58 protein-coding genes (1 of these 58 running past the window's edge) are annotated in these 54,564 nt (G+C 60.8%); 29 read left to right on the plus strand and 29 right to left on the minus strand.

The features are described 5' to 3' along the window. Both mutM and MMG91_RS16230 read left to right on the plus strand, forming a co-directional pair. Window positions 1-668, plus strand: partial view of a bifunctional DNA-formamidopyrimidine glycosylase/DNA-(apurinic or apyrimidinic site) lyase gene (gene mutM, locus MMG91_RS16225; protein WP_008007376.1) — the 3' portion only. It extends 145 nt beyond the left edge of the window; the window shows 668 of its 813 coding nt (coding positions 146-813); its start codon lies beyond the left edge, outside the window; it ends in the stop codon at window positions 666-668. A gap of 54 nt (window positions 669-722) precedes the next feature. Continuing rightward, entirely contained in the window at window positions 723-1,046 is a 324-nt protein-coding gene (locus tag MMG91_RS16230) for a multidrug transporter (RefSeq protein WP_305447285.1), read from the plus strand. 133 nt (window positions 1,047-1,179) lie between these two features. Here MMG91_RS16230 and MMG91_RS16235 read toward each other — a convergent pair whose 3' ends face one another. The 5 genes from MMG91_RS16235 to MMG91_RS16255 all read right to left on the minus strand — a co-directional run bounded on the left by MMG91_RS16235 (window position 1,180) and on the right by MMG91_RS16255 (window position 5,833). Continuing rightward, on the minus strand, window positions 1,180-1,431 hold the full coding sequence (locus MMG91_RS16235) for a YfhL family 4Fe-4S dicluster ferredoxin (protein ID WP_003195146.1): 252 nt from the start codon (window positions 1,429-1,431) through the stop codon (window positions 1,180-1,182). 148 nt (window positions 1,432-1,579) lie between these two features. Beyond that, window positions 1,580-2,059: a pantetheine-phosphate adenylyltransferase gene (coaD, locus tag MMG91_RS16240; protein WP_038980940.1), complete on the minus strand. Its 480-nt coding sequence runs from the start codon at window positions 2,057-2,059 to the stop codon at window positions 1,580-1,582. 115 nt (window positions 2,060-2,174) lie between these two features. After that, entirely contained in the window at window positions 2,175-3,770 is a 1,596-nt protein-coding gene (locus MMG91_RS16245; RefSeq protein WP_305503674.1) for a GMC family oxidoreductase, read from the minus strand. A gap of 58 nt (window positions 3,771-3,828) precedes the next feature. Next, complete coding sequence (locus tag MMG91_RS16250; RefSeq protein WP_310660146.1) at window positions 3,829-4,374, minus strand: twin-arginine translocation pathway signal protein; 546 nt, start codon at window positions 4,372-4,374, stop codon at window positions 3,829-3,831. 28 nt (window positions 4,375-4,402) lie between these two features. Beyond that, window positions 4,403-5,833, minus strand: coding sequence for a coniferyl aldehyde dehydrogenase (locus tag MMG91_RS16255; RefSeq protein ID WP_310660147.1), 1,431 nt, complete (start codon window positions 5,831-5,833; stop codon window positions 4,403-4,405). A 141-nt stretch (window positions 5,834-5,974) separates the two neighbouring features. On the opposite strand from MMG91_RS16255, the gene MMG91_RS16260 reads away from it, so the two are divergent. After that, window positions 5,975-6,646 carry a TetR/AcrR family transcriptional regulator gene (locus MMG91_RS16260; RefSeq protein WP_305447281.1) on the plus strand — a complete coding sequence of 224 codons (672 nt, stop codon included), beginning with the start codon at window positions 5,975-5,977 and terminating at the stop codon, window positions 6,644-6,646. 58 nt (window positions 6,647-6,704) lie between these two features. Then, window positions 6,705-7,559 (plus strand): sulfurtransferase, encoded by an 855-nt coding sequence (locus tag MMG91_RS16265; RefSeq protein WP_310660148.1) that lies wholly within the window; start codon window positions 6,705-6,707, stop codon window positions 7,557-7,559. 43 nt (window positions 7,560-7,602) lie between these two features. On the opposite strand, the gene MMG91_RS16270 is transcribed toward MMG91_RS16265, so the two are convergent. From MMG91_RS16270 to MMG91_RS16290, 5 genes are all read right to left on the minus strand, one after another. Next, window positions 7,603-8,433 carry an AraC family transcriptional regulator gene (locus tag MMG91_RS16270; protein WP_305503668.1) on the minus strand — a complete coding sequence of 277 codons (831 nt, stop codon included), beginning with the start codon at window positions 8,431-8,433 and terminating at the stop codon, window positions 7,603-7,605. A gap of 3 nt (window positions 8,434-8,436) precedes the next feature. Continuing rightward, entirely contained in the window at window positions 8,437-9,447 is a 1,011-nt protein-coding gene (locus MMG91_RS16275) for a hydrolase (RefSeq protein WP_305447278.1), read from the minus strand. Window positions 9,448-9,520: 73 nt separating this feature from the next. Continuing rightward, the gene (gene rsmD, locus MMG91_RS16280; protein WP_192344923.1) at window positions 9,521-10,129 is read right to left on the minus strand and encodes a 16S rRNA (guanine(966)-N(2))-methyltransferase RsmD; all 609 of its coding nucleotides are present in this window, start codon (window positions 10,127-10,129) and stop codon (window positions 9,521-9,523) included. Then, window positions 10,129-11,619 (minus strand): pitrilysin family protein, encoded by a 1,491-nt coding sequence (locus MMG91_RS16285; RefSeq protein WP_310660149.1) that lies wholly within the window; start codon window positions 11,617-11,619, stop codon window positions 10,129-10,131. The genes rsmD and MMG91_RS16285 overlap by 1 nt, the downstream gene beginning before the upstream one ends. Continuing rightward, window positions 11,612-12,967: a pitrilysin family protein gene (locus tag MMG91_RS16290; RefSeq protein ID WP_310660150.1), complete on the minus strand. Its 1,356-nt coding sequence runs from the start codon at window positions 12,965-12,967 to the stop codon at window positions 11,612-11,614. The genes MMG91_RS16285 and MMG91_RS16290 overlap by 8 nt, the downstream gene beginning before the upstream one ends. A 343-nt stretch (window positions 12,968-13,310) precedes the next feature. Here MMG91_RS16290 and ftsY point away from each other — a divergent pair, with 343 nt between their 5' ends. From ftsY to rpoH, 4 genes are all read left to right on the plus strand, one after another. Continuing rightward, window positions 13,311-14,828 carry a signal recognition particle-docking protein FtsY gene (gene ftsY / locus MMG91_RS16295; protein WP_310660151.1) on the plus strand — a complete coding sequence of 506 codons (1,518 nt, stop codon included), beginning with the start codon at window positions 13,311-13,313 and terminating at the stop codon, window positions 14,826-14,828. Further along, a complete protein-coding gene (gene ftsE, locus MMG91_RS16300; RefSeq protein WP_007897888.1) occupies window positions 14,825-15,496 on the plus strand; it encodes a cell division ATP-binding protein FtsE in 672 nt (223 codons plus the stop codon). Before ftsY ends, ftsE begins: the two co-directional genes overlap by 4 nt. Beyond that, window positions 15,493-16,518, plus strand: a complete 1,026-nt coding sequence (ftsX, locus tag MMG91_RS16305; RefSeq protein ID WP_305424691.1) for a permease-like cell division protein FtsX — start codon at window positions 15,493-15,495, stop codon at window positions 16,516-16,518. Before ftsE ends, ftsX begins: the two co-directional genes overlap by 4 nt. 113 nt (window positions 16,519-16,631) lie before the next feature. Beyond that, entirely contained in the window at window positions 16,632-17,486 is an 855-nt protein-coding gene (gene rpoH, locus MMG91_RS16310) for an RNA polymerase sigma factor RpoH (protein WP_007897890.1), read from the plus strand. An 85-nt stretch (window positions 17,487-17,571) separates the two neighbouring features. On the opposite strand, the gene mtgA is transcribed toward rpoH, so the two are convergent. Further along, entirely contained in the window at window positions 17,572-18,294 is a 723-nt protein-coding gene (mtgA, locus tag MMG91_RS16315; RefSeq protein ID WP_310660152.1) for a monofunctional biosynthetic peptidoglycan transglycosylase, read from the minus strand. Between the two features lie 73 nt (window positions 18,295-18,367). Here mtgA and MMG91_RS16320 point away from each other — a divergent pair, with 73 nt between their 5' ends. From MMG91_RS16320 to trmB, 4 genes are all read left to right on the plus strand, one after another. Then, a complete protein-coding gene (locus MMG91_RS16320; protein WP_305447271.1) occupies window positions 18,368-18,739 on the plus strand; it encodes a DUF423 domain-containing protein in 372 nt (123 codons plus the stop codon). A gap of 90 nt (window positions 18,740-18,829) precedes the next feature. Next, window positions 18,830-19,030, plus strand: a complete 201-nt coding sequence (gene thiS / locus MMG91_RS16325) for a sulfur carrier protein ThiS (RefSeq protein WP_007897898.1) — start codon at window positions 18,830-18,832, stop codon at window positions 19,028-19,030. Between the two features lie 62 nt (window positions 19,031-19,092). Next, window positions 19,093-19,887, plus strand: coding sequence for a thiazole synthase (locus MMG91_RS16330; protein WP_008068101.1), 795 nt, complete (start codon window positions 19,093-19,095; stop codon window positions 19,885-19,887). Window positions 19,888-19,896: 9 nt separating this feature from the next. Then, entirely contained in the window at window positions 19,897-20,622 is a 726-nt protein-coding gene (gene trmB / locus MMG91_RS16335; RefSeq protein WP_305447269.1) for a tRNA (guanosine(46)-N7)-methyltransferase TrmB, read from the plus strand. Window positions 20,623-20,754: 132 nt separating this feature from the next. On the opposite strand, the gene MMG91_RS16340 is transcribed toward trmB, so the two are convergent. The 10 genes from MMG91_RS16340 to MMG91_RS16385 form a co-directional block, all read right to left on the minus strand. Further along, a complete protein-coding gene (locus MMG91_RS16340; protein WP_007897907.1) occupies window positions 20,755-21,078 on the minus strand; it encodes a DUF3392 domain-containing protein in 324 nt (107 codons plus the stop codon). Window positions 21,079-21,087: 9 nt separating this feature from the next. Then, entirely contained in the window at window positions 21,088-22,290 is a 1,203-nt protein-coding gene (gene hemW, locus MMG91_RS16345) for a radical SAM family heme chaperone HemW (protein WP_310660153.1), read from the minus strand. Continuing rightward, window positions 22,287-22,883: an RdgB/HAM1 family non-canonical purine NTP pyrophosphatase gene (rdgB, locus tag MMG91_RS16350; RefSeq protein WP_310660154.1), complete on the minus strand. Its 597-nt coding sequence runs from the start codon at window positions 22,881-22,883 to the stop codon at window positions 22,287-22,289. The genes hemW and rdgB overlap by 4 nt, the downstream gene beginning before the upstream one ends. Further along, the gene (locus tag MMG91_RS16355) at window positions 22,880-23,314 is read right to left on the minus strand and encodes a DUF4426 domain-containing protein (RefSeq protein WP_310660155.1); all 435 of its coding nucleotides are present in this window, start codon (window positions 23,312-23,314) and stop codon (window positions 22,880-22,882) included. Before MMG91_RS16355 ends, rdgB begins: the two co-directional genes overlap by 4 nt. A 26-nt stretch (window positions 23,315-23,340) precedes the next feature. After that, complete coding sequence (metW, locus tag MMG91_RS16360) at window positions 23,341-23,961, minus strand: methionine biosynthesis protein MetW (protein WP_007939351.1); 621 nt, start codon at window positions 23,959-23,961, stop codon at window positions 23,341-23,343. A 7-nt stretch (window positions 23,962-23,968) separates the two neighbouring features. After that, the gene (locus tag MMG91_RS16365) at window positions 23,969-25,108 is read right to left on the minus strand and encodes a homoserine O-acetyltransferase (protein WP_217857473.1); all 1,140 of its coding nucleotides are present in this window, start codon (window positions 25,106-25,108) and stop codon (window positions 23,969-23,971) included. Window positions 25,109-25,286: 178 nt separating this feature from the next. Beyond that, the gene (locus MMG91_RS16370) at window positions 25,287-25,577 is read right to left on the minus strand and encodes a DUF167 domain-containing protein (RefSeq protein WP_310660156.1); all 291 of its coding nucleotides are present in this window, start codon (window positions 25,575-25,577) and stop codon (window positions 25,287-25,289) included. After that, window positions 25,577-26,164, minus strand: a complete 588-nt coding sequence (locus MMG91_RS16375) for a YggT family protein (protein WP_310660157.1) — start codon at window positions 26,162-26,164, stop codon at window positions 25,577-25,579. The genes MMG91_RS16370 and MMG91_RS16375 overlap by 1 nt, the downstream gene beginning before the upstream one ends. A 24-nt stretch (window positions 26,165-26,188) precedes the next feature. Further along, window positions 26,189-27,007, minus strand: a complete 819-nt coding sequence (gene proC / locus MMG91_RS16380) for a pyrroline-5-carboxylate reductase (RefSeq protein ID WP_305503650.1) — start codon at window positions 27,005-27,007, stop codon at window positions 26,189-26,191. A gap of 34 nt (window positions 27,008-27,041) precedes the next feature. After that, window positions 27,042-27,728 (minus strand): YggS family pyridoxal phosphate-dependent enzyme, encoded by a 687-nt coding sequence (locus MMG91_RS16385; RefSeq protein WP_310660158.1) that lies wholly within the window; start codon window positions 27,726-27,728, stop codon window positions 27,042-27,044. A 56-nt stretch (window positions 27,729-27,784) separates the two neighbouring features. Here MMG91_RS16385 and MMG91_RS16390 point away from each other — a divergent pair, with 56 nt between their 5' ends. Continuing rightward, entirely contained in the window at window positions 27,785-28,819 is a 1,035-nt protein-coding gene (locus tag MMG91_RS16390) for a type IV pilus twitching motility protein PilT (protein WP_123500239.1), read from the plus strand. A gap of 129 nt (window positions 28,820-28,948) precedes the next feature. On the opposite strand, the gene MMG91_RS16395 is transcribed toward MMG91_RS16390, so the two are convergent. Continuing rightward, window positions 28,949-29,569, minus strand: coding sequence for a C40 family peptidase (locus tag MMG91_RS16395; RefSeq protein ID WP_310660159.1), 621 nt, complete (start codon window positions 29,567-29,569; stop codon window positions 28,949-28,951). Window positions 29,570-29,819: 250 nt separating this feature from the next. Here MMG91_RS16395 and MMG91_RS16400 point away from each other — a divergent pair, with 250 nt between their 5' ends. Further along, window positions 29,820-30,251, plus strand: a complete 432-nt coding sequence (locus tag MMG91_RS16400; RefSeq protein WP_123719687.1) for a TM2 domain-containing protein — start codon at window positions 29,820-29,822, stop codon at window positions 30,249-30,251. A 110-nt stretch (window positions 30,252-30,361) separates the two neighbouring features. Here the strand turns inward: MMG91_RS16400 and MMG91_RS16405 are convergent, their stop codons facing one another. The 7 genes from MMG91_RS16405 to gshB all read right to left on the minus strand — a co-directional run bounded on the left by MMG91_RS16405 (window position 30,362) and on the right by gshB (window position 36,301). Further along, window positions 30,362-31,633 carry a dihydroorotase gene (locus MMG91_RS16405; RefSeq protein ID WP_123719686.1) on the minus strand — a complete coding sequence of 424 codons (1,272 nt, stop codon included), beginning with the start codon at window positions 31,631-31,633 and terminating at the stop codon, window positions 30,362-30,364. Beyond that, window positions 31,630-32,634 carry an aspartate carbamoyltransferase catalytic subunit gene (locus MMG91_RS16410; RefSeq protein ID WP_007897943.1) on the minus strand — a complete coding sequence of 335 codons (1,005 nt, stop codon included), beginning with the start codon at window positions 32,632-32,634 and terminating at the stop codon, window positions 31,630-31,632. Before MMG91_RS16410 ends, MMG91_RS16405 begins: the two co-directional genes overlap by 4 nt. A 27-nt stretch (window positions 32,635-32,661) precedes the next feature. After that, window positions 32,662-33,165 (minus strand): bifunctional pyr operon transcriptional regulator/uracil phosphoribosyltransferase PyrR, encoded by a 504-nt coding sequence (gene pyrR / locus MMG91_RS16415; protein WP_310660160.1) that lies wholly within the window; start codon window positions 33,163-33,165, stop codon window positions 32,662-32,664. 98 nt (window positions 33,166-33,263) lie between these two features. Next, window positions 33,264-33,701 carry a Holliday junction resolvase RuvX gene (ruvX, locus tag MMG91_RS16420; RefSeq protein WP_007897947.1) on the minus strand — a complete coding sequence of 146 codons (438 nt, stop codon included), beginning with the start codon at window positions 33,699-33,701 and terminating at the stop codon, window positions 33,264-33,266. Continuing rightward, entirely contained in the window at window positions 33,701-34,273 is a 573-nt protein-coding gene (locus tag MMG91_RS16425) for a YqgE/AlgH family protein (protein WP_019650230.1), read from the minus strand. The genes ruvX and MMG91_RS16425 overlap by 1 nt, the downstream gene beginning before the upstream one ends. 97 nt (window positions 34,274-34,370) lie before the next feature. Further along, entirely contained in the window at window positions 34,371-35,270 is a 900-nt protein-coding gene (locus MMG91_RS16430; protein ID WP_310660161.1) for an energy transducer TonB, read from the minus strand. A 77-nt stretch (window positions 35,271-35,347) separates the two neighbouring features. Beyond that, window positions 35,348-36,301, minus strand: coding sequence for a glutathione synthase (gene gshB / locus MMG91_RS16435; protein WP_310660162.1), 954 nt, complete (start codon window positions 36,299-36,301; stop codon window positions 35,348-35,350). 233 nt (window positions 36,302-36,534) lie between these two features. On the opposite strand from gshB, the gene pilG reads away from it, so the two are divergent. The 15 genes from pilG to madM all read left to right on the plus strand — a co-directional run bounded on the left by pilG (window position 36,535) and on the right by madM (window position 54,428). Next, window positions 36,535-36,939, plus strand: a complete 405-nt coding sequence (gene pilG / locus MMG91_RS16440; protein WP_038980984.1) for a twitching motility response regulator PilG — start codon at window positions 36,535-36,537, stop codon at window positions 36,937-36,939. Window positions 36,940-36,996: 57 nt separating this feature from the next. Continuing rightward, window positions 36,997-37,362, plus strand: coding sequence for a twitching motility response regulator PilH (gene pilH, locus MMG91_RS16445; protein WP_007897961.1), 366 nt, complete (start codon window positions 36,997-36,999; stop codon window positions 37,360-37,362). Window positions 37,363-37,372: 10 nt separating this feature from the next. Continuing rightward, a complete protein-coding gene (locus tag MMG91_RS16450) occupies window positions 37,373-37,927 on the plus strand; it encodes a chemotaxis protein CheW (RefSeq protein ID WP_305447255.1) in 555 nt (184 codons plus the stop codon). Window positions 37,928-38,067: 140 nt separating this feature from the next. Then, complete coding sequence (locus tag MMG91_RS16455) at window positions 38,068-40,116, plus strand: methyl-accepting chemotaxis protein (RefSeq protein WP_310660163.1); 2,049 nt, start codon at window positions 38,068-38,070, stop codon at window positions 40,114-40,116. Between the two features lie 37 nt (window positions 40,117-40,153). Beyond that, entirely contained in the window at window positions 40,154-46,057 is a 5,904-nt protein-coding gene (locus MMG91_RS16460; protein ID WP_310660164.1) for an Hpt domain-containing protein, read from the plus strand. Then, window positions 46,050-46,505 carry a chemotaxis protein CheW gene (locus tag MMG91_RS16465; protein ID WP_305447252.1) on the plus strand — a complete coding sequence of 152 codons (456 nt, stop codon included), beginning with the start codon at window positions 46,050-46,052 and terminating at the stop codon, window positions 46,503-46,505. Before MMG91_RS16460 ends, MMG91_RS16465 begins: the two co-directional genes overlap by 8 nt. Before the next feature lie 683 nt (window positions 46,506-47,188). Then, entirely contained in the window at window positions 47,189-48,859 is a 1,671-nt protein-coding gene (mdcA, locus tag MMG91_RS16470; protein ID WP_310660165.1) for a malonate decarboxylase subunit alpha, read from the plus strand. After that, window positions 48,859-49,734 (plus strand): triphosphoribosyl-dephospho-CoA synthase, encoded by an 876-nt coding sequence (locus MMG91_RS16475; protein ID WP_310660166.1) that lies wholly within the window; start codon window positions 48,859-48,861, stop codon window positions 49,732-49,734. Before mdcA ends, MMG91_RS16475 begins: the two co-directional genes overlap by 1 nt. Next, complete coding sequence (locus MMG91_RS16480; protein WP_007941972.1) at window positions 49,734-50,033, plus strand: malonate decarboxylase subunit delta; 300 nt, start codon at window positions 49,734-49,736, stop codon at window positions 50,031-50,033. The genes MMG91_RS16475 and MMG91_RS16480 overlap by 1 nt, the downstream gene beginning before the upstream one ends. Beyond that, window positions 50,026-50,877 carry a biotin-independent malonate decarboxylase subunit beta gene (locus tag MMG91_RS16485; RefSeq protein ID WP_310660167.1) on the plus strand — a complete coding sequence of 284 codons (852 nt, stop codon included), beginning with the start codon at window positions 50,026-50,028 and terminating at the stop codon, window positions 50,875-50,877. Before MMG91_RS16480 ends, MMG91_RS16485 begins: the two co-directional genes overlap by 8 nt. After that, complete coding sequence (gene mdcE, locus MMG91_RS16490) at window positions 50,874-51,677, plus strand: biotin-independent malonate decarboxylase subunit gamma (protein ID WP_310660168.1); 804 nt, start codon at window positions 50,874-50,876, stop codon at window positions 51,675-51,677. Before MMG91_RS16485 ends, mdcE begins: the two co-directional genes overlap by 4 nt. After that, entirely contained in the window at window positions 51,671-52,291 is a 621-nt protein-coding gene (locus tag MMG91_RS16495) for a malonate decarboxylase holo-ACP synthase (RefSeq protein ID WP_310660169.1), read from the plus strand. Before mdcE ends, MMG91_RS16495 begins: the two co-directional genes overlap by 7 nt. Next, complete coding sequence (mdcH, locus tag MMG91_RS16500) at window positions 52,288-53,199, plus strand: malonate decarboxylase subunit epsilon (RefSeq protein WP_310660170.1); 912 nt, start codon at window positions 52,288-52,290, stop codon at window positions 53,197-53,199. The genes MMG91_RS16495 and mdcH overlap by 4 nt, the downstream gene beginning before the upstream one ends. 66 nt (window positions 53,200-53,265) lie before the next feature. Continuing rightward, window positions 53,266-53,658, plus strand: coding sequence for a malonate transporter subunit MadL (gene madL, locus MMG91_RS16505; protein ID WP_154979545.1), 393 nt, complete (start codon window positions 53,266-53,268; stop codon window positions 53,656-53,658). A gap of 5 nt (window positions 53,659-53,663) precedes the next feature. Beyond that, window positions 53,664-54,428 carry a malonate transporter subunit MadM gene (gene madM / locus MMG91_RS16510; protein WP_123500490.1) on the plus strand — a complete coding sequence of 255 codons (765 nt, stop codon included), beginning with the start codon at window positions 53,664-53,666 and terminating at the stop codon, window positions 54,426-54,428. Window positions 54,429-54,564 lie beyond the last annotated feature (136 nt).

The raw sequence follows: 54,564 nt of genomic DNA on the forward strand, positions 1-54,564 counted from the left end.
GCATCGTGCTGGTGGAGCGGCGCGCCAAGTACCTGCTGATCAATGCCGAAGTCGGCACGCTGATCAGTCACTTGGGGATGTCGGGGAATCTGCGGCTGGTGGAAGTCGGCATGCCGGCGGCCAAGCATGAGCATGTGGACATTGAACTGGAATCGGGCCTGGCCCTGCGTTACACAGACCCGCGACGCTTTGGCGCGATGCTCTGGAGCCTGGACCCGCTGAACCACGAATTGCTGATTCGCCTGGGGCCGGAGCCGTTGACGGATCTGTTTGACGGCGAACGACTGTTCCAGCAATCCCGCGGGCGTTCCATGGCGGTCAAGCCGTTCATCATGGACAACGCGGTGGTGGTCGGTGTCGGCAACATCTACGCGACCGAAGCGTTGTTTGCGGCCGGCATCGACCCGCGCCGTGAAGCCAAGAGCATTTCCCGGGCGCGCTATTTGAAGCTGGCAATCGAGATCAAGCGCATCCTGGCCCTCGCCATCGAGCGCGGCGGCACCACGTTGCGGGACTTTATCGGCGGCGACGGTCAACCGGGTTACTTCCAGCAGGAATTGTTCGTGTACGGCCGTGGTGGTGAACACTGCAAGGTTTGTGGCACGGGGCTGCGGGAGGTCAAGCTTGGGCAGCGCGCCAGCGTCTTTTGTCCGCGTTGTCAGAGCTGATATCGGCGACGGTCTATAGTCAGTGTTCTCACTGCCTAGCCGAAGGACCGTGCCATGAATCTGTTTCGAACCCTTGTCGTTGCGCTGCTGCTGAGCGTCGGTGTGCCCGCGTTGGCGGCTGAAAACGGCAGCGGCGATCCGCGTTACACCATCCAGAACCCACCGGCCTACGCCATGCTTGGCGATTTACTGATTGCCCGACCGTTATTGGTGGCGGCGACGGTGATCGGTGCCGGGGCGTTTGTAGTGTCGTTGCCGTTTACCGCGTTCGGTGGCGGCATTGGCGATGCGGGGCAGGCGTTGGTGGTCGATCCGGCGAAAGCCGCATTTGTGCGGTGCCTGGGGTGTATCGGGGAGGGGTTTGAGCAGCGGGAGTGAACTCTAAGAGCTTCGCGGGCAAGTCGGATCGCCGCACCGCTCGCTCCTACAGAGTTCCATCGGCGGGCACGACGCGGACCTCCTATAGGAGCGAGGCTTGCCCGCGAAGGCGCCCTGACAGGCGCCAAATGAATCAAGCCTTACCGGTAATCTTGCGATATTTCTCCATCAACTGTTCTTCAGTCTCCGGATGAGCCTCGTCCAGCGGAATGCAATCCACCGGGCAGACCTGTTGGCACTGCGGTTCGTCGTAGTGGCCGACACATTGTGTGCACAGGTTCGGGTCGATCACGTAGATCTCTTCGCCCTGGGAGATGGCGGCATTCGGGCACTCAGGTTCGCAGACGTCGCAGTTGATGCAATCGTCGGTGATGATCAGGGACATGCTAACTCCAGCCGGGGCGGCAGGCCCGGGCGCAATAAATCAATGCGCACAATTGTGCCGCATTGGCGCCCGCAGTGCACGCGGGCGCGATCAAGTGCAGCGATCGAAGATTGCGGTAGCCGTAAAAGATCGCAGCCTTCGGCAGCTCCTACTTTTTAAAGCGTAGGGTAAGGGCGTCGGCCACCGCCGGGTGGACGAACTTGGTGATATCGCCGCCCAAGGCCGCGATTTCACGCACCAGCGTCGAGGAAATGAACGAATAACGCTCGGACGGTGTGAGAAACAGGCTTTCCACATCCGGTGCCAGTTGGCGGTTCATGTTGGCCAGCTGGAATTCGTATTCGAAGTCCGACACCGCGCGCAAACCACGCAGGAATATGTTGGCGTTCTTCTCTTTGGCGAAATGCGCGAGCAACGTCGAGAAGCCGACGACTTCAACGTTCGGCAAATGTTTGGTGACCTCGCGGGCCAGCTCCACACGTTGTTCCAGGGGAAACAGCGGGTTTTTTTTCGGGCTGGCGGCGACGGCGATGATCACATGATCGAACAGGCGCGAGGCGCGTTCGACCAGATCGCCATGGCCCTTGGTAATAGGGTCGAAGGTACCTGGGTACAACACTCGGTTCATCGCGTCGTCCTGGCGGGAGTCCGTTGGGGAGTCGGATGGTATCGCAGCCTTCCCGGTCGGCCAAGTCGCCTGTTGGGTAAGAAAGCACTATAGACGATGGGAATATTCCGCGTTTTCATGGGTTTTTCAAACGTTCGGCCAGCGAAGTGGCCAATTGCGCCGTCAGTCCGTAGACCGACAATTGTGGGTTTGCGCCAATGCTGGTGGGGAAAAGCGAGCCGTCGTGAATCGACAGATTGCGCAACTGGTGATGTCGGCCGAGGCTGTCGGTCACCGCGCTTTTCGGGTCTTCACCCATGGCACAACCGCCCATCACATGGGCACTGCCCAGACGCGTGCGATACAACTCAAGGCTCAAATCGTCGATCAATGCGCGCGCTTCGGTGAGGTTTTTCACGTAACGAGCGTCGGCGTGCATCGGCATCACGGCGTTGGCGCCCCCGGCGAACTGGATCTCGGCCATGCTGTGGAATGCCCGGCGCAACCCGTCCCAGGCGTAGGGTGAAACCTGATAGTCGAGCACTGGCGTGCCATCACCGCGCAATTCAACGCTGCCGCCAGGGCTGTCCGGGTGAAAACCGTCCCGCAGCAACGCCAGCATGGCGTGGGTGTGCGGCAGGTTTTCCATATGCCGGGCGTTTTCCGTGCCGAAGCCGCCGAGCAGGGTGCTGGCCAGTGCTGGATGCAGCGGTGGAACCTCGAGTTTGTAAGACATCTTGCCAGTGGTGCCATCCCGCCACTGGAAATGGTCGGAATAGATCGACTGCGGCGCGCCGTAGAACGGGTTGATCACCTCATCAAACAGCCCGGCGGACATATTTACCAGGTGCAGGAATGTCCGTTTACCCAGTCGTTCGTGAGGATCCGGTGCCTCGGAGCGCAATAGCAGCGCCGGGCTGTTGATCCCGCCGCCGGCCAACACGTAATGCCGCGCCTTGACCGTAATTGTGCGTCCGGTGGGCGCAACGCAACGCTCATCCATCGCCACACAGTGCAGGCCCGTAACCTTGCCGTCCTTGATCGACAGCTTTTCGGCGCGGGCCAGATAGAGCAGCTCGCCACCTTTTTCCAGGGTTGCCGGGATGGTCGTGACCAGCATCGATTGCTTGGCGTTGGTCGGGCAACCCATGCCGCAGTAGCCGATGTTCCAGCAGCCGCGCACGTTGCGCGGGATCACATGCCAGGCGTAGCCGAGTTTTTCGCAACCTTTGCGGATGACGTCATTGTTGGCATTAGGCGGCACCATCCATGGGGCGACACCCAGGCGTTGTTCCATTTTCTCGAACCAGGGCGCCATTTCGGCCGGTGTGTGGCCTATGACGTCGTGCTCTTTGGCCCAGTGTTCCAGCGTCGGGTCCGGGGTGCGAAAGCTTGAGGTCCAGTTGATCAGCGTGGTGCCGCCCACTGCCCGGCCCTGAAGGATGGTGATCGCGCCATCCTTGCTCATGCGCCCGATGCCTTCCTGATAGAGGCTGGTGTAGGCTTGGTCTTCGAGCATCTTGAAGTCGCTGCTGGTCTTGAGCGGGCCTTCTTCGATCAGCAACACCTTGTAGCCGGCGGCGCTGAGGATTTCGGCGGTGGTCCCGCCGCCGGCGCCGCTGCCGATGATCGCCACGTCCGCTTCGAGGGTCAGGTCTTGGGTCAGTCGGGCACCGTTGTGGGTTTTCCAGCCACGGGCCAAGCCTTCGCGGAACGGATCGGGTACGGGCATGTTTGGGTTCTCTTATTATTTTGGATTGGGTGGTGAGGCGGCAGACGCTATCGCGATTTCAAACGGTGGGCGGCCCGGGGTACCCGCAATGCGCCCACGACTCCGCCCGGCTGTACCACGCCATCATCACCATTTGCAGCAACGAGCTGTGGCCCATGCGCAGCAGGCTCAACGAGCTGTTTTCCCAACGGTCGAGAAAGTGCCGGATCTGTTCGCTGCTGGCGTTTTCCCAGCTGCCCCAAATCCCGGTCAGTGGGCCGCGAGTAATACTCATCCCCAACACATCGAACAATTGCCGGGTCAGTTTGAGCATTTCCGGCGACAGGTGATTCAGGCCGCTATCCAGGCTGTGCAAAGTCTCGGTGACAGCGGCCGGCATTTTTTCCATGGCCACTGCGCCGTCGAGCATTACCGGAATCACTGCCCGCAGAAACAGCAGGTCACTGCTGCGAAGAATCGCGAAACCGCTGGCCGGGTTGCTCGATGAGCAGCCGCTGAGGCTCGCGCCTAATCCAGCCGTGGCCAGAAAAGCGCTGGCGCCGAGGCTGAATTTAAGCAGGCCGCGCCGTGACAGTGCGGGTGTGTCGGACAGGCTTGGGCTCATTATTGTTATTACCCGGCGGTGATGATCGTTAGCGGATAAACAGTTTCTGGATCAGTTTCTGAACGGATTTGCCGTACGGCGGATAGATCAGCTTCGCCGCATTGAAACGCTGTTTGATCAGCACGCCCTTGGCCTTGCTGAAGGTCAGGAAACCTTCGTGGCCGTGGTAATGGCCCATGCCCGAGGCACCGATACCGCCGAACGGCATGTCGTCCTGAGCAACGTGCAGCAAGGTGTCATTGAGGCAAACGCCGCCGGAATGGGTTTCGTTGAGGACGCGGTTTTGCTCGCGCTTGTCGTAGCCGAAGTAATACAGCGCCAGCGGGCGAGGGCGTTGGTTGATGTAGGCAAACGCTTCGTCGAGATCCCTGTATGGCACGATCGGCAGCAATGGGCCGAAGATTTCGTCCTGCATCACCGTCATGTCGTCGCTGACATTGAGCAGCAGGCTATGACCCATGCGCCGGCCCTGGCCCTGATCGAACAGCGGAATCAGCAGCGCGCCCTTGCTGGTGGCGTCGCTGAGGTAGCCGTTGAGCCGCGCCAACTGTCGGTCGTTGATGATGGCGGTGTAGTCCGGGTTGTCGGCCAGCGTCGGATAAAACCCGCGAACCGCCTGACGATAGGCTTCGACGAAAGAGCCGACGCGGTCTTCCGGCACCAGAACGTAGTCGGGGGCGACACAGGTTTGCCCGGCATTGAGGGTCTTGCCGAAAGCGATGCGTTCGGCGGCGTCCTTGAGCGGGACATCGCAGGAAACGATGGCCGGGGACTTGCCGCCCAGTTCGAGGGTCACCGGCGTCAGATTCTCGGCCGCCGCACGCATCACGTGTTTGCCGATGCTGGTGGCGCCGGTGAACAGCAAGTGATCGAAACGTAGCCGCGAGAACGCCACGCCGATATCGGCCTCGCCCAGCACCACGCAGACCAAGTCCTGGGGAAAAACCCGGCCCAGCAGTTCCTTGAGCAGCAAACCGGTGGTGGGGGTCGATTCGCTGAGTTTGAGCATCACCCGGTTGCCCGCCGACAACGCACCTGCCAGCGGCCCGATGGCCAGGTAAAGGGGGTAGTTCCACGGCACGATCACTCCGACCACGCCCAACGGTTGATAAACCACTTTGGCCGACGCTGGTTGAAAGGCGAGACCGACTTTGCGTCGTGAGGTTTTCATCCAGTTTTTGAGGTGCCGGCTGGCGTAGTGAATACCGTGCAAGCTGGGCATCAATTCGGCGAGCAGGGTTTCATCGGCGCTGCGGTGGCTGAAGTCCTGGCTGATGGCGTCGATCAGGGCCTGGCGCTCTTTGCTCAGCAGGTCCCGCAACGCTTTTAGCCATTGCTGGCGCTGAGCGGCGGGTGGCATCGGGTTGGCTGCATACGCTGCGCGCTGAGCGTCGAACAGGGTTTGGAGTTCGTCCAGAGGCTGCTGCAGGTTGTTCAGGTAGGCAATGTCAGCAGGCATGCTCGGCACCGGATTTATTGGAATGAGGAACTTTTTAGAGTCTATGCTCTAGAAAGTCAAATGGCACTTTGGTACGGCTTTGTTTTAACCACGGGCGGATAGGTCGTAAGATGCCCTCATCGCACAATTAAAGCTCAAGCCATGGCCCCTCGGATCAAAACCAGCGAGCGCATCGTGCAGAACAGCCTGGAGCTGTTCAATCAACAGGGCGAGCGCAGTATCAGTACCAACCACATTGCTGCCCATATGGAGATTTCCCCGGGCAACCTGTACTACCACTTCCCCAACAAGCAGGCGATCATCGCCGTGTTGTTCAGTGAGTACGAAAACCTGGTGGACAGCTTTCTGCGCCCGCCCCAGGGGCGCGCCGCGACGGTCGAAGACAAGCGCTTCTACCTCAAGGAATTGCTCGCCGCCATGTGGCAATACCGCTTCCTGCATCGCGATCTCGAGCATTTGCTCGACAGCGATCCCGAGCTGGCCGCCCGTTACCGGCGCTTTTCCCAGCGCTGCCTGATCCAGGGCACACACATCTACGCGGGCTTCGTCGAGGCCGGCATTCTGTGCATGGACAAGGTTCAGATCGAATCCCTGACCCTTAATGCCTGGATCATCCTCACCTCGTGGGTGCGCTTTCTGTGCACCACGCGGGAAAACTCCAACCATCTGAGCGAACAGGCCATTAAACGAGGCGTGTATCAGGTGCTGGTGCTGGAGGCCGGGTTCGTCACTGACCAAGCTCGCGACGCAGTGAATGCGCTGTTCGAAGAGTTTTATGTGCCGCTGGCCCAGGCGCTGGAAGAAGTGGGATAGAGAAGTGGAATAAAGAGTGCAGTAGGATTCCAGACAAACAAAATCACAGGAGCCCGTTATGCCCATTGCGCAACTGATCAGCCCGCAAGCGTTGGACCTGAAAAAGGAAACGCCGGGGCTGGTGATTCTGGATTGTCGTTTTGCCCTCGAAGACCCTGATTACGGTCAACGCAGCTACGCCGAAGGGCATATTGCCGGATCGAGCTTTGCCGATCTGGAGCGTGATTTGAGCGGTAGAGTGGTCAAGGGGGTTACCGGGCGTCATCCATTGCCTGAACCCGCCGACTTGATCGAACGTTTTCAAGCCTGGGGCATCAACGCCGACAGCGAAGTGGTTTTGTACGATGACGGTCCCGGCGCTTATGCCGCGCGCGCCTGGTGGTTGCTCGCGTGGCTGGGCAAGCGCGATGGTGTGTTTATCCTCGATGGCGGGCTGAAAGCCTGGCACGCCGCCGGATTGCCCCTGAGTCTTGATGCGCCGTCGATCACCCGCGGCACCTTCACCGGGACGCCGGACGCTTCGTTGGTGCTCAGCGCCGAACAACTCCAGCAACGTCTCGGCCAGCCCTCGCTGACCTTGCTCGACGCCCGCGGCTTGCCGCGCTTCAAGGGCGAAGTGGAGCCGATCGATCCGATTGCCGGGCACATCCCCGGCGCACAATGTGCCGCGTTCACCGATAACCTGGGCAGTGACGGTCGGTTCCTGCCGGCCGAACAGCTCAAGCAGCGGTTTGCCGCCAAGCTCGGTGATCGTTCACCCACGGAGTTGGTTGCGTATTGCGGTTCCGGTGTGACCGCCTGCCACAACTTGTTTGCCCTGTGCCTGGCTGGTTATCCGTTGGGAGCGTTGTATGCCGGGTCGTGGAGCGAGTGGATCAATGATCCTGCGCGAGGCGTCGCCAAGGGCGAGTAAACGCAAACCAATGTGGGAGCATGGTTAATAAGGTGCTCTTGATTCACAGTTGTCGCGCACTGCGATACGCCCCCGGTCCTACGCCGTAAACCTGCTTGAATTGCCGACTCAGATGGCTCTGGTCGGCAAAACCCAGCTGCGTCGCGACTTCCAGCGGCAAGCAGCCTCGCTGTAACAGCGCCCGTGCCCGGGCAATACGTTGCTGCATCAACCAGGTGTGTGGCGGCATGCCGGTAGCTTTGCGGAATACCCGGGCGAAGTGGAAGGGCGACAGGTTCACCGTCGTCGCCAGTTCCTCCAGCGAGGGCGGCGCCGCCAATCGGGATTGCAGCAGTTCCTTGGCCAGGGTTACCGCCCGGTGTTCCTTGCCAGGTTTGTTGGCGATCGGAACAGCTGCGTGACGTTGCAACAGCGTCAGCATCATTTCCCGCCAGACCGTTTGCTGCTGCAGCGCCGTGGACGGACTCTCCAGTAAACAATGCAGTTGGCAGAATCCCTTCACCAGATCCGGATCGCGGTACAACGTGGCACCAAACGCCGGCAAGGTATCGGTGGGCAGTTCGAGTTCGTCCAGCAGTGAAAGAATCTGCCCACTGTCGGGATAAAACGCCCGGTACAACCAACCGTCCTCCGTCCCTTTGTGACCGGTGTGCAGTTCATCGGGATTGATCAGCACCAGCGTGCCGCTGCCCGCCAGATGCTCGGCGCCTCGATAGCGATAACGCTGGGCGCCGGCCATGATCATGCCGACCACATAGCCGTCATGCACGTGGGGGGCGAAGCGCTGTTCGATGTAGCGTGCGGACAACAACTCGACCCCGGCCAACGGCGCCGTTTGCCAGAAGTGGATCGACTCGCCCTGATCCGAACCCATGCTCTACTTGCGCCCTGTGGTGGCGAGCCATTGGGGAATGCGCCGTTCCAGGTAGTAACCCGGTTGCCGGAACGAGCCCTCGACGAAGCCGACATGCCCACCCTTGGCCTGCAACTCGAATTGCGTGCAGGCAGACAATTCGTCGGCTTGCGGCAGGCTGTGAGGAAAGACAAACGGGTCATCGGCCGCCTGAATAATCAGGGTCGGTGTGCGAATCTCTCCAAGGAAATAACGACTCGAAGCGCGGCGATAATAATCCGCGGCATCGGCGAAGCCATTCAACGGCGCGGTGACCCGGCCATCGAACTCCCAGAAGGTGCGCATGTTCTCCAGCGAGCCCAACGCCGCCAATGCCGCCAGGCCATCCTGATGCCCTTCATGCTGGAACCTGCGCTGCTTGTTCTTGATGTAAGCGACCATCTCGCGCATGAAATGAGCCTGATAGAACTTGGAAAAACCCTGGCTGATACGATCGGCACACTGATCGAGCCGAAACGGCACCGACACCGCCACCGCGCCGAGTACGCCGCTGTTGCTGCCGGTTTCGCCCAGATGCTTGAGCAATACGTTACCGCCCATGGAATAACCGACCGCATACAGCGGTGCGAGAGGGCGCTGGGTGCGCAGGTGTTTGATGGTTTCGGCCAGGTCTTCACTGGCCCCGGAATGGTAACTGCGTGGCAACAGATTGGGTTCGCCGGAACAGCCTCGCCAGTTAAGCGCGACGCTGGCCCAACCCTGGGCGCCCAGCGCTTTCTGCATGCCGGCCACGTAAGGCGAATTCGATGAGCCAGTCAGGCCATGCAACACCAGCACCAACGGCGCATTCGCGCTGTGGGGGCCGTGCCAGTCCAGGTCAAGGAAGTCGCCGTCTTCGAGCCATAAGCGTTCACGTTCGCGGTCAAGGTGCGTGGTTTTGCGCCATAGCGGTCCCCACAAGGTTTGTAAATGCGGATTGCCCAGGCCGTAGGCGGGGGTGAAATGGGGGGTGAAACGTTCTGGCAAATGGGACACGATTGCTCTCGATGCAGCGGTGCTTACCCGCAGCGTTAACTGACTGAGCTTCGCACCGTTTTTACAGGCCGGATTAACCGGCGATCCCTGCCATACGTTGCCACAACGCGTAGTACACCCGTCCCGATTTTTGCTCCCGATGCAGGCGCCAATTTTCTGGCAAACCCAATATCGACGGTGCCGTTTCGCTTTCAGTGTAGACCCACGCATCGTCACTCAGCCACTGACGCTCTTCGAGCAAAGTGCAAACGGCAGGCAACAGATTCTGATTGAACGGCGGGTCGAGAAACACCAGATCGAACGCCGTGGCGGGTTGGGTTTCCAGATAGCGCAAGGCGTCGGCAGTCTGTACCTGGCCGGTGGTGCAGCGCAGGGTACCCAGATGTTCCTTGATGCTCGCCACCGCGATATTGCTGGCGTCCAGCGCCTGACCCATTGCGGCGCCACGGGACAAAGCCTCGAGAAACAACGCGCCGCTACCGGCAAATGGGTCGAGCACCTTGGCCCCGGCGACATAAGGCGCGAGCCAGTTGAACAGGGTTTCACGCACTCGGTCCGGCGTTGGGCGCAAGCCTGGTGCATCGGGGAAGCTCAGCTTTCGGCTGCCCCACTCACCACCGATGATGCGCAGTTGATTCACACCGTTATGCACGTTGTGAACAGGTTTTTTTGGTCTGGCCATTAATGCTCCGGAACCCCGAGCGGTTGCTCGGCAGGTTTATCAGAAGGGGCCGGCAACGGCTTTTGTGGCACGGTCGGGCCAGCGCTGACGATGACCAGTTTGTCCGTGCTCAGGTGTTTGTTCAATGCGGCTTTGACTTGCTCGACGGTCAGGCTCTGGGACTGCTGCATGAAGTCTTCCAGGTAAGTCAGCGGCAAGTTGTAAAAACCCATGGCGCCGAGCTGCCCGACGATATCGGCGTTGCTGGCGGTGGACAGCGGGAAGCTGCCGGCCAGTTCACGCTTGGCATCGTCGAGTTCTTTCTGGGTAGGGCCGGTTTTAAGGTAGTCGGCGAGCACGTCCTGCACCAGTTTCAGCGTGCCTTCGCTCATCTCTGCGCGGGTTTGCAGGTTGATCATGAACGGACCACGAGCCTGCATCGGGGTGAAGCCCGAATACACGCCATAGGCCAGGCCGCGTTTTTCGCGCACTTCGCTCATCAAGCGGGTGCCGAAGCCACCGCCGCCAAGGATCTGATTGCCCAGGGACAGCGCTGCGTAATCCGGATCGTCACGGTCGATGCCCAGTTGCGCGATCATCAGGTTGGTTTGCTTGGACGGAAACTCGATGTGGCCGATGCTGGACTTGGGGTCGGTCGGTTGTTCGATTTTCGCCAGGGCCGGCCCTTTGGGCAGATCGGCGGACACTTGTGCGGCAACCGCCTCGGCCTCGGCGCGGGACAGATCGCCCACCAGTGCAATTACCACGTTGCCGGCGGCGTAGGCTTTCTGATGAAAGGCCCGCAACTGCGCCAGGGTGATCGGCGGAATGCTTTTCGCCGTGCCATCGCTGGAATGCGCGTACGGGTGATTGCCATACAAGCGGTTCATCAGCTCCAGGCTGGCGAGTTTGCCGGGGTTCTGTTTCTGATATTCGAAGCCGGCCAGCATCTGGTTCTTGATGCGGGCAAACGAGTCGGCGGGGAAGGTCGGTTTGCCGACGACTTCAGCAAACAGCTTCAAGGCAGGCTCGCGTTTGTCCGCGGCACTGAGGCTACGCAGCGACGCAATCGCCATGTCTTTATAGGCGCCGTTACCGAAATCGGCCCCCAGGCCTTCGAAGCCCTGGGCGATAGCGCCGACGTCTTTGCCGGCCACACCTTCGTTGAGCATGGCGTTGGTCAGCAGTGCCAGGCCGGGTGCATTGCCGTCCTGACTGCTGCCGGCGGCGAAGATCAGGCGCAGGTCGAACATCGGCAGCTCATGGGCTTCGACGAACAGTACCTTGGCGCCTTCGGCGGTGTTCCAGGTCTGCACGTTCAGTGAGCGATGGCTTGGGGCCTTGCCGTCGAGTTCGGCCAGCGATTGCAGTTTCTGGCTGGCCTTGGCCTTGTCGAGAGCTTCGCTGGCGTTGGAATCATCGGGTTTTGACAAATAGAAGGCGGCAGACCCGATCAGTGCGGCGGCGATCAGGCCGATCAGGGCCAGACGCGATGTTTTGCGCTTACTCATGGGTCGTCTCCTGTGGCAGTACATGGGCGACGCTCAGACGTGCGCGGGTGAAATACAGCTTGGCGGCCTTCTGGATGTCTTGCGGGGTCACGCTTTCCAGGTCGGCGAGTTCGGTGTCCATCAGTTTCCAGGACAAACCGACGGTTTCCAGTTGGCCGATGGCGGTGGCCTGGCTGGTGATCGAGTCACGCTCGTAGACCAGGCCGGCAATGACCTGAGCCCGCACCCGCTCCAGCTCTTCAGTGGACGGCGCGGTGGTTTTCAGCTGTTCGAGCAGTTTCCACAGGCCGGCTTCCGCCTGGGCCATGGTTTTCTTCTTCTGGGTGTTCGGCGTGGCCGACAAAGTGAACAGGCTGTCGCCACGGGTGTAGGCGTCGTAGCTCGACGAGCCGCCGGACACCAGCTCTTCGCCGCGTTCCAGTTGCGTCGGGATCCGGCCGCTGTAGCCGCCGTCGAGCAGGGCAGAGATCAACCTCAGGGCGCTCACCAAACGCTTGTCTTCAGCGGTGGCGATGCTTGGCACGTTGAAGGCCAGCATCAGACTCGGCAATTGGGTCTGCACATGCAGGGTGATCTTCCGTTCACCGGGCTCGGCCAGTTCCAGCGGGATTTTCGCTGGAGGTACGTCGCGCTTGGCGATTGGGCCAAAGTAACGCTGGGCCAGGGTTTTGACTTCGTCCGGGGTCACGTCACCGACTACCACCAGGGTGGCGTTGTTCGGCACATACCAGGATTGATACCAGTGGCGCAGTTCTTCGACCTTCATGCGGTCGAGGTCCGCCATCCAGCCGATGGTCGGCGTGTGATAACCGCTGGCGGGGTAGGCCATGGCCATGAAGCGTTCGTAGGCCTTGGACATTGGCTTGTCGTCGGTGCGCAGGCGACGTTCTTCCTTGATCACCTCGATCTCGCGGGTGAACTCTTCGGCTGGCAGGCGCAGATTGGCCATGCGGTCCGCTTCCAGCTCGAAGGCCACGCCCAGACGGTCGCGGGCCAGCACCTGGTAATAGGCGGTGAAGTCGTCGCTGGTGAAGGCGTTTTCTTCGGCACCAAGGTCGCGCAAGATCAGCGAGGCTTCGCCGGGGCCGACCTTCTCGCTGCCCTTGAACATCATGTGTTCCAGCGCATGGGAGAGCCCGGTCTGGCCCGGGGTCTCATAGCTTGAGCCAACCTTGTACCAGACTTGGGAAACGACGACCGGCGCACGATGGTCTTCGCGCACGACGACCTTCAGACCGTTGTCGAGGGTGAATTCGTGGGTGGGTTGTGGATCGGCAGCCAGGGCTGAAAGTGGCAGACAAACTGTGCTGAACAGCAGGCCTGCAGCGCGGCGGGCTAGAGCATTCATTCGTTTTTAAACCTGTTGGGCTGCCCGCTTGGTCTTAGCGTCGGCGGGCGAGAGGGTGCTAGGATACTGATCCGTTTTACTGGCGGCCACGCCTATCAAGCTTTGATGTTTGATCAGGTTGTATGGGTTTGCGGCAGAAGGCTGAGATTTATCAACTAAACTCTGCTTTTTCGCCGATTTTGCCGCTTCAGTCCTTCGTGAAGTCGTTTCTGTGAGGTGCCGTTCGCACCTCGACAAAATGTTGCGCGTGAACAAGCTGGATGAATCGCAGTCTGTTCTGCATCAAATTATTTATTGCCGAGGCGCCCTTTGGCGCGTCGCTACCGTGAGATAGCCGTCCTCCATGTTTGGTTCCAACGACGACAAGAAGAACCCAGCTGCGGCTGGTGAGAAGAAAAGCCTGTTCGGATGGCTGCGCAAAAAGCCGCAGGAACCCGTTGTCGAACAGCCACAGCCACTTTCTGAGCCAACACCTGCACCGGTTGTAGAGCAAGCGCCAGCGCCGGTTGTCTTGCCGATCGCCGAGCCGGTGCTGCAACCCGCAGCCGAGCTTGCGCCTGAAACCGAAGTCATGGCCCCACTGCCGCTGACGCCAGCCGCCGAGCCGTGGCTGACGTTGCCAGTGGCGGAAGAGCCGGTGGCGTTAGTCGAAGATGAGCAAGCAGCTCATATCACGCCGCCGATTCCGGCCCCGACCGCGTTTGCTCCTGAACCGGTTCGGGCGCCAGTGGTTGCGCCGGTCGTCGTTGAACCCGTGTTCGTGGCCGAACCTGCGCCGGTTGTTCCAGAGCCTGTAGTGCCGGCATTTGTTGCTCCTGCGCCGGTTGCTCCGATTGTTCAAGCACCTGCACCGGTCATCGTTCCTGTTGTCGCCACCCCTGTTGCGCCCGTCGAAACTCCGGTCGAGCCTGTGCGTACCGAAGAGACCAAGGCCGGTTTCTTCGCCCGCCTCAAGCAAGGCTTGTCCAAGACCAGTGCCAGCATTGGCGAGGGCATGGCCAGCCTGTTCCTCGGCAAGAAAATCATCGACGACGAGTTGCTCGAAGACATCGAAACCCGTCTGCTGACCGCCGATGTCGGCGTCGAAGCGACCTCGGTGATCATTCAGCGCCTGACTCAGAAAGTCGCCCGTAAAGAGCTGGCCGATGCCGATGCGCTGTACAAATCCCTGCAAGCCGAGCTGGCGGCGATGCTCAAACCGGTCGAGCAGCCACTGAAAATCACCTCGCAGAACAAGCCATTCGTGATTCTGGTGGTGGGCGTCAACGGCGCCGGCAAGACCACCACCATCGGCAAACTGGCGAAGAAGCTGCAACTGGAAGGCAAGAAAGTCATGCTCGCCGCCGGTGATACTTTCCGCGCCGCCGCGGTCGAGCAACTGCAGGTCTGGGGTGAGCGCAACAAGATTCCGGTGATCGCCCAGCACACCGGCGCCGACTCGGCTTCGGTCATCTTCGATGCCGTGCAGGCCGCCAAGGCCCGTGGCATTGACGTGCTGATCGCCGACACCGCTGGTCGTTTGCACACCAAAGACAACCTGATGGAAGAACTGAAAAAGGTTCGCCGGGTGATCGGCAAGCTCGACGCCGATGCGCCGCATGAGGTGCTGTTGGTGCTCGACGCCGGTACCGGCCAGAACGCCATCAACCAGGCCAAGCAATTCAACCAGACCGTCGAACTGACCGGCCTGGCGCTGACCAAACTCGATGGCACCGCCAAGGGCGGGGTAATTTTCGCCCTGGCCAAGCAGTTTGGCTTGCCGATTCGCTATATCGGCGTCGGCGAAGGCATCGACGATTTGCGTACTTTTGAAGCAGAACCCTTTGTCCAGGCATTGTTTGCCGAGCGGGAGCGTTCATGATTCGTTTCGAACAGGTCGGTAAACGCTACCCGAATGGTCACGTCGGCTTGCATGAGCTGAGCTTTCGAGTCCGTCGGGGTGAATTCTTGTTTGTCACCGGCCATTCCGGCGCTGGCAAAAGCACCTTGTTGCGGCTGTTGCTGGCCATGGAGCGTCCGACCACCGGCAAATTGCTGCTGGCAGGGCAAGACCTGAGCACCATCAGCAATGCGCAGATTCCGTTCCTGCGCCGGCAAATCGGCGTGGTGTTTCAGAACCACCAGTTGCTGTTCGATCGCACGGTGTTCAACAACGTCGCGTTGCCGTTGCAGATCCTTGGCCTGTCCAAGGCCGAAGTCGCCAAGCGCGTGGACTCGGCCCTGGAGCGCGTGGCGCTCTCGGACAAAACCGATCTCTACCCCGGCGACCTGTCCACTGGCCAGCAACAGCGCGTCGGCATCGCCCGCGCCATCGTTCACCGTCCAGCCTTGCTGCTGGCGGACGAACCCACCGGTAACCTCGACCCGCGTCTGGCGGCAGAAATCATGGGCGTGTTCGAAGACATCAACCGTCTGGGCACCAGTGTGCTGATCGCCAGTCACGACCTGGCATTGATTGCCCGCATGCGTCATCGCATGCTCACGCTGCAGCGTGGCCGATTGATTGGCGACGGGGAGGCTGGCGTATGAGTGCAACACGTAGCCCCAAGGTTTCCGAGCGCGTGGCCCCGAAGGCCGCCGATCCGCAACCGCAGCAGAAGAAAAAGCGCGACGATGACGATGGTCCGGATTTCTCTACGCTGTTCCGCGCCTGGGTCGAAAGCCATCGTGCGAGTCTGCTGGACAGTTTGCGCCGCTTGGGCAAACACCCGATCGGCAGCTTTTTCACCTGCATGGTGATGGCAGTTGCCCTCAGTTTGCCGATGGGTCTGTCACTTTTGCTGAATAACGTCGAGCGCCTCGGTGGTTCCTGGCAGCGTGCAGCGCAGATTTCCCTGTACCTGCAACTCGATGCCAGTCCTGAACAAGGCGAGTCGTTGCGCGAGCAGATCAAGGGCATGCCGGGCGTGGCCGACGCCGAATACGTGGGGCGCGATCAGGCGCTGGAAGAGTTCCAGCAGCAGTCCGGACTGGGCGAAGCGCTCAAGGAACTCCCGGAAAACCCGCTGCCGGGCGTGGTCCTGGTGACCCCGAATGAGGTCGACAAACCCGCGCTTGAAGCATTGAGACAAAAACTTTCCGAATTGCCGAAGGTACAACAAGCGCAACTTGATCTAGTCTGGGTCGAGCGTCTGGCAGCCATCCTCAAGCTGGGCGACCGTTTTGTCTTCGGTCTGACCGTGCTTTTGGTTTCTGCATTACTTTTGGTGATAGGCAATACCATTCGTCTTCATATTGAAAACCGCCGCACAGAGATAGAAGTGATTAAACTCGTCGGCGGCACTGACAGCTATGTGCGCAGGCCCTTTCTGTATATGGGCGCGCTTTATGGCTTCGGTGCGGGGATTCTTTCCTGGGGGGTATTGGCGTTCGGCCTGAACTGGCTGAACGACGCGGTAGTTGGACTGGCCGGTTTGTACGGCAGTGATTTTGCGCTGGCCGGAGTGCCAGTTGCCGACGGTCTATCGCTCTTGCTTGGCGCGGTGCTGTTGGGGTATATCGGTGCATGGATTGCAGTCGCACGCCACCTGCGGGAGCTTGCGCCAAAGTAATATCATTTTGCTCGTATTGACCTTTCAGCGTTTATGGGAACTTGTCTTTTGGTTTCCGGTCAATTTTCGCAGTGCTGAACTGCACGAGTTATGTAAGTCGGAGGTTTTTTCGTATGACCAATTCTTTGCAGCCTGCATATGCTCTGGTCCCGGGTGCGAACCTGGAGGCCTATGTGCACACGGTGAACAGCATTCCATTGCTGACACCGGAGCAGGAGCGTGAACTGGCCGAGAGTCTCTATTATGAGCAGGATTTGGGGGCGGCTCGGCAGATGGTGCTCGCCCACCTGCGTTTTGTCGTACACATTGCCCGTAGCTATTCCGGCTATGGCCTGGCCCAGGCTGACCTGATCCAGGAAGGCAACGTCGGCCTGATGAAAGCGGTCAAGCGTTTCAACCCGGAAATGGGTGTACGCCTGGTGTCCTTTGCGGTGCACTGGATCAAGGCGGAAATCCACGAGTTCATCCTGCGCAACTGGCGAATCGTGAAAGTCGCGACCACCAAGGCTCAGCGCAAGCTGTTCTTCAACCTGCGCAGCCAGAAGAAACGTCTGGCCTGGCTGAACAACGAGGAAGTCCATCGCGTGGCGGAAAGCCTGGGCGTAGAGCCACGGGAAGTGCGCGAAATGGAAAGTCGCCTGACCGGCCATGACATGGCTTTCGACCCGGCCGCGGAAGCGGACGACGACAGTGCATTCCAGTCGCCCGCCAACTATCTGGAAGACCACCGGTACGATCCGGCCCGTCAACTGGAAGACGCCGACTGGAGCGACAACTCCAATCACAACCTGCACGAAGCGCTTGAAGTGCTGGACGACCGCAGCCGCGATATCCTCTACCAGCGCTGGCTGGCAGAAGAAAAAGCCACGCTGCACGACCTGGCGCAGAAGTACAACGTGTCGGCCGAGCGTATTCGTCAGCTCGAGAAGAGCGCGATGAACAAGCTCAAGTTGTCGATCGCCGCATAACCTGCGCTCCGGCAATAAAAAACGCCCCGATCATTGATCGGGGCGTTTTTGTTTATGCCCGCTTACACCGAACCCCTGCGTCAAGTTACTGAGACCAAGGCGCCCGGCGCGAATCGTTGAGGCCGAGCAAATAACTGTCCCCGCCCAACTGACTCATCTGCTGGCGAATCCACCCGGCCCGTCTTGCAACGTAAGAGGTTGGATGGCTGGCGCTCCACACCCGCGGGTTCGGCAGTACCGCGGCCAGCAGACTCGCCTGCTGTCGGGATATTGAGCGAGCACCCACACCAAAATGATGCCGGGCCGCCGCTTCGGCGCCAAACACGCCTTCATCCCACTCGACGCTGTTGAGGTACACCTCAAGAATTCGCTGCTTGGGCCACAATACCTCGATCAGCCCGGTAAACCAGGCCTCCAGGCCCTTGCGCAACCAGCTGCGGCCAGACCACAGAAACAGGTTCTTCGACACTTGCTGGCTCAGGGTGCTGGCGCCGCGAATTGAGCCGCCGCGTTCGTTATGCGCAAACGCCGCCTGAATCGCGCCGATATCAAAGCCCCAATGCTCGGGAAACTTCTGATCTTCACCGGCAATCACTGCGACTTTCAGGTCGTCGGAGATTTCATCCCAAGGTTTCCAGGTGCGTTGCACGTCGATGGGTTTGCCCTCGAACCAGGATTCGATCTTGCGCTCGACCATCAGCGCCGTTCCCGGTGGCGGCACCACCCGAAACAGCAGCACCAGCAATACGCTGCCGCCCGCGAACCAGAGCAGGACCTTTGTGAAGCGACGTAAAATTAACTGCAGCATAGAGATGGCTTGGCCGAACCCGTTGAGCCGGCCATTATACAGACCCTGTTGATCGAGTCTGACTGGAGTTCTCATGTTGCGTGGCTTCCTGATGCTGGCTGCTTTTTTCGGCTTCACCGGTGTTGCCTTGGGCGCATTCGCTGCCCATGGCCTGAAAAGCCGCTTGAGCGCCGACTACCTGGCGATTTTCCATACGGGCGTCACCTATCAACTGGTGCACACCTTGGCGTTGCTGGGTGTAGCGCTGCTCGCCACGCAAATTCCCGGTCGACTGATTACCTGGGCCGGCGCATCATTTGCTATTGGCATTCTGTTGTTTTCCGGCAGCCTGTACCTGCTGACGATAACGGGTATCAGCAAGCTCGGGATCGTTACGCCCTTCGGTGGCCTGGCGTTCCTGGTCGGCTGGGTTTGCCTGGGGCTTGCCGCTTGGCGGTTGAGCTGACCACGCGGTCCATTTCGTGACGAATGGCTTGGGTCGGCCTGACTGATCGGGCTAGAATGCCAGCCCCTAAAAATGATGGCGGCATTCGGTATGCGCATTCAATTGAACGGCGAATCCCTTGAACTGCCCGACGGTGAAACCGTTGCGGCCCTGCTGACCCGTCTGGAACTGACTGGACGCCGGGTGGCGGTCGAACTCAATCTGGATATCGTCCCGCGCAGCCAGCACGCAGAAACCACGCTGAACGACGGCGATTCGGTCGAAGTGGTACACGCCATCGGCGGCGGCTAGCCGCTAGGCCCGAGCGGCCACAGAATATTCTGCAAGAACCTCACCCCTACAGAGGATTTCCCATGAGCATCGTTCGTAGCGACAAGCCCTTCGTCCTGGCCGGTCGTACTTACCAGTCGCGTTTGCTGGTAGGCACCGGCAAGTACCGTGACATGGAAGAAACCCGCCTGGCCATCGAAGCCTCGGGTGCCGAGATCGTCACCTTCGCCGTGCGCCGCACCAACCTCGGCCAGAACCCGGGCGAACCGAACCTGCTCGAAGTCCTGTCACCGGATCGCTACACCTTCCTGCCTAACACCGCCGGCTGCTTCGACGCTACCGAGGCTGTGCGCACCTGCCGCCTGGCCCGTGAGCTGCTCGGCGGCCACAACCTGGTGAAGCTGGAAGTGCTGGCGGACCAGAAAACCCTGTTCCCCAACGTGATCGAAACCCTCAAGGCCGCCGAAGTGCTGGTCAAGGAAGGCTTCGACGTGATGGTCTACACCAGCGATGACCCGATCATTGCCCGTCAACTGGCGGAAATCGGCGTTATCGCGGTCATGCCGCTGGCCGGTCTGATCGGCACAGGCCTGGGGATCTGCAACCCGTACAACCTGCAGATCATCCTCGAAGAAGCGAAAATTCCGGTGCTGGTGGATGCTGGGGTCGGTACGGCTTCCGACGCCACCATCGCCATGGAACTGGGTTGCGAAGCGGTGCTGATGAACTCGGCCATCGCCCATGCCCAGCAGCCGATCATGATGGCTGAAGCCATGAAACACGCCATCGTTGCAGGTCGCTTGGCCTACCTCGCCGGCCGCATGCCGAAAAAACTCTATGCCAGCGCCTCCTCGCCGCTGGATGGTCTGATCAAGTAAGAGCCATTGATGACTGAATCAAACGACACGCCTATCCAGACGGAAGAAGGCGAAGAGCGCCAACACCGCCGCATCAAAAGTTTCGTGATGCGCGCCGGGCGCATGACCGAAGGCCAACAGCGCGGTCTGGACCAAGGCACGCCGCTGTTCGTACTGCCTCTGGCCGACGCGCCGGTGGACTTCGATCAGGTGTTCGGTCGCTCGGCACCGCGCTCGCTGGAAATCGGTTTCGGCATGGGCCATTCGCTGCTGGAAATGGCCGCGGCCTCGCCAGAGCAGGATTTCATCGGCGTTGAGGTGCATCGTCCGGGTGTCGGCGCGCTACTCAATGGCGTGCTGACTCAGGGCCTGACCAACCTGCGCGTCTACGATTGCGATGCGATCGAAGTGCTCAACCGTTGCATCGCCGACAACAGCCTCGATCGCCTGATGCTGTTTTTCCCGGACCCGTGGCACAAGAGTCGTCACCACAAGCGTCGTATCGTTCAGGCGTCATTCGCTGAGTTGGTGCGCAGCAAGTTGAAAGTCGGCGGTGTGTTGCACATGGCCACCGACTGGGAACCGTACGCCGAGTACATGCTGGAAGTGATGAACGTCGCGCCGGGCTATCGCAACCTCGCCGAAGACGGCAAATGCGTCCCACGCCCGGCTGAACGCCCGATCACCAAGTTCGAACGCCGCGGCGAACGTCTTGGGCATGGCGTGTGGGATTTGAAGTTCGAAAAACAGTCTTAAACCACAATGCTGTGATCGTTCCCACGTTCCGCGTGGGAATGCCTCAACGGACGCTCTGCGTTCGGCTCTGAATGGGACGCGGAGCGTCCCTGGCTGCATTCCCACGCAGAGCGTGGGAACGATCATCAGCACTCAGCGGCGGTCTGCGACGACGCCGATCAACACCAGCACCACCAACAACACCGGCGCCAGGCTGTAGTTGTTGAACTGGCTCAGGCCTTTGATGATCCATGGTGTTGCATAGATCAGCGCCACGCCGCTGCCGACCATGCACAGCAGGGCCATCAGCGGGACGCGCAAGGCGCCGGCGATGCTGCCCAGGCGTTGGTCGACCCAACCTTTGATGTCGGCGCCAAACAGCACCAGCAAACAGCCCACCAGTGCCAGAGAGATTTCCGACAGGTTGCTACGACTCCAGCGGGACACGGTGGCGAGCAGGTCGAGTACCAGATCCATTCGGTTTCCTTATGTCAGAAAATTCTGCAGCAAGTCATTGAGAAAGAGTTGTCCGCGCAGCGTGGCCGCCAGACGTGACGGTTCGACCTGCAACAAGCCACTTTGTTCGGCCTCGCGACGGCCTTCGGCGAGGCTTTCCAGGGGCAGCCCGGTGCGCTCCGGATACAACCGCGCTTCGACGCCCTCGCTCAGGCGCAAGGCGTTCATCAAAAACTCGAACGGCAGCTCTTCGTTAGTCAGGGCTTTCTCGCCGGCCTGGAAGCTCTTGGCCGGGTTGAGATAGTCCTTCGGCAAACGGGTCTTCCAGGTGCGTACGATGCGCCCGTCCGGATGGCTGAGCTTGCCGTGGGCGCCGGCACCGATGCCGATGAAGTCGCCGAAACTCCAGTAATTGAGGTTATGCCGCGCTGGACGACCGGGCAGGGCATAGGCCGAGACTTCGTATTGCGCGTAACCGTGTTCGGCCAACAGCGCCTGACCGGCCTCTTGAATGTCCCACAGGGTGTCGTCTTCCGGCAGCGTCGGCGGCTGGTTCCAGAACACCGTGTTCGGTTCCAGCGTCAGCTGATACCAGGACAGGTGCGTCGGCTTCAGGGCAATGGCCTGGCGCAGGTCGTTCAGGGCGTCGTCCAGGGACTGATCGGGCAAACCATGCATCAGGTCCAGATTGAAGTTGTCGAAACCGGCCTGACGGGCCATGCCGGCGGCACGCACGGCTTCATCACCGTTGTGAATCCGCCCCAGGGCCTTGAGTTTCTCTTCCTGAAAACTCTGGATGCCGATCGACAAGCGATTGATGCCCAGCGCCCGGTAGGCGCGGAACTTCTCCTGCTCGAACGTTCCGGGGTTGGCTTCCAGGGTGATTTCGATGTCGCTGGCAAACGGGATGCGTTGCTCGACACCCTTGAGCAAGCGGCCCAACGCTTCAGCACTGAACAGGCTCGGCGTGCCGCCACCAAAGAAGATCGAACTCAGCTCGCGGCCATAGACCGCATGCAGGTCTTGATCGAGGTCGGCCAGCAAGGCGTCGACATACTCTTGCTCCGGCAGCACGGGGCTGGCGGTGTGGGAGTTGAAGTCGCAATAAGGGCATTTGCGTACACACCACGGAATGTGGATGTACAGCGCCAGGGGCGGCAGCACAGGCAAAGCGGCCCGAGGCGATTGCGCGCCGCCGAAGATCAGCGGCGACGCGGATGATTCAATGGTCATTTCAGGCCCAGACGCTGGCGCAGCAGATCCATTGCACGGGCGCGGTGACTGATCTGGTTCTTGTCGTTGGGCTTAAGCTCGGCACTGGAGCATTCACGTTCCGGCACCCAGAACAGCGGATCGTAGCCAAAGCCGTGTTCACCACTGGCCTGGGTCAGGATGCGCCCATGCCACAGGCCTTCACAGAGGATCGGCAACGGATCGTCGGCATGTCGCACCAGCGCCAGCACACAGACGAACTGCGCGCCGCGCTCGGCTTCGGGCACGTTTTTCAAGACGTCGAGCAGTTTGGCGTTGTTCGCCGCATCGCCTTTGCCGTCAGCGTAACGGGCCGAATAGATACCCGGCGCCCCGCCGAGGAAATCCACCGCCAACCCCGAATCGTCGGCCAAGGCCGGCAGACCGGAAATGCGCGAGGCATTGCGGGCCTTGAGAATGGCGTTCTCGACGAACGACAGGCCGGTTTCTTCAGGCTCGACGCTGCTGAACTCGCCGATCGAGCGCAAGTGCACCGATTCGCCGAGCATGGCCTGGAGTTCCTTGAGTTTGCCGGCGTTATGGCTGGCCAGTACGAGTTGCGTGAAATTCATCATTGGCCAGGGAAAAGCTCTTGTTGAAAACTGATGGTGTTGGTTTTGTCGCCGGTCTTCACCTTGATGTCGAAGGTGCGGATTTCCTGCTGATCCACCGGGAACTGGGCGATGTAGTACACCGCGCCTGTTTCAGTGATCTGCTTGAACTTCAGCGGGATGCTTTGACTGGTCAGGTCTTTGACCGTGCCGCTGACCTGAGCTGTCTGTGGTTTACCTTCCTTCAGTACCGAGACGTTGATCACGCCCTGATTCTTGCTGCGGGTCAGCTCGGCCGCTTTGGCGATCTCCGGCGTCAGGAAGGTGGAGTTGAAGGTGTTGTAATGCACCGTCACGTCGCCAAAGGTTTCCTTGCGCTCGCCTTTGATGACGTCGGCGGCCATGGCGGTGACGCTCAGGCAGGCAGTAAGTAAAAACAGTGCTAGACGACCCATGATTGTTCTCCTCGAAGTGTCGTGATTCAGACCGCGACCTTGTGGTCCGGCAGACCGGGGCTGCTGACGCGGTAGATGCCGATCTCACCTAACAGATTAGGCCATAGCTTACTGGCCCACCCATGCCGATGCTGTTGATCCACGGCAAGCCGATCAATGACCTTGGCTTCACGTTCGCGACACAGCGCTTCAAAGTCTTCGAAAGTGCAGAAGTGGATGTTCGGTGTGTTGTACCAGGTGTACGGAAGAAACTCCGAAACCGGCATCCGGCCCTTGCTCGCCAGGTACCAGCGGCAGCGCCAGTGGCCGAAGTTGGGGAAGGTGATGATGCACTGGCGACCGACCCGCAGCATCTCGTCGAGGATCTTGTCCGGGTAGTGCACAGCTTGCAGGGCCTGGGTCATGACCACGATGTCGAAGCTGTTGCTGGCGAAGTTGCCCAGGCCCTTGTCCAGGTCCTGCTCGATGACGTTGATGCCCTTGGCCACGCATTCGGCAATGTTGTCCGGGTCGTTTTCCAGGCCATAGCCGGTGACCTGTTTGTGGTCACGCAGCCAGGTCAGCAACTCGCCGTCACCGCAACCGAGGTCGAGCACGCGGCTGCCGGCGGGGATCCATTCCTGGATGATTTCCAGATCGGCTCTCATGTCTTCCTCAAAGCGCTATACGGTTCATGTAATTGCTGAAGGCCTGCAAATAACGCGGGATCGGAATCAGGAAGGCATCGTGGCCTTGCGGAGCATCGATCTCCAGGTAGCAGACGTCTTTCCTGGCCGCCATCAGCGCGTCCACCAGTTCCCGCGAGCGGGCAGGGGAGAAGCGCCAGTCGGTGGTGAAGGACATCACGCAGAACCTGGCCTGGGCATTGGCGAAGGTTTTCGCCAGATCATTGTCGAAGTTCGCTGCCGGGTCGAAGTAGTCCAGCGCCTTGGTCATCAGCAGATAGGTGTTGGCGTCGAAACGTCCGGAAAACTCTTCGCCCTGATACCGCAGGTAGCTTTCGACCTGAAACTCGACGCTGTGGAAGTCGTAGTTGAGCTTTTCGCTCTTCAGGCCGCGACCGAATTTCTCGCCCATGGAGTCGTCGGACAGGTACGTGATGTGCCCGACCATCCGCGCCAGCATCAGCCCGCGCTTGGGGATCACACCCGCTTCCTGGAACGAGCCGCCGTGGAACTCCGGGTCGGTGAGGATCGCCTGGCGTGCAACTTCGTTGAACGCGATGTTCTGAGCCGACAATTTCGGTGCCGAGGCGATGGCCAGGCAGTGCCGCACGCGGTCCGGGTAGGTGATGGTCCACTGCAAGGCCTGCATGCCGCCGAGGCTGCCGCCGATCACCGCCGCCCATTGGCGGATGCCGAGCAAGTCGGCGAGACGTGCCTGGCTGTGGACCCAGTCTTCCACGGTCAGCACCGGGAAATCGGCACCGAATGGCTTGCCGGTTTCCGGATTGATGCTGCTGGGGCCGGTGGAGCCGTTGCAGCCGCCGAGATTATTCAGGCTGACCACGAAGAACTTGTTGGTGTCGATCGGCTTGCCGGGGCCGATGCAGCTGTCCCACCAACCGGGTTTGCGGTCGTCGGGGCTGTGGAAGCCGGCAGCGTGATGGTGACCGGACAAGGCGTGGCAGATCAGCACGGCATTGCTCGCCGTAGCGTTCAGCGTGCCGTAGGTTTCGTAGATCAGGTCATAAGCGGGCAGCGAACGTCCGCAGGCCAAGGCCAGGGGTTCACTGAAGTGCGCCACTTGCGGCGTCACCAGACCAACAGAATCGGGGGGAAAGGCAGCTGGCATCGACCCTGCTCTCATTGAAATGAGGCGTAAGTCTAAAGACCGCTGCCCGTAGCAGCAAGCTACGACCCATGATCGTTCCCACGCGCAGCAAAGGAATGCCACAATGGACGCTCTGCGTCCGCTTCGGCAGGGACCCGGAGCGTCCCGGGCTGCATTCCTTTGCTGCGCGAGGGAATGATCAAGGCAGGGTCAATCCCGGCAAATCGGGCAGCTTCTTCGGCGAACAGATCCGAACCCGCTTCTGCCGGTTCAGCTCTCCGCTGATCAAACTCACCTGACTCTTGGAAACCCCGAACGCCTTGGCCAGAAATGCCATCAGGTACGCATTGGCCTTGCCTTCAACGGGCGGTGCGGTCAGGCGGATCTTCAGGCGATCGCCATGCAGCCCGCAGAAATCATCGCTGCGGGCCGCAGGTTGCAGGTGACATTCCAGAATCAGGTCATCACCGTCCCAGCGAAAGTAGCTCATCAGATCAGGCCGAACAGTTCCTTCGGCATGAGGGCGTAGTACGCGAGGCGTGGAATCAGCCAGCTTTGCAGCAACTGCAGCGCGATAAACGCGAAGATCGGCGAGATGTCCAGGCCGCCCAGGTTCGGCACGATCCGGCGGAACGGCGCGAGTACCGGTTCCGTGATCTGCTGGACCAGTTCTGCGCCAGGATTGTGGGTCCCCGGAGCAACCCAGGACAGAATCACGCTGATAATCATCGCCCAGAACAGGATCTTCAAAAACAGCGCAAAGATACCAATCAATGCCCACGGCGCCAGAAACAGCACGTCAACCTCGTAGCCACGGAGCAGCAGGATGACCGCATACAGTGCCATTTGCACGATCAACGCCAGTACCAGCGACGACATGTCCAGCCCGAACATGCTCGGGATAACCCGACGCAATGGCTTGAGCAGCGGTTGAGTGGCTTTCACGGCGAACTGGCAGAGCGGGTTGTAGAAGTTCGCCCGCACCAGTTGCAGGATGAAGCGCAGCAGCACGATCAGCAGATACAGGCTGCTCAGGGTTTGAATCACAAAAATGGCAGCGTCATTGAGTCCGAGCATCATTGATTCCTTTGTAAGAGCTGATTAGCGACCGAGTTGCTCAGCCATCTCGGCCGAGCGGTGCGCAGCGGCGCCGAGTGCTTTTTCTACCAGGGCTTCGAAGCCGCCGGCCTGAAACGACTTGATCGCCGCTTCGGTGGTGCCCGCAGGCGACGTCACGCGACGACGCAGTTCAGCCGCGTCGACATCGCTTGCGACTGCCATGTGTGCAGCACCCAAAGCGGTTTGCACGGTCAGTTGTGCGGCGATGTCCGCTGGCAGACCGAGCTTCACGCCAGCGGCGGTCATGGCTTCGATCAGCAGGAAGAAATACGCCGGGCCCGAGCCGGAAACGGCGGTGACCGCGTCCAGTTGCTGTTCTTCGTTCAGCCACAGGGCAATGCCAACCGCCGACAGCAGCTCTTCAGCTTGCTGGCGTTGTTCGGCGCTCACTTCGCTGGTGGCGAACAAACCGCTCACGCCTTGGCGCAGCAGCGCCGGGGTGTTGGGCATGCAGCGCACGATAGGCTGGGCACCCAGCCAGTTTTTCATGCTGGCGCAGGTGATGCCGGCCGCAATCGAAACCACCAGTTGGTTCGGCTTGAGGTTTGGGCGAATGGCTTCGCAAACGGCTTTCATCGCCTGCGGTTTGACCGCCAGCACGATCACGTCCACGCCCTGAATGGCTTCGGCGTTGTCGGCGAACACTTCGATGCCGTGTTCGGCGCTCACGCGGGCACGGGTTTCTTCACCCGGATCGCTGGCGCGGATCTGCGCGGCGTCCAGACCTTTGGCGCGCAGGCCGCCGATCAGGCTGGCGGCCATGTTGCCGGCTCCGATAAAGGCAATACGAGTCTTGCTCATGTCAGGTCCTTATAGATAGGTGAGTCAGCCATGTTCATGGTCGACTGTAATCGCGGGCACCAAACAGGGCCGTACCGATACGGACCCAAGTGGCGCCCTGGGCAATGGCCGACTCGAGGTCGTGGCTCATGCCCATGGAAAGTGTGTCGAGGGGCAGATTCAGGCTGGCTTGCAGGCTCTGCACGGCAGCAAAGGCTGCATCCTGGGCGGCGCGATCTTCAGTCGGCTCGGGAATCGCCATCAGCCCGCGCAATTTCAAGCGCGGCAGAGCGCTGATGGCATGGGCCAGGGCGGGCAGGTCGGCCGGAGTGCAGCCGGACTTGCTGGCTTCACCACTGACGTTGACCTGAATGCAGATGTTCAATGGAGGCAAATCGGCAGAGCGTTGTTCGGACAGGCGTTGTGCGATTTTCAAGCGATCCACGGAATGCACCCAGTCGAAATGCTCGGCGATAGCGCGAGTCTTGTTCGATTGAATGGGGCCGATGAAGTGCCAGATCAAGGGCAGGTCGGCCAACTCGAGCTGTTTGCTCAAGGCTTCCTGCAGATAGTTTTCGCCAAAGTCACGGATCCCGGCGGCATAGGCTTCACGCAGGGCCTCGGCGGGCTTGGTCTTGCTCACGGCCAGCAGCTGGATGCTGTTCTCATCGCGGTGGGCGGCTTTGGCTGCTGCCTGGATGCGTGAACTAACCTGAAGAATGTTGTCTGCTATCGTGGACATCAAGAGGCGCCAGCGGTCTGAAGGTTCGCGGCATTCTACTGGAATTGAGGAGCGCTATGGATATCACTGAGCTGCTGGCTTTCAGCGCCAAACAAGGCGCGTCTGACCTGCACCTGTCCGCCGGCCTGCCACCGATGATCCGTGTCGACGGCGATGTGCGACGCATCAACCTGCCGGCCCTGGACCACAAGGAAGTGCATGAACTGATCTACGACATCATGAACGACCTCCAGCGGGTGGACTTCGAGAAGCATCTTGAAACCGACTTTTCCTTCGAAGTGCCCGGCGTGGCGCGTTTTCGGGTCAATGCCTTCAACCAGAATCGCGGCGCGGGGGCCGTATTTCGGACCATCCCGTCGAAGGTCCTGAGCATGGACGATCTGGGCATGGGGGAAGTGTTTCGCAAGATTACCGAAGCCCCGCGAGGCCTGGTGCTGGTGACCGGCCCGACCGGATCGGGCAAGTCCACCACGCTGGCGGCGATGATCGATTACCTGAACAACCATCGCCATCATCACATCCTCACCATCGAAGACCCCATCGAGTTCGTCCACGAATCGCGCAAATGCCTGATCAATCAGCGTGAAGTCCACCGTGATACCCGCAGCTTCGCCACGGCGCTGCGCTCGGCCCTTCGCGAAGACCCGGACGTTATTCTGGTAGGGGAAATGCGTGATCTGGAGACTATACGGCTAGCTTTGACTGCCGCCGAGACCGGTCACTTGGTGTTCGGCACGCTACACACCACGTCGGCGGCGAAAACCATCGACCGGGTCGTGGACGTGTTTCCGGGCGACGAGAAATCGATGGTGCGCTCAATGCTCTCCGAGTCGTTGCTGGCGGTGGTGTCCCAGACATTGATCAAGAAAATCGGCGGCGGGCGAGTTGCCGCCCACGAAATCATGCTCGGCACTTCGGCGATCCGTAACCTGATCCGCGAAGACAAGGTGGCGCAGATGTACTCGTCGATTCAGACCGGAGGGTCGCTGGGGATGCAGACACTGGATATGTGCCTGAAGGAGCTGGTGACCAAGGGCGTGATCAGCCGCGAGCATGCGCGGGAGAAGGCGCGGTCGCCGGATAACTTCTGACAGGAAGTTGATCGTTCCCACGCTCTGCGTGGGAATGCCTCAATGGACGCTCTGCGTCCGCTTTGGCAGGGGGCGCGGAGCGTCCCGGGCTACATTCCCACGCAGAGCGTGGGAACGATCAGTGTCGGATCAACGCTGAACAACCCGCAACGCATTCTGTTCTTTCGGCAGAACCCGCTTGGCAACCACGTAGTGGCTTTCCCAATACGGTTTCTTCAGGGTGTCGATGCTCACCGACTTGCCACGGCGCGGTGCGTGGATGAAGCGGTCGTTGCCCAGGTAGATAGCAACGTGATTCACCCGGCGGCTCTTGAGTTTGAAGAAAATCAGGTCGCCTGGCTTCAGATCGTTGCGATCGACTTTCTCGCCATGACCGCTGGCCATGGCGTTCGAGGTACGGGGCAAGTCAAACGTGGCGTCGTTGAACGCGTATTTCACCAGACCGCTGCAATCGAACCCTTTACTTGGGCTGCTGCCACCCCAACGATAAGGCGTACCGAGCACGTTTACCGCGCGGCTCAACACGTTGCTGCTTTCCTTGCTCGCCATCGGCGGGACCAGCTTGCTGTTTACGCTGCTCAGTTGGCTGGAGCGTTTTACTGTGTGTTTGTTTTTGCTCGAAGGAGCAGAAACGTGGGATTTTGGGGTGTAACCATTAACGTTAGGAAGACGTTGCTCACGATTGGTGGCGTGGGCGGCCAGGGGCAATAATAGGCAAATGGTTAGCCATGTCTTGAAAAATGGACGCATTAGGCAAGGCTCATATGGGTGAACGCGCAACTTTATAACAGCTTTTTTGGCCCTTCCGAGGCCGTTGGTCGATCCAGGCTGGGGGCGACGGAACTAAAAAGCGGCAAAATTGCCGTGAGTTGTCGGACAAAAGTCAGGCATTACAAGGCTTTGACAGGAGTGAAGGTAGCATTTGCCGTATGTCGGCCGCCTGTAAAAAAGTCACAAAGAATTCAAGAATATTTCTCTATCGTGTGAGTCGAGGTCATCCATGAACACCTATCAACACCCCGTTTCAGAGCAAGACACACACAGCAAAGTGATTGGTTACCTGTTGTGGATTTTCGGTTTTACCGGGGCTCACCGCTTCTATTACGGCAAGCCGGTGACCGGGACGATCTGGTTTTTTACCTTCGGTTTGCTGGGTATCGGCTGGCTGATCGACCTGTTTCTGATTCCGGCCATGGATCGTGAAGCGGACCTGCGTTTCACCGCCGGGCCCATCGAATACAACGTTGCGTGGATTCTGCTGACGTTTCTCGGGGTTTTCGGCGTACACCGGATGTACCAGGGAAAGTGGATCAGCGGGTTGCTGTACCTGGTGACGGGCGGGTTGTTCTTTCTGGGGGTGTTGTATGACTTCTGGACGTTGAATGACCAAGTGTCGATTCGCAACGCGCAGAACAGAGGCGCCTTCCAGTAAGTCATCGCGGGCAAGCCCGCTCCCACAGTGAATGTGTATTGTCCGCAAATCTTGCGGCCAACCGATAACCCTGTGGGAGCGGGCTTGCCCGCGATTGGAGCAACGCGGTTTTACGCCTGGTGGCTAATCCGCCCATCCACCAAGGTGTAACGCACCACACCCGGCAGGCTGTGACCAATGAACGGGCAGTTTTCGCCCTTGGACAGCCAGGTCTCACCGGCAACGGTCGAGGCCGCAGGGTCGAACAGTACGATATCTGCTGGCCCACCCACAGCCAGCTTGCCCGCCGGCAGACGCAACGCTTCGGCAGGGCCAGCGCTGAGTCGTGCGAGCAGCGTTGGCAAGTCCAGCAAACCGTCTTCCACCAATGTCATCGCCAGCGGCAGCAGCAGTTCAACACTGCTGATGCCCGGCTCGGTGGCACCGAACGGCGCCAGTTTGGCATCGCGTTCATGGGGCTGATGATGGCTGGAAATGGCTGACACCACCCCCGACTTCAGCGCTGCCCGCAGGCCATCGCGGTCCGCACGGGTGCGCAGCGGTGGCTGGACGTGATAGAGGCTGCTGAAGTCGATCAGGGCTTCGTCGGTGAGGATCAACTGGTACAACGCCACGTCCGCCGTGACCTTCAGGCCACGGGCCTGGGCCTGGGCGATCAGCGCTACGCCGCGCGCGCTGGTGAGCTGGCTGAAGTGCGCACGCACGCCGCTTTGTTCGACCAGCAGCAGATCCCGGGCCAGGGCCACGGTTTCGGCGGTTTCCGGAATGCCCGGCAGGCCGAGGAAACTCGCGGTCGGGCCTTCATGGGCCAGGCCGCCTTCGGCCAAATCGTGATCCTGCGAATTGAAAATCACCGTCAGGTCGAACGTCGCCGCGTATTCCAGCGCCCGGCACAGGGTGCGGGTGTTGCGGAAACTCTCCAGACCATTGCCGAAGGCTACGCAGCCGGCATCGCGCAAGGCGACCAGTTCGGCCAGCTGTTCGCCATCCAGGCCTTTGCTCAGGGCGCCGATCGGGAAGACTTTGGTGTTGCCGGCTTCGCGGGCGCGGTCGAGGATCAGTTCGGCCACCGCCGAGGTGTCCAGTACCGGTTTGGTTTTCGGTGGGCAGCACAGGCTGGTCACGCCACCGGCGGCAGCGGCGCGGGTCTCGCTGGCAATCGAACCTTTGCGGCTGTAGCCCGGCTCGCGCAGGGCGACGTTCAGGTCAACCAGACCCGGGGCCGCCACCAGGCCCTTGGCGTCGATGGTGTCTACTGCAACGAAACCCGCTGGAGCGGCGCCAAGGGCGACGATCTTGCAGGCTTCAACGTGGATATCAGTCACTTGATCCAGGCCGCTGGCCGGATCGATAACGCGTGCGCCGAGAATGCTGAGCTTCACTGGGCGTTCTCCTGCTCGAATTGGCGCTGGGCTGTTTGCCCGCTCATGGCCATGGACAGCACAGCCATACGAATCGCGATGCCGTAGGTCACCTGGTTGAGGATCACCGAGTGCGGACCGTCGGCCACCGCCGACTCAATCTCCACCCCACGGTTGATCGGCCCCGGGTGCATGACGATGCAATCCGGTTTGGCCCCGGCCAGGCGCGCGGTGGTCAGGCCGAACAGGCGGTAGAACTCGCCTTCGCTCGGCAGCAGGCCGCCGGTCATGCGTTCACGCTGCAGGCGCAGCATGATCACCACGTCGACGTCTTTCAGGCCTTCGGTCATGTCGGTGTAGACCTTCACGCCGTACTGCTCGATGCCGATGGGCAGCAGGGTTTTCGGTGCGATCACGCGGATGTCCGGGCAGCCGAGGGTTTTCAGGGCCAGCATGTTCGAGCGCGCTACCCGCGAGTGCAGGATGTCGCCGACGATGGCCACCGAGAGGTTTTCGAAGCCACCCTTGTGCCGACGGATGGTGAGCATGTCGAGCATGCCCTGGGTCGGGTGGGCGTGACGGCCGTCGCCACCGTTGATGATCGCCACTTGCGGGCAGACATGCTCGGCGATGAAGTGCGCCGCGCCGGAATCACCGTGACGCACGACAAACATGTCGGCGGCCATGGCTTCCAGGTTGCGCAGGGTGTCGAGCAGGGTTTCGCCCTTGCTCGCCGACGACGTGGACACGTTCAGGGTGATCACGTCTGCCGACAGCCGCTGGGCCGCCAGTTCAAAGGTGGTGCGGGTGCGGGTGGAGTTCTCGAAGAACACGTTGCACACGGTCTTGCCGCGCAGCAACGGGACTTTCTTCACCGCCCGGGCGCCGACTTCGAGGAACGAGTCGGCGGTGTCGAGGATTTCCGTCAACAACTCGCGGCGCAAACCGTCGAGCGAGAGGAAGTGTCGCAGCTGGCCCTGATCATTGAGCTGCAGCGGGCGCTTGGTTTCTAGAGGCGTCATCGCGAGGGGGACTCTCAATAGGGCGAATTAAAGGGCGAGGTCTTGAAGTTCGAGCTTGAGTTCCGGGCCAGACAACTTCACGCGCTCATGGGCAGCCAGCGACAGAGTCGCGCCGACCACGTTCGGGCGGATCGGCAGCTCACCGGCGTCCAGGTCCAGCAGGCACACCAGCGTCACGCTGGCCGGACGGCCGTAATCGAAGAGTTCGTTCATCGCGGCGCGGATGGTCCGACCGCTCATCAGCACGTCATCGATCAGCACCAGGTGCTGGCCTTCGATCTCGAACGGCAGCGCCGATGGGCGTACTTGTGGGTGCAGGCCGTTCTGGCTGAAGTCGTCGCGGTAAAACGAAACGTCCAGGGTGCCCAGGGGCGCATCGCTGCCCAGTTCATCGAGCAACGCCTGCGCGACCCAGACGCCACCGGTCCGAATGCCGATGTAACGCGGTTCGCTGATACCACGGTTTTCCAGATAAGCCTTGAGACGGATCGCCATCTGGCTGATCAGTTCGGCGGGATTGGGCAGGCTCATGGTTTGCTCCTTCTTTGTCCCCAGCCGATGCTGCTTGAGTGGTGGCTCGGGTTGTCGCTAAGGGAGACGCCGCAGCGGCTCTTCAGAATTAGGTGCGGTCAGGATTCGAACAGTGCGGTGTTTTCGTCGAGCCAGCCTTGCAGTAACAGGGCGGCGGCGATGGCATCGACCGGGTTGTCGCGGTAACTGCCTTTCTGGCCGCCACGGACCAGGCGTTCGCCTTTGGCCTCGAAGGTGGTCAGGCGCTCGTCATGCGTATAGAAGGGCAGGTTGTAGCGGCCGTTCAGGCGCCGGGCGAACTTTTCGGCCCGCAGGCACATGTCGCTGGGCGTACCGTCCATGTTCAGCGGCAGGCCGACCACCACAGCGTCGGGTTTCCACTCTTTAATCAGGGCTTCGACCTGATTCCAGTCGGGAATGCCGTTTTGCGCCTTCAAGGTGCACAACTCGCGGGCCTGTCCGGTAATCACTTGGCCGACCGCAACGCCGATCTGTTTGGTGCCGTAGTCGAAACCCAAAATCAACCGCAGGGCCATCAGGCGTGCCCCGCCTGGCTGGTGAGCAGGCTGAGATTGATACCCAGGTGCTTGGCCGCCGCTTCGAGGCGCAATTCGCTGCTGGTGTTGAACAGGATGTCGGCATGGAACGGGCAGGTCAGCCAGGCGTTGTCGGCCAGTTCGGCTTCCAGTTGCCCGGCTTCCCAACCGGCGTAGCCGAGGGTGATCACGCTTTTAGCGGGGCCGACGCCGTCGGCGATGGCGAACAGCACATCCTGGGAGGTCGACAGCGACAACTCGCCGTCCAGATCAACGGTGGCCTGATAGGTTTTTCCCGACGGGTGCAGGACAAAACCGCGATCGGTTTGCACCGGGCCACCAATAAAGATCGGCACGTGCTGGCAAAGCACGGGCGGTTCGATATCGGGGCGCAATTGCTCGAGGATATCGGCCAGGTTCAGGTCCTGCGGACGGTTGACCACCAGCCCCATGGCACCATTGGCCGTGTGCTCGACGATGTAGGTCAAGGTGTGCGCAAAGTTCGGGTCGGCCATGTGAGGCATGGCGATCAGGAAGTGATGCTTGAGGTAGCTGGGGCTGACGTTCTTCATGAGCGCTAGTGTGGCGTTGGAGGGGCGAACTGACAAGCCGAGGATGGCGCAATTTGGCGGTCGGCATAGATCAAATGCGGGAGCGGGCTTGTGCTGGTCAATTACTGGACAACCGGTCCCCACGCGCAAACTTCCAGGTGCGGATGATTTCCAGGCGGTCGATGTCCGACAGATCCCCGGTAAACGGGGCAAACGGTGCCGCGAGCCTTACGATGCGCTGCGCCGCCTGGTCCAGCAACGGCTGGCCGGACGACTCCAGCACCAGCACTTCATACAGCGAGCCGTCGCGGTTGATCGAGACCATCAGTCGCAAATTTCCGTAAATCTGTTTGCGCCGGGCTTCGTCGGGGTAGTTGAGGTTGCCGATGCGCTCGACCTTCTTGCGCCATTCATCTTTGTACCAGGCGCCTTTGTCGCGCATGGTCGAAGCGGCGCTCAAGCGGTGAATGCGCGGGCGCTTGGCGTACAGCTGTTGTTCGTTGGCCAGTTCCGCTTCCAGGCTGGCGATGTCGCTGGACAACTGCGCGCTGTCGAACGTCGGTGCCGCCACTTGGGGTTTGGTTTGGGGCTTGGGCTCTTCGGTCTTGGTTGCGGCTTTTTTCGGCTTCGGTGCGACGGTGGTCACAGACGCCTTGGGCGCGGCTTCCTGCACTTGAGGCTTGGCCGCCGGCGGTGGGGTGACTTGCTGCACCTTGTTGTCCTGGAAGGGCGCGACCTCGGTGGTCTTGGGTGTCGCCTTTTTCTCCAGGGTGCCGCTGCCTTCCTGATTTTCCTGTGCGAGAAAATCAGCTTTATCAGGCTTCTTTTCGCTTTTGAAAGTAGCGAGGGTGATTTCCAGGGTTTTGCTGATTTGCTTGGGTTCGACCATGGAGAACCCGACGCCCAACAGCAAGGCCAGGTGAATCAGCGCCGCCAGAAACAGGGTAAAACCGAGGCGATCAGCCGGACGCACGCCACGGTGGACGAGTTCAACGGGCAGATCGGACGGGAGTGTCATAACAAGAAAACCAACATCGCGTTTTTTACAAGCCGGGGATGATAACGCAATGTTGGTCGGTTCTTGGCTGTTCTCGATCAACGAGTCTTGAGCTTCTGATCGATGGCATCCATCAGAAGGCCACCAATGTCGGTGCCGAATGCGTTATCGATCTCGCGAATGCAGGTCGGGCTGGTGACGTTGATTTCGGTCAGATGCTCACCGATTACGTCGAGACCGACGAACAGCAAGCCCTTCTCACGCAGGGTCGGGCCGACTTGTGCAGCAATCCAGCGATCTTTTTCGGTCAGCGGTCGGGCTTCGCCACGGCCACCGGCGGCGAGGTTGCCACGGGTTTCACCGAGCGCGGGAATCCGGGCCAGGCAGTAATCCACTGGCTCGCCGTCGATCATCAGGATGCGCTTGTCGCCATCAACGATCGCCGGCAGGTAACCCTGGATCATGATCTGCTGACGGCCATGCAAGGTCAGGGTTTCGAGAATCACCGACAGGTTCGGGTGGCCAGCGGTGTGACGGAAGATCGACGAACCGCCCATGCCGTCCAGCGGCTTGAGGATCACGTCACCGTGATGGTCGGCGAATTCGCGCAACACGTCCGGGCGACGGCTGACGATGGTCGGTGGCGTGCATTGCGGGAATAGCGTGGCGAACAGCTTCTCGTTGCAGTCACGCAGGCTTTGCGGCTTGTTGACCACCAGCACGCCGGCGCGCTCGGCTTGCTCCAGCAGGTAAGTGGAGTAAACGAACTCCATGTCGAACGGCGGATCCTTGCGCATCAGGATCACGTCCAGATCGCTCAGCAGCGCGTCGCTTTCGGTGCCCAGTTCGAACCACTTGTGCGGGTCGGCGAAGACTTTCAGCGGCCGCATCCGCGCGCGGGCCTCGCCCTCGGCCTGATACAAATCGCGCTGTTCCATATAGAACAGTTCCCAGCCACGCTTTTGCGCGGCCAGCAGCATGGCCAGCGAGCTATCCTTTTTATAGGAGATGCTGGCGATAGGATCCATGACAATCCCGACGCGAACGCTCATGGGGTTTTCCTCGAAATTGGGGTGGAAAGTGTTGTGAAAAAGTGGCGTCAGAGTGGCGCTGAGTGTGTTCCCGGTCAAGGAAAAACCACCGCCAGGGTCGCCCGATAGATTGGATGGGGAGACTGTGCTAAAAAGGCTGCCATGCCGTGTTGGCCCTTGAGTATCAAGGGTTTCGGGCCACCGACGAGTGGCAAACGGACATATTGATTCACAAAGGCGACGGTAGAGCCACTATGGAACAGCATTCCAGCGCCTTGAAGGTCATGGTGATCGATGATTCGAAAACGATTCGTCGCACCGCCGAAACGCTGTTGAAAAACGTGGGCTGTGAAGTCATCACCGCAATCGATGGTTTCGATGCCCTGGCCAAGATTGCCGACAATCACCCCGGCATCATCTTTGTCGACATCATGATGCCGCGTCTGGATGGCTATCAGACCTGCGCGTTGATCAAGAACAACAGTGCGTTCAAGTCCACGCCAGTGATTATGCTGTCGTCCAAGGACGGGTTGTTCGACAAGGCCAAGGGGCGGATCGTCGGTTCCGACCAGTTTTTGACCAAACCTTTCAGCAAGGAAGAACTGCTGAACGCGATTCAGGCCCATGTACCGGGCTTTGCCGCCGTTTCGCCGCAGTAGGACACGCACAGTGATGCTCGGCCATGGGGCCCGGTGTCGACAAGAATGGGGAAGACCATGGCACGTATTCTGATCGTCGATGATTCGCCGACCGAAATGTACAAACTGACCGGCATGCTCGAAAAGCACGGGCATGAGGTGTTGAAAGCCGAAAACGGCGCCGACGGCGTGGCCCTGGCCCGTCAGGAAAAACCCGACGCGGTGCTGATGGACATCGTCATGCCCGGCCTCAACGGTTTCCAGGCGACCCGTCAGCTGACCAAAGACCCGGAAACCGGGCATATTCCAGTGATCATCATCACCACCAAGGATCAAGAAACCGACAAAGTCTGGGGCACGCGCCAGGGCGCCAAGGACTACCTGACCAAACCGGTCGACGAAGATACCCTGATCAAGACCCTGAACAACGTGCTGGCCGGTTGATCGTCCGGCCATGACCGAGTCGCTGACGGCTTTCGAACTGCTGCTGCAGATTGACCAGCGCTGTCGTCTGCTGGCGGCGGACCTGCCGTCCCAGCCGACCCGACAGGACAGCTGGAGCGGCATTGGCTTTCGCTTGGGCGAGCATTGGTATGTCGCGCCCATGGGCGAAGTCAGCGAAGTCCTGCATGAACCGCGCGTTACACAATTGCCGGGGGTCAAACCCTGGGTCAAGGGCGTGGCTAACCTGCGCGGGCGCCTGCTGCCGATCATGGATTTGCATGGCTTTTTTTATGGTTATGAGCCCGGCCATGAACTGCCTGCCTTGCGCAAGCAACGGCGGATATTGGTGGTGGAGCACAACGACGTGTTTGCCGGGTTGATGGTCGATGAGGTCTTCGGCTTGCAGCATTTTGCCCAGGACAGTCTGGAGCCGGTGCCGGCCGATGGCTTGCAAGGGCCGATGTCGGCGTTCGTTAAAGGCCGGTTTCAGCGTGAGCAGAATTGGCAGGTGTTCAGCCCGTTTGCATTGGCGCAGTCGCAAGGATTCATGAACGTCGCCGCATAACCTGTGGGAGCGGGCTTGCCCGCGATAGCGGTGCGTCAGGTTCAATAAATGTCGACTGACACGCCCTCATCGCGGGCAAGCCCGCTCCCACAGGGTTCCTGTCAGGTCTCACAAGGGTGTTGGTTAACAGGCGAGGACCGATGATAAAAGCTAAAACAGGCAAGCCAGAAGGGTCGCGCAGTCGGTCGCAGATCATCGTGCTGTTCATCGCGCTGATCGTCTTCATCATGCTTCTGTTCGCCAACTTCGCGTACCTCAACACCCAGGCGAATTACGACAAACAGTACATCGGCCACGCCGGTGAGCTGCGCGTGCTGTCCCAACGCATCGCCAAGAACGCCACCGAAGCCGCCGCCGGCAAGGCCGCGGCGTTCAAGTTGCTCAGCGATGCGCGCAACGACTTCGCCCAGCGTTGGGGCTATCTGAAGAACGGCGATCCTTCCACCGGCCTGCCGCCGGCACCGTCCACCGTGCGCCCGGAAATGCGCGCCGTGCAGCTGGACTGGGAGCGTTTACTGAAAAACACCGACGCCATCCTCTCCAGCGAGCAGACCGTGTTGTCCTTGCATCAAGTCGCCGCGACCCTGGCCGAAACCGTGCCGCAGTTGCAGGTCGAGTACGAAAAGGTCGTCGAAACCCTCCTGCAACGTGGCGCCCCGGCCACTCAGGTGGCGATGGCCCAGCGTCAGTCGCTGTTGGCCGAGCGAATTCTCGGTGCGGTGAACACCGTGCTGTCGGGCGATGAAAATTCACAGCAGGCGGCCGACGCTTTCGGGCGCGACGCGGCGCGTTTCGGCCTGGTGCTCAACGGCATGCTTCAGGGCAATTCGGCACTGAAAATCAGTCAGGTCGAAGACCGTGATGCGCGCGCCCGGTTGACCGAGATTTCCGAACTGTTCGAATTCGTATCGGGTTCGGTGGACGAAATCCTCGAAACCTCACCGGAGCTGTTCAAGGTCCGCGAATCGGCCACCAACATCTTTACCCTGTCGCAAACCCTGCTCGATGAAGCCTCGCACCTGGCCAGCCGTTTCGAAAACCTCGCCGGCGGGCGCAACACCAATACCATCGGCGGCTATGTGCTGGGCTTGCTGGCGCTGATGTCGATCATCCTCATCGGTCTGGTGATGGTGCGCGAAACCAACCGTCAGCTGCGTGAAACCGCCGAGAAGAACGAGCGCAACCAGAACGCGATCATGCGTTTGCTGGACGAGATCGAGGACCTCGCCGACGGCGATCTGACCGTGACCGCCTCGGTGACCGAAGACTTCACCGGGACCATCGCCGACTCGATCAACTATTCCGTCGACCAACTGCGCGATCTGGTGGCGACCATCAACCTCACCGCCGGCCAGGTCGCCGCCGCCGTGCAGGAAACCCAGGCCACCGCGATGCACTTGGCCCAAGCCTCGGAGCATCAGGCGCAGCAGATTTCCGAAGCCTCCACCGCGATCAACGACATGGCCCAGTCCATCGATCAGGTCTCGGCCAACGCCGCCGAATCCTCTGCGGTGGCCGAACGTTCGGTGGAGATCGCGAACAAGGGCAACGAAGTGGTGCACAACACCATCCACGGCATGGACAATATTCGCGAGCAGATTCAGGACACGGCCAAGCGCATCAAGCGGCTGGGTGAGTCTTCTCAGGAAATCGGCGACATAGTCAGCCTGATCGATGACATTGCCGATCAGACCAACATCCTCGCCCTCAACGCGGCGATTCAGGCGTCCATGGCCGGTGATGCCGGGCGCGGTTTTGCGGTGGTGGCCGACGAAGTGCAACGCCTGGCCGAGCGTTCATCCGCAGCGACCCGGCAGATCGAGACGCTGGTGCGGGCGATTCAGACCGACACCAACGAAGCGGTGATTTCCATGGAACAGACCACCACCGAAGTGGTGCGTGGCGCGCGTCTGGCGCAGGATGCCGGAGTGGCCCTGGAAGAAATCGAAGGCGTATCGAAGACCCTCGCGGCACTGATCCAGAGTATTTCCAACGCCGCGCAGCAACAGACTTCGTCGGCCGGCCAGATTTCCCTGACGATGAACGTGATCCAGCAGATCACCACGCAGACCTCGTCCGGCTCCACCGCCACCGCCGAGAGCATTGGCAACCTGGCGAAAATGGCCAGCCAGCTGCGACGTTCGGTGTCCGGTTTCACCTTGCCGGCCAAGTCTGCGGACAACGCTTGAACCGCCTCTGGGCGGATGCATCTTGATTGGAGTGGTTATGGGTGATCGGCACGACTATGTGGCCCTTGAGTGGGTCAAAGGCGAGATTGCCGAAACGCTGAAGCAGGCTCATCAGGCAATCGAAACCCTGATCGACGACCCGCAGGCGACGCACGCGCTGAGCGAGTGCCTGGCCTGTGTCCATCAGGTTCACGGTAGTTTGCAGATGGTCGAATTCTACGGCGCGGCCCTGCTCGCCGAAGAAATCGAGCAGCTGATCAGCGCCTTGCAGCAGAACCGCGTCAACCATCGTGACGAGGCGATCCATCTGTTGCTGCACGCCCTGGGGCAATTGCCGACTTACCTCGACCGGGTGCAAGGCGCCCGTCGTGATTTGCCTTTAGTCGTGTTGCCGTTGATCAACGACCTGCGCAGCGCTCGCGGCGAAAGCCTGTTGTCGGAAACCAGTTTGTTCAGCCCGCAACTGCCGGAGCTGCCGCCCCTGAGCCAAGAAGCCCTGGCGCTGCTGGAACCGTCCGACTTGCCAAATATGCTGCGCAAATTGCGGCAGATGTTGCAGATGGCGCTGGTCGGTTTGCTGCGCGAGCAGGATGACGAAACCCACTTCGGTTATCTGGCCAAAGTGTTTGCGCGCCTCGAAGCGCTGTGCGACAGCGCGCCGCTGAGCCCGTTATGGCACGTCGCTTCGGCGCTGGTCGAGGGCATGCGCAATGGCTCGATTGCCAACAGCCCGGCGTTGCGCAGCCTGTTCAGGGACACCGACAAAGAACTCAAGCGTTTGCTCGAACAAGGCATGCCCGGAATCAATCAACCGGCACCGCCAGAGCTGCTCAAGAGTTTGTTGTTCTATATTGCCAAGGCCGAACACCCCACCGGGCAGATGCTGACCATGAAAGATCGCTACTCACTTGACGACGCGTTACCCAACGGCGCGATGGTCGATGAAGAACGGGCACGGCTGGCCGGCCCTGACCGCGACGCCATGCGTTCGGTATTGTCGGCGCTGTGCGAAGAGCTGGTGCGGGTCAAGGAGCGCCTGGATTTGTTCGTGCGCAGCGACCGCCAACACATCTCGGACCTCGAAAGCCTGCTGGCGCCCCTGCGGCAAATCGCCGACACCCTGGCGGTGCTGGGTTTCGGCCAGCCGCGCAAGGTCATCATCGATCAACTGGCGGTGGTGCTGAGCCTTGCCCAGGGCCAGCGCGAGCCCAACGACGCGACCCTCATGGACGTCGCCGGGGCCTTGCTCTATGTCGAAGCGACCCTGGCCGGCATGGTCGGCACCGTGGAGCCGCAAAGCCAGGAAGACAGTCGTCTGCCGACCACCGACCTGACGCAGATTCACCAGATTGTCATCAAGGAAGCGCGCATCTGCCTGCAACAGGCCAAGGACATGATCGTCGACTACATCGACGCCGACTGGGACCGCCAGCATCTGCAACCCTTGCCGGCGTTGCTGACCCAAGTGCGCGGTGCGTTGGCGATGATTCCGTTGGCCCGCGCGGCGAGCCTGGTCGAGACCTGCAACGGCTTCATCCGCGAGCATCTGCTGGTGGACCCGGGCCAGCCCGGCTGGCAGCAACTGGACAGCCTGGCCGACGTCATCACCAGCATCGAGTATTACCTGGAGCGCCTCAGCGACGACCCCGAAGCGCCGGGTGAACACCTGCTCGATGTCGCGGAAAAAGGCTTGGCCTCACTCGGCTTCTTCCCCAGCGAACAGCAGGTGCCGATGCTCAAGGATGTACTCAGCCCCAGTGAAGCCCTGGTCATGCAAGACATGCAGGAACTGGACGACCCCGAAACCGTTCAGTCCCTGGCCGATGTGCTGGCCAGCCCCGTATCGTCCGTCAACCCGCCAGCCCTGACCACGCCGGGGAGCCTGTTGCCGCCGCCCGCCGGTGAAGAACCGGTAGATGATGAGCTGCGGGACGTCTTTCTCGAAGAGACTGACGAGGTGCTGGAAGTCCTCGAGGAATATCTGCCGCGCTGGTCGGCCAGTCCCGACAGCACATCGGTCTTGAGTGAATTACGCCGCGCCTTCCACACCCTCAAAGGCAGTGGCCGGATGGTCCGCGCACTGGTGCTGGGCGAACTGGCCTGGGCGGTGGAAAACCTGCTCAACCGCGTGCTTGAACACAGCGTTGCACCGGGCCCCGCGGTGCAACAACTGGTGGGCGATGCGCTGAAGCTGCTTCCGGATCTGGTGGCCGAGTTCGCCGCCAATGCCCAGCGCCAACGCAATGATGTCGATCAATTGGCCGCCCGCGCCCATGCCCTCGCCAAGGGTGATAAACCTGTATCCGATGAGGACGTGCAGGATGTCGCGGCGCTCGATCCACTGTTGCTGGAGATCTTCCGCAACGAAGCTGAAACCCATTTGAGCAGCCTCAATCGCTTTCTCGACCAAGCCTCCGAACACGTACCGCTTCAGGCCAGCGACGAGTTGCAGCGGGCGTTGCATACGCTCAAGGGCAGCGCCTCGATGGCCGGCGTGCTGCCGATTGCCGAGCTGGCGGCGTCGCTGGATGAACTGGCCCGGGAGTACAAGGCGCACCGGATTGCCCTTGATCTGGACGAAGTCGAATTGCTGCTGGAAGCCGAAGGGCTGTTCCGCCTTGGCCTGCGACAGCTCAAGAGCGATCCGCTGGCTGAAATTCCCGACGCCCGCTCGTTGATTGAGCGAACCCACGCAGTGCTGGCCGAGCGCCTGCAAAGCCTCTTGAGCACGCCCAATACGCGGCAGCGCATCAAGCGCGATCCGCAACTGATCAACAATTTCCTTGCCCAGGGCATGGACATCCTGCTGGACGCCGAAAGCCTGTTGCAGCGCTGGCAGCAGCATCCCGGCGAGCGGCAGGAACTCAGCGCGCTGCTGGACGAATTGACCACTCTGGGCGAAGGCGCGCACCTGGCCGACCTGCATCCGGTGGATGAACTCTGCGAAGCCTTGCTCGACCTTTATGGTGCTGTGGAAGAAAGCAGCCTGGCGGTCAGCGACAGGTTTTTCCACGAGGCGCAAAGTGCCCACGAAGCGCTGATCAACATGCTCGACGAACTGGCCGCCGGCCAGGAAGTCACTGCGCAACCGCAGCGGGTGCGAGCCTTGCGCGGTTTGCTCGATGAGAGTCTCGATCCTTCGTCAATGGGCCTGATCCGCAGTGACGGCAGCCGTACCCTGAGCATTCGAGAGCTGGGCAGCGCCACGGCCGAGCTGGAGCAGGCCGCGACTCAGGTGGAGCTGGACGACGAAATCGTTTCGATCTTTCTTGAAGAAGCGGTGGATATTCTTGAGAGCGCCGGCCAGGCCCTGCAACGCTGGTTGAGCGAACCGGACAACGCCGCGCCGCTCCTGTCCTTGCAGCGCGACTTGCACACCCTCAAAGGTGGCGCGCGGATGGCTGAGGTCGAGCCGGTCGGCGATCTGGCCCATGAACTTGAAAGCCTTTACGAAGGCCTGGTGGATCGCCGTTACAACCACAGCGAAACACTGGCGCAGTTGCTGCAACAGAGCCATGACCGACTGGCCATGTTCCTTGATCGGTTGCAGCACAACCGTCCGTTGGGTGATCCGGGTGAGTTGATCGCAGCCATTCGTGAGTTTCGCCAGGGCAATACCGGCAGCGCCGAGGTGATCGAACCGGCGGCCAGCAACGATTCAGCGAGCCATGATTCCGAGCTTCTGGAAATCTTCCTCGAAGAAGGTTTCGACATCATCGAAAACTCCGGCGCGGCACTGCTGCGCTGGCAGGCCGAGCCTTCGAATCGCCAGGAAGTGGAAACCCTGCTGCGCGACCTGCACACCCTCAAGGGTGGCGCGCGGATGGTGGAGATTGCGCCGATTGGCGACCTGGCCCATGAACTGGAATTCCTCTACGAAGGCTTGTCGGCGGGCGTGCTCCAACCCACCGCCGAGCTATTCTCGCTGTTGCAACGCAGCCATGACCGACTGGCGCAGATGCTCGACGCCACCCGCGCCGGTCAGCCACTGCCGCCGGCCGATCGGCTGATCGACGCGATCAAGAATTTCAGCCATCCGGCGGTGCCCGAAACATCGGCACCCGTGACGCTGCCCGTAGCGCCCAAAGCCGAGCCATCCGCACCCCAACCCGAAGGTGCCGACACGGTCAAGGTTTCGGCGGAGTTGCTCGACGACCTGGTCAACCTGGCCGGGGAAACTTCAATCTTCCGAGGCCGCATCGAACAACAGGTCAACGACGCACGGGTGGCCCTGAGCGAGATGGAAACCACCATCGAGCGCATGCGCGACCAGTTGCGCCGCCTCGATACCGAAACCCAGGGGCGGATTCTCAGCCGTCAGCAAGTCGACGCCGAGCGCTTGGGCTACGAAGAATTCGACCCGCTGGAGATGGACCGTCATTCGCAGCTGCAACAGTTGTCGCGGGCGTTGTTCGAGTCAGCCTCCGACCTGCTCGACCTCAAGGAAACCCTCGAGCGGCGCAATCAGGACGCGGAAAACCTGCTGCAACAGCAGGGCCGCATTAACACCGAATTGCAGGAAGGCCTGATGCGTACGCGCATGGTGCCGTTCGAGCGAATGCTGCCGCGTTTGAAACGCATCGTTCGTCAGGTCGCCAGCGAACTGGGCAAGGACGTGGACTTCGTCGTCGGCAACGCCGAGGGCGAGATGGACCGCAACGTCCTAGAACGCATGGCCGCGCCGCTGGAACACATGCTGCGCAACGCCGTCGACCATGGGCTGGAATCGGCCGAGGTGCGTATCGCGGCGGGTAAACCGGCCCAAGGCAAGATCACCCTCGACCTGTCGCGAGAGGGCGGCGACATCATTTTCGACATCCGCGACGACGGTGCCGGCGTGCCGCTGGACGCCGTGCGGCGCAAGGCAATCAAGCGCGGGTTACTCCACCCGGACAGCGACATCAGCGACCGAGACGTGCTGCAATTCATCCTGCAACCGGGGTTCTCCACTGCCGAGAAAATCACTCAGATCTCCGGGCGTGGCGTCGGCATGGACGTGGTTCACGAAGAAGTCCGGCAGCTCGGCGGCAGCATGATCATCGACTCTGTGCCTGGGCAGGGCGTGCATTTCCGGATTCGCCTGCCGTTCACCGTGTCGGTCAACCGCGCGCTGATGGTGCAGTGCGGGGAGGATCAATACGCGATTCCGCTGAACACCATCGATGGCATCGTTCGGGTGTTGCCCAACGAACTCGAAGGGCATTACCGGCTCGATCCGCCGACCTACGAATATGCCGGGCAACGTTATGAGCTGTGCTATCTCGGCGAGCTGCTGAAAACCAGTACCCGCCCGAAACTGCTGGGCCAGAGCTTGCCGTTGCCGGTGTTGCTGGTGCAGTGCAACGAGCGGCACGTCGCAGTGCAGGTGGATGCCACGGCCGGTACCCGGGAAATCGTGGTCAAAAGCCTAGGCCCGCAGTTCGCCGCGGTGCAGGGTTTGTCCGGCGCGACGATTCTCGGCGATGGTCGGGTGGTGCTGATTCTCGACTTGCTGGCGCCGATCCGCGCGATGCAAGCGCGGGTGCCGCAACGACCGGTGACGCAGGACGTAGAGCCCGAGTCGCAACGGCCGTTGCTGGTGCTGGTGGTCGACGATTCAGTCACCGTGCGCAAGGTCACCAGCCGTTTGCTGGAACGCCACGGCATGAACGTGCTGACCGCCAAGGACGGTGTCGACGCCATGTTGCTGCTCGAAGAACACAGGCCCGACCTGATGCTGCTGGACATCGAAATGCCGCGCATGGACGGCTTCGAAGTGGCGACCCAGGTGCGCGCCGACGAACGCTTGCGGCATCTGCCGATCATCATGATCACCTCCCGTACCGGCCAAAAACACCGCGACCGCGCCATGGCCATCGGCGTCAACGACTACCTTGGCAAGCCATACCAGGAATCGGTGCTGCTCGACAGCATCGCCCGGTGGAGCAAAACCCATGCATGAACACCGCTCCAGCAACCTCACTGGGCTTTTATTGCCCTTGGCGGATCGCAACCTGATCCTGCCTAACGTCGCCGTTGCTGAACTCATCGACTATCAGCCGGGGGCTTTCGACCTCGATACACCGCCGTGGTACCTGGGGCGGGTGACGTGGCGCGAACGGCAGATTCCACTGCTCAGTTTCGAGGCGGCGTGTGGCAACAAAGTCGTGATCGGTGAGCGGGCGCGGATCGTCATCCTCAATGCCCTTGGCGGGCGGCCTGAGTTGAAGTTTATTGCGCTGCTGGTGCAGGGGATTCCGCGCTCTTACAAGCTCGACAGTCAGTTGAGTTATGTGGATGTGCCGTTGTGTTCCCTGGAAAAGGCGGCGGTGCAGGTGGGGGAGCAAGTGGCCAAGGTGCCTGATTTGCTCGCGCTGGAGGAACTGCTTGTGAATGCGGGTCTGGTCTGACCGGATGATCGTTCCCACGCTCCGCGTGGGAATGCCTCAAGGGACGCTCCGCGTTCCATCTCGCGAAAGGGACGCAGAGCCCCGGGCTGCATTCCCACGCAGAGCGTGGGAACGATCGTTTGTGCGCTAAACCCCGGCCCGAGCCTTCATCTGCAACGACTCATGATGAACCGCACCAGTCAGCGGGTTCCGGCATTGCTGTAGGCAGCGACGCCAGACTGCGTAGCCTCACACCGTTCCTACAGACAAACTTTTAAACACAAAACCCCAAGCGGTCGGCCCCCTCACCACAAAGGTTTATGCGTCATCAGGTTGAAGATTCCCAAAAAGGGACCGTTCGGTCCTATTTTGGGACTTCTCGGTTGTTTACTCTCTGCCATGAGCTACGGGGATTGTTCTGGCCCCTTCGCGGGCAAGCCCGCTCCCACAGGTCTTGTGGGTGGCTCAGGATTCGCTGATCGTTCCCACGCTCTGCGTGGGAATGCCTCAACGGACGCTCCGCGTTCGGCTTTTTGGGACGCAGAGCGTCCCGGGCTGCATTCCCACGCAGAGCGTGGGAACGATCATGAGACTCCATAACCAACCATTACCCTGACCGTAACAATCCAACACGCTGCTTGATTGATGCCCCCCACCCAACGCTCCTAAGGTGACTCCCACGACAGCGAACCCGTGGAGTGGTCATGACAACAACAATATCCCCCGACTCGCGCTGGACGCGGCGGCGCAGCGAAAAGCAGCGGCGCCTCGAGCTGGTGAAGGGGCTTGCCGACGGTGTGGTGTTGCCCACCGATAAAATCGTGGCGGCGCTGGAGGCGTTGATTCTGCCCGGCGACCGTGTGGTGCTGGAGGGCAATAACCAGAAGCAGGCGGATTTCCTTTCCCGCTCCTTGGCCAAGGCCGATCCGGGCAAGCTGCATGACTTGCACATGATCATGCCCAGCGTCGGGCGTTCCGAGCACCTGGACCTGTTCGAACGCGGCATTGCCCGCAAGCTCGACTTCTCGTTCGCCGGCACCCAAAGCCTGCGCATCAGCCAGTTGCTCGAAGACGGCCTGCTGGAAATCGGCGCGATCCACACCTACATCGAGCTCTATGCGCGGCTGGTGGTGGACTTGATCCCGAACGTCGTGCTCTCGGCCGGTTTCATGGCCGACCGCGCCGGCAACATCTACACCGGCCCGAGTACCGAAGACACCCCCGCGTTGATCGAACCGGCGGCCTTCAGTGACGGCATCGTCATCGTTCAGGTCAATCAACTGGTGGACGATGTCAGCGACTTGCCTCGCGTGGATATCCCCGCGTCCTGGGTCGATTTCGTGGTGGTGGCGGACAAGCCGTTCTACATCGAGCCGCTGTTCACCCGCGACCCACGGCACATCAAGCCTGTGCACGTGTTGATGGCGATGATGGCGATCCGCGGGATCTACGAAAAACACAACGTTCAGTCGCTCAACCACGGCATCGGCTTCAACACCGCCGCCATCGAACTGATCCTGCCGACCTACGGCGAATCCCTCGGCTTGAAGGGCAAGATCTGCCGCAACTGGACGCTCAACCCGCACCCGACCCTGATCCCTGCCATCGAAAGCGGCTGGGTCGAAAGCGTGCATTGCTTTGGCACCGAACTGGGCATGGAGAATTACATTGCCGCGCGGCCGGATGTGTTCTTCACCGGCCGCGACGGTTCACTGCGCTCCAACCGGATGTTCTGCCAACTGGCCGGGCAATACGCCGTGGACCTGTTTATCGGCGCGACCCTGCAAGTCGATGGCGACGGCCATTCCTCCACCGTGACGCGCGGTCGCCTGGCCGGTTTCGGTGGTGCGCCGAACATGGGCCACGACCCGCGCGGTCGTCGTCACGGCACACCCGCCTGGCTCGACATGCGCCACACCGACGTCGCCGAGCCGATGCTCGAACGCGGCAAGAAACTCGTGGTGCAAATGGTCGAGACCTTCCAGGAGGGCGGCAAACCGACCTTCGTCGAAACCCTCGACGCGGTGGAGGTGGCGAAGAAAAGCGGCATGCTGCTGGCGCCGATCATGATCTACGGCGACGACGTCACCCACCTGCTGACCGAGGAAGGCATCGCCTATTTGTACAAGGCTCGTTCCCTCGAAGAACGCCAGGCGATGATCGCTGCCGTCGCCGGGGTGACCTCCATCGGCCTGCGCCACAACCCGAAAGACACCGCGCGCATGCGTCGCGAAGGTTTGATCGCCTTGCCCGAAGACCTCGGCATCCGCCGCACCGACGCCACCCGCGAGTTGCTCGCAGCGAAAAGCGTGGCCGATCTGGTGGAGTGGTCCGATGGCCTCTACAACCCGCCCGCCAAGTTCAGGAGCTGGTAATGCACGCATTCAACCTGCAACCGAAAACGTTAACCCTGGCCGAACGGCTGGCGGATCTGGCGGTGGACGCGCTGATCGACGAAGCGGATCTGTCGCCGAAACCGGCGCTGGTCGACCGTCGCGGCAATGGCGCGCACACCGATTTGCACCTCGGGCTGATGCACGCTTCGGCGTTGTCCCTGTGGCCGGCGTTCAAGGCCATGGCGGATGCGGCCATCGAGTTTGGCGAAGTCGGTTTACCCCTGCGCGAAGCCCTCGGACGGATCGGCCGCGACGGTGAACAAACGATGCTCGCCACCACCAACGGTGTGAATACTCATCGTGGAGCGATCTGGGCCTTGGGCCTGTTGGTCGCTGCGGCGGCGCTGGAGTGCACGAATACCAAAGCAAGCGCCGTGACCTTGCGCGCCGCACGTCTGGCCTTGCTCGACGACCGTTACGCGCCGCGTCCTCTGAGCCATGGCGCCCAAGTCGCCCAGCGTTACGGCGCGCGCGGTGCCCGTGAAGAGGCGCAGCTTGGTTTTCCTGCGGTGATTCAGCGCGCACTGCCGCAACTCAAACTCAGCCGTGCCGCTGGCCATGGCGAACAGAACGCCCGGCTCGATGCCTTGCTGGCGATCATGACGACGCTGTCCGACACCTGCGTCCTCTATCGCGCAGGCGAACAAGGCTTGCACACCATGCAACTCGGCGCTCAAGCGGTGCTCGACGCCGGCGGCAGCGCGAGCCTGGCCGGCCGCCGCCGTTTGCATGAGCTGGACCAACAATTAATCGCGTTGAATGCCTCGCCCGGCGGCGCTGCGGACTTGCTCGCAGCCTGCCTGTTCATCGACCGCATCGAGTCCGGCGACGGCAACTTCCAGGGAGCGTTTTGATGGAAACCTTATCCTTTGAATTCCCCGCCGGGCAGCCGCCTCGGGGCAGGGCGCTGGTGGGCTGTGTGGGCTCGGGCGATCTGGAAGTGCTGATCGAACCGGGCCTGGCCGGCAAGCTGACGATTCAGGTGCAGACCTCGGTCAACGGCAGTGAACAACGCTGGCAGCATCTGTTCGCGCGGATGTTCGACGGCCAGACACCACCCGCAATGGCGATCGATATCCATGATTTCGGCGCCACTCCCGGCGTGGTGCGTTTGCGCCTGGAACAAGGCTTCGAGGAGATCGGCCATGACTGATAGCGCAGCGCTTCTCAACAAACATAGCTTCGTCGAACTCGGCGCCCGCCAACGAGCGAAAGCCTTGCTCGACGCGGGTACTTTCCGTGAACTGCTCGACCCGTTTCAGCGCGTCATGTCGCCATGGCTGTCACGCCAGGGCGTGGTGCCGCAAGCCGATGACGGAGTGGTGATCGCCAAGGGCAGCCTCGGTGGTTTGCCGGTGGTGATCGCGGCCATCGAAGGTGCGTTTCAGGGCGGCAGCCTGGGTGAAGTCGGCGGGGCGAAGATTGCCGGTACGCTGGAACTGGCCGCCGAGGACAACCGCAAAGGCATTCCCACTCGCGCCGTGTTGCTGCTGGAAACCGGTGGCGTGCGTTTGCAGGAGGCCAATCTCGGGCTGGCGGCGATTGCCGATATTCACGCGGCGATAGTCGATCTGCGCCAGTACCAACCGGTAGTCGGCGTAGTCGCTGGCAGCGTCGGTTGCTTTGGCGGCATGTCGATTGCCGCCGGGTTGTGCAGCTATTTGCTGGTGACTCAGGAAGCGCGTCTTGGCCTCAATGGCCCGCAGGTGATCGAGCAGGAAGCCGGGCTTGAGGAATACGACTCCCGTGACCGGCCGATTATCTGGAGCCTGACCGGTGGCGAGCAACGGTTCGCCAGTGGGCTGGTGGATCGCTATGTCACTGACGACGTGGCGCTGATTCAGCAGCAGGTCGGCGAATTGCTCAAGCAGGGTTTGCCGGCGCAGCAACGCAGTCGCCAGGCCGAATGGTTCCTGCAACGGCTGGCGCGTCTGGACGCCGAACCACAAATCGAGCCGGCGACGGTTCGCGATCTGTATCAAGGAGAGCGCTCATGAGTTCGTGTTCCCTGAGAGGCTTGAACTGGTTCAATGCCTTGAGTGCCGGCGCGAAACCGGTCGCGGGTTTACCGGCGTCGTTGAAAGTCGCCGATGGTTTATTGGGTGAGCAGCCTGCGCGGTTTATCGCGGTGGTGGCCGATCCCGACAACCGCTTCGTCCGTGCCCGCAATGGCGAGGTCGGTTTGCTGGAAGGTTGGGGCCTGGCCAAAGCGGTGGATGACGTCATTGCCGCGGATAACGACAAGCCTCAAAAACGCGCCTTGATCGCCATTGTCGATGTGCCGAGCCAGGCTTACGGCCGCCGCGAAGAAGCCCTCGGCATTCATCAAGCCCTGGCCGGTGCGGCGGACAGTTATGCCCGTGCCCGACTGGCCGGGCATGCGGTGATCGGTTTGCTGGTGGGCAAGGCGATGTCCGGGGCATTTCTCGCTCATGGCTATCAGGCCAACCGGTTGATCGCATTGCGCGATCCGGACGTGATGGTGCATGCGATGGGCAAGGCGTCGGCAGCGCGGGTGACGTTGCGCAGCGTCGAAGAGCTGGAGGCGTTGGCCGCCAGCGTGCCGCCGATGGCCTATGACATCGACAGCTTTGCCAGCCTGGGTTTGCTCTGGGAAACCTTGTCGGTGGATCAGATCGAACAACCGACGACGGCGGATCTGGCGCGGGTGAACGAGTGTCTGGTTCAAGCGATTGAAAATGTCGAGGCTGATCATCGTGATTTGAGCGGCCGCTTGGGTGCGAGCAATCGCGCCGCGTCGAGCAAGGTTCGCCAACTGCTGAGAGAGCTGTGGTGAATACGTTTCTGGCCCACGACCTGCTGTGGGGGATGACCCCGGAGCAGTTGCCTGCAGATGCGCCTGCGTGGGTGGTCGAGTCGATCAGCACAGGTCAGCCGGTGGTGGTTCGGCGCGCGATGACTGCGCCGGATCAGATCGCGGTCGGGGTACGCGGACGCTTGCGTGAGCAGCGTTATGCAACGTCGATGGCGATCACGGCGATTTCACGTCGGGTAAGGCCGGAAGAGCTCTGTCATGTCGAGACAACTCGCGACCTGCCGACCCTGCGAGCGCTGGCGCAACTGCGGCCGACGCTCGACACCTGCGGTTGGGTGTGGGGTGTCAGCGGTAGCGCCGGATTTGAATTGGCCAGTGGTTTTGCGGCGTTGCATGAGCACAGCGATCTGGACTTGATTCTGCGTACACCGCAACCGTTGAGCCGACTTCAAGCGCAAGAGTGGGTGACGCTTCTCGGCGTCGCTGAATGTCTGGTCGACATGCAATTGCAGACACCTTACGGCGCGGTGGCCCTGCGCGAGTGGGCCGGCCCGTCGCAACGGGTGCTGCTCAAAAACGCTCAGGGCGCCTGCCTGGTCAGCGATCCCTGGAACCCGCAGGAGCAAGCAGCGTGAGCAGTTTGCTGGTGTTCCCCGGCCAGGGCGCGCAGCAACCGGGCATGCTCCATCGTTTGCCTCGGGAAACGCTGATCGAGGCGAGTGAGGTGCTGGGTGAAGATGTTTTGTTGCTGGATTCTGCCGAGGCGTTGCAGTCGACGAGGGCGGTTCAGTTATGCCTGCTGATCGCCGGAGTGGCTGCTTCACGTCAGTTGTTATTGAGCGCGGATTACGTGGCCGGATTGTCCATCGGTGCGTACCCGGCAGCGGTGGTGGCCGGCGCCTTGAGCTTCAGCGATGCGCTGCATCTGGTCAGCCTGCGCGGTGAACTGATGCAGCAGGCTTATCCTCAGGGCTACGGCATGACCGCGATCATCGGTCTGGATCTGGCGACGGTGGAAGGTTTGCTGGCGCAGGTTCATAGCCTCGACACGCCGGTTTACCTGGCCAACATCAACGCCGATAACCAAGTGGTGATTGCCGGCAGCGATGGCGCGATGAAAGCGGTTGCCGAGTTGGCGAAAGGTTGTGGTGCCGGGCTGGCCAAACGCTTGGCGGTCAGCGTGCCGTCCCATTGCCCGCTGTTGGAAACACCGGCGAAAACCCTGGCCGAAGCCTTCGCCAAGGTGCAATTGAAAACGCCGACCCTGGGTTACCTGAGCGGCAGTCGTGCACGGCCCGTTATCAACCTCGAAGCCTTGCGCGACGACCTGGCCTTCAACATGTGCCGCGTGGTGGATTGGCGCGGCACGGTACAAAGCGCTTACGAGCGTGGCGTGCGTCTACAGATCGAACTGCCGCCCGGTGCGGTGTTGACCGGGCTGGCGCGCCGGGTGTTCGAGCAGGGCACCGTGATTGCCTTCGACGGTGCGCGGCTCGATACCTTGCAGGCGCTGTTGCGTGAGGAGGGAAGCCGCCAACCCTAGATCACCGACTCAGGCTGCGAACTACAAAAACAACAATTTCGACGATGCACTTTGAGGACTACAACAATGATTATTTACGGTGTGGCGTTTCTCGCCTTTTGTACCCTGGCGGGTATTTTTATCGGCGAACTGCTTGGCAAATTGATTGGCGTGCCGGCCAACGTGGGCGGCGTGGGTATCGCGATGCTGCTGTTGATCGGGCTCGGCAGCTACCTCAACAAAAGCGGTTGGTTCAAAGGCAAGACCGAGCAGGGCGTGGAGTTCTGGAGCGCGATCTACATCCCTATCGTGGTCGCCATGGCCGCCCAGCAAAACGTCTACGGTGCGCTCAAGGGTGGGCCGATGGCGATCCTGGCCGGTACGGCGGCAGTGACCATTGCCTTCGCTCTGGTACCGGTACTGGTGCGTATCGGCAACAAGGCACCTGAACCTGTCACACCACCAAAAACCGTAGGGTGATCACCATGTACGAATCGATGATGAAGGTGATTACCAGCTACGGGCTGATCAGTGGGTTTGCCATTGTCGGCGTAACCATGTGGCTGTCCTACTGGATTTCCAACACATTTACCAAAGGCCGCCTGCACGGTTCGGCCATCGCCATTCTGCTGGGCCTGCTGCTGTCTTACATCGGTGGCGCGTTGACCGGTGGCCAGAAAGGCGTGGTCGACATTCCGTTGCTCTCGGGTATCGGTCTGCTCGGCGGAGCCATGCTGCGGGACTTCGCCATTGTCGCCACGGCATTCGGTGTGAGTGTCGATGAGCTCAAACGAGCCGGCTTCGTCGGGGTGCTGGCACTGTTCGTGGGTGTCGGGACGTCGTTCATCGCAGGTGTCGCGGTGGCCATGGCGTTTGGTTATACCGATGCGGTGAGCCTGACGACCATCGGCGCAGGTGCGGTGACTTATATCGTCGGGCCGGTGACAGGCGCGGCTATCGGGGCCAGTTCGGAGGTCATGGCGCTATCGATTGCGGCTGGGCTGATCAAGGCGATTCTGGTCATGGTCATGACGCCGTTCGTGGCGCCGATGATCGGTTTGAACAATCCACGCAGTGCGGTGATTTTCGGTGGGTTGATGGGCACCTCCAGCGGCGTGGCCGGCGGGTTGGCGGCGACTGATCCGAAGCTGGTGCCTTATGGCTGCCTGACGGCGGCGTTCTATACCGCACTGGGCTGCCTGCTCGGGCCTTCGCTGCTGTTTCTGATCATGCGCGGATTGCTTGGCTAGGGTTTGACTGATCGTTCCCACGCTCCGCGTGGGAATGCAGCCCGGGACGCTTCGCGTCCCAAAGCGGACGCAGAGCGTCCATTGATTCATTCCCACGCAGAGCGTGGGAACGATCAACACGGTCTCAAGCCTGCCG

The organism is Pseudomonas sp. JL3 (genome assembly GCF_031570575.1).
In the GTDB taxonomy this organism is placed as follows: domain Bacteria; phylum Pseudomonadota; class Gammaproteobacteria; order Pseudomonadales; family Pseudomonadaceae; genus Aquipseudomonas; species Aquipseudomonas cucumis.

What these genes read in the sequence shown, in the direction of transcription:
- MMG91_RS16465 (WP_305447252.1), top strand. Translation starts at nt 46,050, where the DNA reads ATGCATGAACACCGCTCCAGCAACCTCACTGGGCTTTTATTGCCCTTG.
- MMG91_RS16365 (WP_217857473.1), bottom strand. Translation starts at nt 25,108, where the DNA reads ATGCCAGCTGCCTTTCCCCCCGATTCTGTTGGTCTGGTGACGCCGCAA.
- pilH (WP_007897961.1), top strand. Translation starts at nt 36,997, where the DNA reads ATGGCACGTATTCTGATCGTCGATGATTCGCCGACCGAAATGTACAAA.
- MMG91_RS16270 (WP_305503668.1), bottom strand. Translation starts at nt 8,433, where the DNA reads ATGGGTTCGGATCAGGGCGAGTCGATCCACTTCTGGCAAACGGCGCCG.
- MMG91_RS16485 (WP_310660167.1), top strand. Translation starts at nt 50,026, where the DNA reads ATGACTGATAGCGCAGCGCTTCTCAACAAACATAGCTTCGTCGAACTC.
- rdgB (WP_310660154.1), bottom strand. Translation starts at nt 22,883, where the DNA reads ATGATGAATTTCACGCAACTCGTACTGGCCAGCCATAACGCCGGCAAA.
- MMG91_RS16255 (WP_310660147.1), bottom strand. Translation starts at nt 5,833, where the DNA reads ATGCCTGCTGACATTGCCTACCTGAACAACCTGCAGCAGCCTCTGGAC.
- MMG91_RS16320 (WP_305447271.1), top strand. Translation starts at nt 18,368, where the DNA reads ATGTTGCGTGGCTTCCTGATGCTGGCTGCTTTTTTCGGCTTCACCGGT.
- MMG91_RS16290 (WP_310660150.1), bottom strand. Translation starts at nt 12,967, where the DNA reads ATGAATGCTCTAGCCCGCCGCGCTGCAGGCCTGCTGTTCAGCACAGTT.
- rpoH (WP_007897890.1), top strand. Translation starts at nt 16,632, where the DNA reads ATGACCAATTCTTTGCAGCCTGCATATGCTCTGGTCCCGGGTGCGAAC.
- thiS (WP_007897898.1), top strand. Translation starts at nt 18,830, where the DNA reads ATGCGCATTCAATTGAACGGCGAATCCCTTGAACTGCCCGACGGTGAA.
- MMG91_RS16330 (WP_008068101.1), top strand. Translation starts at nt 19,093, where the DNA reads ATGAGCATCGTTCGTAGCGACAAGCCCTTCGTCCTGGCCGGTCGTACT.
- ftsX (WP_305424691.1), top strand. Translation starts at nt 15,493, where the DNA reads ATGAGTGCAACACGTAGCCCCAAGGTTTCCGAGCGCGTGGCCCCGAAG.
- ruvX (WP_007897947.1), bottom strand. Translation starts at nt 33,701, where the DNA reads ATGGCCCTGCGGTTGATTTTGGGTTTCGACTACGGCACCAAACAGATC.
- MMG91_RS16450 (WP_305447255.1), top strand. Translation starts at nt 37,373, where the DNA reads ATGACCGAGTCGCTGACGGCTTTCGAACTGCTGCTGCAGATTGACCAG.
- MMG91_RS16460 (WP_310660164.1), top strand. Translation starts at nt 40,154, where the DNA reads ATGGGTGATCGGCACGACTATGTGGCCCTTGAGTGGGTCAAAGGCGAG.
- trmB (WP_305447269.1), top strand. Translation starts at nt 19,897, where the DNA reads ATGACTGAATCAAACGACACGCCTATCCAGACGGAAGAAGGCGAAGAG.
- coaD (WP_038980940.1), bottom strand. Translation starts at nt 2,059, where the DNA reads ATGAACCGAGTGTTGTACCCAGGTACCTTCGACCCTATTACCAAGGGC.
- proC (WP_305503650.1), bottom strand. Translation starts at nt 27,007, where the DNA reads ATGAGCAAGACTCGTATTGCCTTTATCGGAGCCGGCAACATGGCCGCC.
- MMG91_RS16455 (WP_310660163.1), top strand. Translation starts at nt 38,068, where the DNA reads ATGATAAAAGCTAAAACAGGCAAGCCAGAAGGGTCGCGCAGTCGGTCG.
- MMG91_RS16430 (WP_310660161.1), bottom strand. Translation starts at nt 35,270, where the DNA reads ATGACACTCCCGTCCGATCTGCCCGTTGAACTCGTCCACCGTGGCGTG.
- MMG91_RS16395 (WP_310660159.1), bottom strand. Translation starts at nt 29,569, where the DNA reads ATGCGTCCATTTTTCAAGACATGGCTAACCATTTGCCTATTATTGCCC.
- metW (WP_007939351.1), bottom strand. Translation starts at nt 23,961, where the DNA reads ATGAGAGCCGATCTGGAAATCATCCAGGAATGGATCCCCGCCGGCAGC.
- pilG (WP_038980984.1), top strand. Translation starts at nt 36,535, where the DNA reads ATGGAACAGCATTCCAGCGCCTTGAAGGTCATGGTGATCGATGATTCG.
- MMG91_RS16480 (WP_007941972.1), top strand. Translation starts at nt 49,734, where the DNA reads ATGGAAACCTTATCCTTTGAATTCCCCGCCGGGCAGCCGCCTCGGGGC.
- MMG91_RS16245 (WP_305503674.1), bottom strand. Translation starts at nt 3,770, where the DNA reads ATGCCCGTACCCGATCCGTTCCGCGAAGGCTTGGCCCGTGGCTGGAAA.
- MMG91_RS16390 (WP_123500239.1), top strand. Translation starts at nt 27,785, where the DNA reads ATGGATATCACTGAGCTGCTGGCTTTCAGCGCCAAACAAGGCGCGTCT.
- madM (WP_123500490.1), top strand. Translation starts at nt 53,664, where the DNA reads ATGTACGAATCGATGATGAAGGTGATTACCAGCTACGGGCTGATCAGT.
- MMG91_RS16410 (WP_007897943.1), bottom strand. Translation starts at nt 32,634, where the DNA reads ATGACGCCTCTAGAAACCAAGCGCCCGCTGCAGCTCAATGATCAGGGC.
- rsmD (WP_192344923.1), bottom strand. Translation starts at nt 10,129, where the DNA reads ATGGCCAGACCAAAAAAACCTGTTCACAACGTGCATAACGGTGTGAAT.
- madL (WP_154979545.1), top strand. Translation starts at nt 53,266, where the DNA reads ATGATTATTTACGGTGTGGCGTTTCTCGCCTTTTGTACCCTGGCGGGT.
- MMG91_RS16285 (WP_310660149.1), bottom strand. Translation starts at nt 11,619, where the DNA reads ATGAGTAAGCGCAAAACATCGCGTCTGGCCCTGATCGGCCTGATCGCC.
- mtgA (WP_310660152.1), bottom strand. Translation starts at nt 18,294, where the DNA reads ATGCTGCAGTTAATTTTACGTCGCTTCACAAAGGTCCTGCTCTGGTTC.
- MMG91_RS16235 (WP_003195146.1), bottom strand. Translation starts at nt 1,431, where the DNA reads ATGTCCCTGATCATCACCGACGATTGCATCAACTGCGACGTCTGCGAA.
- MMG91_RS16475 (WP_310660166.1), top strand. Translation starts at nt 48,859, where the DNA reads ATGCACGCATTCAACCTGCAACCGAAAACGTTAACCCTGGCCGAACGG.
- mdcA (WP_310660165.1), top strand. Translation starts at nt 47,189, where the DNA reads ATGACAACAACAATATCCCCCGACTCGCGCTGGACGCGGCGGCGCAGC.
- MMG91_RS16385 (WP_310660158.1), bottom strand. Translation starts at nt 27,728, where the DNA reads ATGTCCACGATAGCAGACAACATTCTTCAGGTTAGTTCACGCATCCAG.
- MMG91_RS16355 (WP_310660155.1), bottom strand. Translation starts at nt 23,314, where the DNA reads ATGGGTCGTCTAGCACTGTTTTTACTTACTGCCTGCCTGAGCGTCACC.
- gshB (WP_310660162.1), bottom strand. Translation starts at nt 36,301, where the DNA reads ATGAGCGTTCGCGTCGGGATTGTCATGGATCCTATCGCCAGCATCTCC.
- mdcE (WP_310660168.1), top strand. Translation starts at nt 50,874, where the DNA reads ATGAGTTCGTGTTCCCTGAGAGGCTTGAACTGGTTCAATGCCTTGAGT.
- MMG91_RS16230 (WP_305447285.1), top strand. Translation starts at nt 723, where the DNA reads ATGAATCTGTTTCGAACCCTTGTCGTTGCGCTGCTGCTGAGCGTCGGT.
- ftsY (WP_310660151.1), top strand. Translation starts at nt 13,311, where the DNA reads ATGTTTGGTTCCAACGACGACAAGAAGAACCCAGCTGCGGCTGGTGAG.
- MMG91_RS16425 (WP_019650230.1), bottom strand. Translation starts at nt 34,273, where the DNA reads ATGAAGAACGTCAGCCCCAGCTACCTCAAGCATCACTTCCTGATCGCC.
- MMG91_RS16265 (WP_310660148.1), top strand. Translation starts at nt 6,705, where the DNA reads ATGCCCATTGCGCAACTGATCAGCCCGCAAGCGTTGGACCTGAAAAAG.
- MMG91_RS16400 (WP_123719687.1), top strand. Translation starts at nt 29,820, where the DNA reads ATGAACACCTATCAACACCCCGTTTCAGAGCAAGACACACACAGCAAA.
- MMG91_RS16340 (WP_007897907.1), bottom strand. Translation starts at nt 21,078, where the DNA reads ATGGATCTGGTACTCGACCTGCTCGCCACCGTGTCCCGCTGGAGTCGT.
- hemW (WP_310660153.1), bottom strand. Translation starts at nt 22,290, where the DNA reads ATGACCATTGAATCATCCGCGTCGCCGCTGATCTTCGGCGGCGCGCAA.
- ftsE (WP_007897888.1), top strand. Translation starts at nt 14,825, where the DNA reads ATGATTCGTTTCGAACAGGTCGGTAAACGCTACCCGAATGGTCACGTC.
- pyrR (WP_310660160.1), bottom strand. Translation starts at nt 33,165, where the DNA reads ATGAGCCTGCCCAATCCCGCCGAACTGATCAGCCAGATGGCGATCCGT.
- MMG91_RS16260 (WP_305447281.1), top strand. Translation starts at nt 5,975, where the DNA reads ATGGCCCCTCGGATCAAAACCAGCGAGCGCATCGTGCAGAACAGCCTG.
- MMG91_RS16370 (WP_310660156.1), bottom strand. Translation starts at nt 25,577, where the DNA reads ATGAGCTACTTTCGCTGGGACGGTGATGACCTGATTCTGGAATGTCAC.
- MMG91_RS16375 (WP_310660157.1), bottom strand. Translation starts at nt 26,164, where the DNA reads ATGCTCGGACTCAATGACGCTGCCATTTTTGTGATTCAAACCCTGAGC.
- MMG91_RS16250 (WP_310660146.1), bottom strand. Translation starts at nt 4,374, where the DNA reads ATGAGCCCAAGCCTGTCCGACACACCCGCACTGTCACGGCGCGGCCTG.